This window comes from Nocardia cyriacigeorgica (genome assembly GCF_005863245.1).
GTDB lineage: Bacteria > Actinomycetota > Actinomycetes > Mycobacteriales > Mycobacteriaceae > Nocardia > Nocardia cyriacigeorgica_C.
Window position 1 is genome coordinate 1 of sequence record NZ_VBUT01000012.1, and the last position, 55736, is coordinate 55736.

Below are 55736 nucleotides of genomic sequence, written 5' to 3' on the forward strand. Positions count from 1 at the left end.
TCACGAAAGCCCCCGACCACGGTCGGGGGCTTTCGTCGTTTACGCAGGTTTATCGATAGGGTGGCGGGGCCGGCGAATTCGAGTCGGCTTGGACGCGAGGGGGATTCGTGACGAACCCGTATGACGGCAGTGGGAATGGGAAGCCGATCGGATTGTCGAAGGAGCCGCCTGCGGCGGATTCGCCCGACGCTGGCGCGGTGCATCCGCATCAGGTGGGGAGCGATCCTGGTCCCACGGTTGTCGTGAACCCGGTACCAGGCGCGAGCTATCCTCCAGCCGCACCTGGTTATGGGCACCCGTCGCCGCCGTATGGCGTTCCGCCCGCGGGTCCGGGTGCCGGGTATCCCGGCGCTCCTCCTGCGGCGCCGTATGCGGCTGTGCCCTATGGGTATTCGGCTCCGCCGCCGAGCCACCCGGTGCCGCCTCCTGGCTATGGGATGGCGCCCGGATACGCGCCGAGGTCGGCTCCGAGCCGCACGCCGAAGTGGTTGATCATCTCGGCTATCGGTGTGGTCGTCGTGTTGGGTGGCGCGCTTATCGGGTTGCGTGTGCTCGTATCGGTGAAGAGCAGCGAGAACGATTCCGGACCGCTGGCATACCCGGCCGTCGGCACCTGCATCGACCATCACGGCGGCGATGTCATGCACGAGTCGATTCCTGCGTTGGATTGCGCCAATCCGGCTGCGACGAAGAAGATCGTGGCTTCGGAGATCGTGACCGACACTGACCGAGAGGTCGAGTGCACCGACATCCAGAGCTTGATCATCACGACCGGAACGCATCACGGGGACATCGTCACTGCGCACTCTTGTGCAGCGCCCAATGTGATTGTCGGGCACTGCTACCAGGCTTCGATCCGCGACTACACCTACGATCCCGCGTGCACCGACGGATCCGCCAGGTTCGACCGGGTGGTCCGTGGCGTCCAGGACACCGAGGTATGTGACACGCCGACCGAGGACGTCGGCCGCAAAATGGACATGATCATCCTCGGCAAGTTCCACTTCGTGAACAAGGAAGAGAACGCCACTTACTGTTTCGACCTGCCGAACTGACACCTGCCACCTGAGCCCGTTCGATCGCGACCGGGCCTGCCCCCTACACTCGTCCCGGTGCGCCTCGTGATTGCTCGCTGTCAGGTCGACTACGTCGGTCGGCTCACCGCTCATCTGCCGATGGCCAAGCGGCTGTTGCTGATGAAGGCGGACGGGGCGGTGCTGGTGCATTCCGACGGTGGGTCCTACAAACCGCTGAACTGGATGAGCCCGCCCTGTTGGATGGAGGAGCGCGACGCCGACGGTGCGGGGGCGCTGTGGGTGGTCACCAACAAGGCCGGCGAGGAATTGCGGATCACCATCGAGGAGATCGAGCACGATTCCAAGCATGAGCTCGGGATGGATCCGGGGCTGGTGAAAGACGGTGTGGAGGCCCACCTTCAGGAGCTGCTGGCCGAGCATGTGCAGACCCTCGGTCCCGGGTACACGCTGATCCGGCGCGAGTACATGACGGCGATCGGCCCGGTGGATCTGCTGTGCCGTGACGCCGACGGTGCGACTGTCGCGGTGGAGATCAAGCGGCGCGGTGAGATCGACGGCGTCGAACAGCTCACCCGCTACCTCGAACTGCTCAACCGGGACCCACTGCTGGCGCCGGTGGCCGGAGTGTTCGCGGCCCAGCAGATCAAGCCGCAGGCGCGCACGCTCGCCGAGGACCGTGGAATCCGGTGCCTGACGCTGGATTACGACGCCCTGCGCGGCACGGAGAGCAACGAGTTCCGGCTCTTCTAAGCTTGGAACCATGCCCCGCCGTAAACCGCGCTCAGCGCGCCGGACGGATGCCCCGTCCGGGCGCCCGCTCGGCGATGTGTTCGGGCGGACCGAACCCGGCCCCGGCGACGAGATGTATGTGGTGCGCACGATCCCCGGCACCCGGGCGGTGAAGACCTACCGGTGTCCCGGCTGCGACCACGAGATCATGCCCGGCGTCGCGCATATCGTCGCCTGGCCGGCCTACGGCGGCGAGGACGACCGCAGGCACTGGCATCGCGGCTGCTGGAACGGACGACGCACGCGGAGCATCACGCGACGCTGGTCCTGACACTGTCGAGCCGCTCAGCGGCGGGACGCACGCAAGCGCAGGATGCGCGCGGTCTGCTCGTCGGCGGGTAGGAAGGCCTCGAGATGGAGTTCTGCGATCGTGACGTCGGTGGCGGTGGCGAACGAGGTGAGCGTTGTGATCAGGCGCAGGTCACCGTCGCCGGTGCGCAGGTGCAGGGGGACGGCGAAGCCGAGATGGTCGGGGCCGGGAGCCGCGGCGGGTAGATAGCCCGATAGTTCCGTGATCAGGGCGTCGAGGGCGGGATCGGGGGTGAGGGCTGCGCGGGTGCCCAAGGATTCGACGATATGCCTGCCCCATTCCGGCAGGTTGACCACGCGGGGCGCGACCCCGGCCGGGTGCAGGGCCAGGCGCAGGACGTTGATCGGCGCGTGCAGTAGGTGGTCGGCGACGCCCTCGGTGAACAGGTCGAACGCGGCATTGGCTGTCACCAGTTCGCCGCGTGGGCGCGCGACCAACGCCGGATAGGGCAGATGTCCATCGAGGACCGCAGCGAGCGCCTCGCGGATCGGCGCCAACTCCGGTGCTGCCAGATCGCTTTCCGGGAACACCGGCGCGAAACCGGCGGACAGCAGCAGGTTGTTGCGATCGCGCAGGGTTAGCTCGAGCGATTCGGCCAGGCGGACGACCATGGTGCGGCCCGGCTGGGACCGGCCCTGTTCGAGGAAGCTCACGTAGCGCTGACTCGTCTCGGCGCGAATCGCCAGATCGAGCTGGCTCACCCGGCGCAGCGTGCGCCAATGCCGCAGTTGGGGGCCGAAGGCGGTGGTCTGCGCGGTCGTCATGATGCGAGTCAACCTCGCGCCGGCACCGCGCGCCATTCCCACGAGGGTATGAACCGAGGTGCGTGAATGCGGGTGGCGTCATTCCCTGCGGGGAATCGCGGGTCGTCGTTCGTCTCGGCAGAGTTGCCGCCATGAGCAACAACGACATCGCCACCCGGTATGTGGCCCTCTGGAACGAAGCCGAGCCCGTCGCCCGCCGAGCCCGGATCGAGGAATTGTTCACCGTCGACGGCATGCAGGTGCTGGTCGATCCGCCCGCCGAAGCCCGCAAGGCGGCCGCCGATCTCGCCATTCCGGCACCGCCGCTCGGCGTGCACGGCCACGACGCGCTCGACCGTCGCGTCACCCGGGCCTATGAGATGTTCCTCGCCAGTGGCGAATACGTCTTCGCCGCGGCCGGACCCGCGGTCGAACTGCCCGCGAACACCGTCGGCGTCGCCTGGACGATGAACCGCCGTGACGACGGTACGCCGCAGGGCGGCGGTTTCGACCTGCTCGCCCTCGATGCCGACGGCCGGATCGTGTCCGATCACCAGTTCATCGAGGGGTCACGGTAAGATCTGCGCACACGAGGAAGGCCGCCCCCGTGGGAGCGGCCTTCGGTGCTGATGGTGTTCTGTCGCCGCGCAGGCCCGAAATCAGTTAGTTGCTGATCTCGGCGTTCTCACGCTCTTCGTCGACCACGTCGTCGTCTTCGGGCGTGACCTCGGGGATGGCCTTGGTGCGCGAACCCGTGACGGACTTGGTGTTGTTGCCGGAGATCGACTTGCGCTGCTGGTCGGGCACACCGTCGAGCAGTTCGCTCTCCCGGTTGACCGCGGCCAGCATCGCCGGCACCGAATCCAGCTGGCCGCGGATGCCGAGCAGCTGGGCCAGGACGCGCCCGCGCAGCACGCGCATCTCTTCGGCCAGTTCCTTGGCGTGCGCGATCTTGCGCTCGCTGGTCTGGGTGGCGGAGGTGATGAGGCGGTTGGCCTCGTCGGTGGCGTCCTTGATCCGCTGCGCGGCCTCGGCGCGGCTGGTGGCCTCCAGCTCCTCCATGGCACGAGTGAGCTTGGTGCGACGCTCGGCCATGGTGACCTCGAAGTCCTGCTGGGCGGCCTTGCGCTTGGCTTCGGCCTCCTTGCCGATGCGGTCGGCTTCGGCCTGGGCGGCTTCGATGATCTTGGCTGCTTCGGTGCGCGCGTTCGCCAGTGTCTGCTCGAACTCGATTTCGAGCGCTTCGCGCTTTTCCTTGGTCTCGGCGAGCAGCGACTCGTACTTGCCACGCATCTCGGTGGCCTGCTGCTCGGCGATCGACACCATTTCCGCGGCCTCGGCCTGCGCCAGGGCGCGGACCTCGGACGCCTCGTCGGAGGCCAGTCGCAGCATGCGAGAAATACGGTCGCTCATGCCTTCCGCGGTGGTCGGCGGCACGGACAGCCGGTCGACCTCCTTGCGGAGCTCATCGATCTCGTCGCGCGCGTCCTCGAGCTGGCTCGCAAGGTTACGAGCCTGCGCGGCGGCCGCATCACGATCGGTGGCGGTGACCCTCAGTTCGGCATCGAAGCGGTCGAAATAGTTACGCACCTCGTCTTGCGCATAACCCTTGCGCACAACGGTGAAGGGCAGTGCAACGAAGCGATTGCGATCGGACTCAGGTGACGACATGGCCAACAAACTACAGCCTGATCGGGGTGCATGGTGAGTCGACTGCGAATGTCATCGCAACGAGATCTTCCCGCCCGATCTTGGTACTAGTGCGTAACATTCGGGTTCGGCTCGACCAACTCCACCAGCACACCACCAGCATCCTTCGGATGGATGAAATTGATGCTGGATCCGGCGGTTCCGGCGCGCGGCGCGTCGTAGAGCAAACGCAGGCCGCGGCTGCGCAGATGTGCCGAAACGGCCTCGATGTCGGTGACTCGGTAGGCCAGCTGCTGCAGGCCGGGGCCGCTGCGGTCGATGAACTTGGCGATGGTGGAGGTCTCGTCCAGCGGGGCCAGCAACTGCAAGGCAGTCGCCTCGTCGGCGGCCGCCGGGCACGACAGCATGGCCTCTTGCACGCCCTGCGCCTCGTTGACCTCGCGGTGGGTTTCCACCATGCCGAGATTGGTGGTGTACCAGGCGACGGCGGCGTCGAGGTCGGGCACCGCGATACCGACGTGGTCGACGGCGATCACGTAGTCCGCGGGGATGAATTCGTTCGAGTCGGTTGTAGTGCTCACGCTTCGAACGTAGCGCGTACCTGCGCGGGGCTGGTGCGGCCGGACCCGCTACCGTTGAGTACGAGGCTGTCGTCGCGCCACGGCGCGGGCAGCGCTGATCCACCGATGCTGTGAACTGCAGAAGGCGAGGCTCGTCGTGACCAACTCCGTGATCGTGTCCGGTGCGCGTACCCCGGTCGGCCGCCTGCTGGGCGGGTTGAAGGATTTCAGCGGGTCGGATCTCGGCGGTTTCGCGATCAAGGCGGCGCTGGAGAAGGCCGGTGTGCGCGGCGACCAGGTCGATTACGTGATCATGGGCCAGGTGCTCACCGCGGGCGCGGGCCAGATTCCGGCCCGGCAGGCGGCCGTCGCCGGCGGTATCCCGATGGACGTGCCCGCGCTGACGCTGAACAAGGTGTGCCTGTCCGGCATCAACGCGATCGCGCTGGCCGATCAGCTGATCCGGGCCGGCGAGTACGAGATCGTCGTCGCCGGCGGCCAGGAGTCGATGAGCCAGGCCCCGCATCTGCTGGAGAAGAGCCGCGAGGGCTTCAAGTACGGCGATGTGAACCTGCGCGACCACATGGCCTACGACGGGCTCTACGACATCTTCACCGATCAGGCGATGGGTGCGCTCACCGAGACCCGCAACGACGCCGAGCCGATCAGCCGCGAGGAGCAGGACGCGTTCGCGGCCGCTTCGCATCAGCGTGCGGCGGCGGCGTGGAAGAACGGCGTGTTCGACGACGAGGTCGTCCCGGTGGCGGTGCCGCAGCGCAAGGGTGATCCGATCATGATCACCGAGGACGAGGGCATCCGCGCCGACACCACCGCCGAATCGCTGGCCAAGCTGCGCCCGGCGTTCCGCAAGGACGGCACCATCACCGCCGGTTCGGCCTCGCAGATCTCCGACGGCGCCGCCGCGGTCGTGGTGATGAGCAAGGCCAAGGCCGAGGAGCTGGGGCTGAGCTGGATCGCCGAGATCGGCGCCGCCGGTGTGGTGGCCGGTCCGGATTCGACGTTGCAGGATCAGCCCGCCAACGCCATCGCCAAGGCGTGCGCGAAGGCCGGTATCGAGCCGTCGGAGCTGGACCTGGTGGAGATCAACGAGGCGTTCGCCGCGGTCGGCATCGCGTCGACCCGCAAGCTGGGCATCGATCCGGAGAAGGTGAACGTCAACGGTGGCGCGATCGCCATCGGTCACCCGCTGGGCATGTCCGGTGCGCGCATCGTGCTGCACCTGGCCCTGGAGTTGAAGCGCCGCGGTGGTGGCGTGGGTGCCGCCGCGCTGTGCGGTGGTGGCGGCCAGGGTGATGCGCTGATCATCAAGGTGTAGTCACGCAGGCGCCGGCGTGCCGAGGGGTGCGCCGGCGCCGTTCGTTTCCGCCGGTGCCGAACGCGGATCCGCTGCCGCCATTGCGTCTGTACGCAGTATTCGGGGCCGATGTCCGTTCTGCCCGGTGTGACCGGTTCAACTACGACTCGTCGTAGTGCATGCGGCACAATGGGGGCCATGGGTTCTTACGATCTGCGTACCGTCACGGGCAGGTTCCGGTTCTTCGCCATCCTCGAGGCGGTGTCGTGGGCCGGCCTGCTGATCGGCATGGCGTTCAAGTACATCCCCGATCCGGGCAACGAGATCGGGGTGAAGATCTTCGGCCCCGTCCATGGCGGCATCTTCATCCTGTTCGTGCTGAGCGCCCTGCTGGCCTCGCGTGAGTTGAATTGGAACTGGAAGACCACCGTGCTCGCGCTGGCCTCCAGCATTCCGCCGTTCTGCACGGTGATCTTCGAGATCTGGGCGGTGCGCACCGGCAAGCTGGAGCAGCCGAGCGCCGTGAGCGAAGCCCCGGCCACCGCACGCGTCTCTTCGTGACAAACTGGACGGCGTGACTCGACCATCCGCTCGTCGTCCTTCGCCAGCCGTCGCCGCCGCCATGTCCGGTGCGGTGGATCTGTCCGCCCTGAAGCAGCCGCCCGCGGGTGCGGGCCCCGAAGGCGGATACACGGTGACCGAGGCCGACTTCGAAACCAAGGTGCTTCGGCGTTCGACCCAGGTGCCGGTGGTGGTGGCGCTGTATTCGCAGCGCAGCCCCGGCAGCGTCGAACTGGTGCAGCTGCTGGAGCGGCTGGCCGGTGAAGGCGACGGCAGCTGGGACCTGGCGACCGTCGAGGCCGAAAGCAATATGCGGATCGCGCAGGCGTTCGGGGTGCAGGGCATTCCGACGGTGATCGCGGTCGCCGGCGGTCAGCCGTTGGCCGACTTCCAAGGCGTGCAGCCGGAGCCGCAGGTGCGCCAATGGCTGGCCGCCGTGGTGGACGCGGTCGCGGGCAAGCTGGAAGGCGGCCCGGCCGGGCAGCCCCAGCAGGCCGAGGACCCGCGGTTCGCCACCGCCGAAGCGCTGCTGGAGCAGGGCGATCTGGCCGGTGCGGAATCGGCGTACGAGTCGATTCTGGAAGCCGAGCCGAACAATGCCGAGGCCAAGGCCGCGGTCCGGCAGGTCCGTTTCCTGGCCCGCGCCCAGCAGCTGCCGGATTCGGCGATCGCCACCGCCGACGCCGACCCGGGCAATGTCGACGCCCAGCTCGACGCCGCCGATATCGAACTGTTCCACCAGCGTCCGGAAGCGGCGTTCGATCGGCTGATCGGGGTCGTCAAGCGGACCGCGGGTGATGACCGCACCAAGGTCCGCACCCGGCTGCTGGAGCTGTTCGAGCTGTTCGATCAGGCGGAGCCGTTCGTGGTGGCGGCCAGGCGCAAGCTGGCGGCCGCGCTGTACTGAGCGCGAACGGTTCGCCGACCGCCTCGGCCGATCGTGCATCGGCATCGGATACTCGAACGCCCGCACTCCTGGTGCCCGCACTCCTGGTGAGTGCGGGCGTTAGCTCTTTTTCTGAACCGGAACCGGAGCCGGCGACATGCCGCCGCGAACTCGGCGGCGGGGTGGTTACGAGTCGGCTGCCAGCCACACCGCGCTGGACGGGGCAAGCGCGAGAACGGCGGACGCCGGTCGGCCGTGCCAGGGCTGCTCCTCGGCCACGACCGCGCCGAGATTCCCCATCCCGGACCCGCCGTATTCGACGGCGTCGGTGTTGAGGATCTCGGTCCAGCGTCCCGCGGTGGGCAGGCCGATGCGGTATTTGTCGTAGGCCGAGCCGGAGAAGTTGTAGACACAGGCGATGACGGAGCTGTCGGTGCCGTAGCGCAGGAACGCCAGCACATTGTGTTCGCGGTCGTCGGCCTCGATCCAGGAGTGCCCGCCGGGGGTGGTGTCCTGGGTCCACAGCGCCGGCCGGGCCCGGTAGACGGCGTTGAGGTCGCGGACGACGCGCTGCACGCCCCGGTGCAGCGGATTATCCAGCTCGTGCCAGTCCAGGCCGCGATCGTGCGACCATTCCCGGAACTGGCCGAATTCCTGGCCCATGAACAGCAGTTGTTTGCCGGGGTGGGCCCACATGTAGGCGAGCAGGGCGCGCACACCGCTGGCCTTGGCGTAGTCGTCGCCGGGCATCCGCGTCCACAGAGTGCCCTTGCCGTGCACCACTTCGTCGTGGCTGATGGGCAGCACATAGTTCTCGCTCCAGGCGTACATCAGTGAGAAGGTGATCTCGTTGTGGTGCCAGGACCGGTGGATCGGGTCGCGGCCCAGGTAGCCGAGGGTGTCGTGCATCCAGCCCATGTTCCATTTCATGGAGAATCCGAGCCCGCCGACCTCGGTGGCGCGGGTGACGCCGGGCCAGGTGGTGGATTCTTCGGCGATGGTGAGCACGCCCGGATGGGCACTGTGGATGCGGTCGTTGAGTTCGGTGAGGAAGTCGACGGCGTCGAGGTTTTCCCGGCCGCCGTGCACATTGGGTTCCCATTCGCCGTCGCGGCGGGAGTAGTCGAGGTAGAGCATCGACGCGACGGCGTCGACCCGCAGGCCGTCGATGTGGAATTCCTCGATCCAGTAGCGGGCGTTGGCGATGAGGAAATTGCGGACCTCGTTGCGGCCGAAGTCGAAGACGTAGGTGCCCCAGTCGGGTTGCTCGCCGCGGCGCGGATCGGGGTGCTCGTAGAGCGGGGTGCCGTCGAAGCGGGCCAGCGCCCATTCGTCGCGCGGGAAGTGCGCGGGCACCCAGTCGAGCAGCACGCCGATGCCCTGACCGTGCAGGTGGTCGACGAAGGCGCGGAAGTCGTCGGGGCTGCCGAAGCGGGAGGTCGGCGCGTAGTACGAGGTGACCTGGTAGCCCCAGGAGCCGCCGAACGGATGCTCGGCCACGGGCAGCAGCTCGATGTGGGTGAAGCCGGCCTCGCGCACGTAGTCGGCCAGCTGCACGGCGAGTTCGCGGTAGGTGCGGCCGGGCCGCCAGGACCCGAGATGCACTTCGTAGACGCTCAGCGGTGCGCGGGCCGGTTCGGTGACGGCGCGGGCGGCCAGCCAGGCGTCGTCGGTCCAGACATGCCGCGATTCGGTGATCACCGACGCGGTCGCGGGTGGGACCTCGGTGGCGAAGGCGAACGGGTCGGCATGGTCGACGACGCGTCCGTCCGCGCCGTGCACCCGGTACTTGTAGCGGGTGCCGGGTCCGACGCCGGGCACGAACAGCTCCCAGACCCCTGAGCTGCCAAGCGACCGCATGGGTGTGCCCGCCCCGCTCCAGCCGTCGAAATCGCCCATCACGCTGACGCCGCGCGCATTCGGCGCCCAGACCGCGAACGAAGTGCCGTGGACCTCGCCGTCGAGGGTGGTGTAGCGGCGCGGGTGCGCGCCGAGCACCTCCCACAGCCGCTGATGGTTGCCTTCGCCGATCAGGTGCAGGTCGAGTTCGCCGAGGGTGGGCAGGAACCGGTAGCCGTCGGCCCCGACGACGGTCTGGCCGCCCGGATAGGTGGTGACGATGCGGTAGTCCAGCAGCTCCGGATACGGCAGCACACCGGCGAAGACACCGTGCCCGAGCGAATCGAGCCGGTGCTCCTCGCCGCCGACGCGGGCGCTCACCGTGTCAGCGTGCGGGCGCAGCACCCGGACCACGGTGCCGTCCGGGTGCGGGTGCGCACCGAGGACGGTGTGCGGGTCGGGGTGGGTGCCCGCCGCGAGCAGCATCAGGTCGCGGCGCTTCACCGCCGGGCCCCGCTCATCAGAAGCTCCTACGGAAGGCCAGTTCGGTGCGCTTGGCCTGGGGGATCGGCGGCAGCGCGAGGATGTGCGCGACGGCCTTGGTGGGGTCGAGGCGCACGTAGTTGGTCTGCGCCCAGTGGTATTCCTCGCCGCTGACCTCGTCGTAGACGACCGGATGGTCGTGCCATTCGCGGCCGATGGCGGGCAGGTCGAGCGAGAGCATGCCCTGTTCGGCGGCGTACGGGTTGAGGTTCACCACCACGAGGACGGCGTCGCCGGTGGCCGGATCGAATTTCGAGTAGGCCAGCATGGCGTCGTTGTCGATGTGGTGGAAGTGCAGGCAGCGCAGTTGACGCAGTGCCGGATGGGCGCGTCGGATCTCGTTGAGCCTGGTCAGCCAGGGTTCCAGCGATTCACCGCGGGCCAGCGCCTCGGCGAATGGGCGCGGGCGCAGCTCGTACTTCTCGGAGTCGAGGTATTCCTCGCTGCCTGGGCGCACGGCCTGGTGCTCGAAGAGTTCGAAACCGGAGTACACACCCCAGGTGGGGGCGAGGGTTGCGGCGAGCGCGGCGCGGATGGCGAACATGCCTGGGCCGCCGTGTTGCAGGCTCTCGTGCAGGATGTCGGGGGTGTTGACGAAGAGGTTGGGGCGGGCTTCGTCGGCCTTGGCGGCGAGTTCACGGCCGAATTCGGTGAGCTCCCATTTGTGCACGCGCCAGGTGAAATAGGTGTAGGACTGGCTGAATCCGCGGCGCGCCAGCCCGTACAGCCGCGCCGGACGGGTGAACGCCTCGGACAGGAACACCACGTCGGGATCGGTGCGCCGCACCGTGCTGATCAGCCATTCCCAGAAGTCGGCTGGTTTGGTGTGCGGGTTGTCGACGCGGAAGATCTTGACGCCCAATCTGATCCAATGCCGGACCACGCGCAGCACCTCGGCGTAGAGGCCGTCGGGGTCGTTGTCGAAGTCGACGGGGTAGATGTCCTGGTATTTCTTCGGCGGATTCTCCGCGTAGGCGATGGTGCCGTCGGGCAGGGTGGTGAACCATTCGGGGTGTTCGCGCACCCACGGGTGGTCGGGGGCGCATTGCAGGGCCAGGTCGAGGGCCACTTCGAGGCCGAGCCGTTCGGCGGCGGCGACGAAATCGGCGAAGTCGTCTTCGGTGCCCAGTTCCGGGTGGATGGCGTCGTGGCCGCCCTCGGCCGAGCCGATGGCCCACGGTGAGCCGACGTCGCCGGGTTCGGCGGTGAGCGAATTGTTGCGGCCCTTGCGGTTCACCGTGCCGATGGGGTGGATGGGCGGCAGGTAGACCACATCGAAGCCCATGCCCGCGATGCGCGGCAGGTCTTTCGCGGCGGTGGCGAAGGTGCCGTGGACGGGTTTGCCGTCGGCGTCGCGGCCGCCGGTGGAGCGCGGGAAGAATTCGTACCAGGCGCCGTAGAGCGCGCGCTGTCGCTCGATCAGCACGGTGTGCTGGGGGCCGCGGGTCACCAGGTCCCGCAACGGCGTCACGCGCAGGATCTCGGCGACCTCCTCGGTGAACGCCGGCGCCACCCGGGCCGGTAGCTGCTCATCGCTGCGCAGCGCCGCCGCGACCGCGCGCAATCGCTCGAACTGTTTCTTCGGCACCGCTTGGGCGGCGCGGTCGAACAACCGGGCGCCCAGTTCCAGATCGTTGGCCAGGTCGGCGGCGCTCTGGCCGACGGCCAGTTTCGCCTCCACCGCGGCCCGCCAGGTGGCGATCGGATCGCGCCAGCCCTCGATGCGGAAGGTCCAGGTGCCAGGGGCGTTCGGGGTGAAGGTGGCGTTGAAGACGTCGGGTTCGTAGTCCGGTGTCATCCGGATGCGGGTAGTGCGCGAGGAGCTCGGACCGCGCACCGCGAGGGTGGCGGCGACGGCCGCGTGGCCTTCGCTCCACACCACGGCGCGCACCGGGAACACCTCGCCGACGACGGCCTTGGCGGGCCGGCCTCCGGGGATGAACGGGGCAGTGTCATCGATAGCGATGCGGCCGGTCACGTTCCCAACCGTACCGGGCCTCGCCGCGATCCTTGTGATGAGCGTCCGTGCGGATCGTGCTGGTCTACCCGGGCTGACATTGTTGGGTAGGGTTCGGCTGGTGAAGGCACTGCGTCGGTTCACAGTCCGCGCCCATCTGCCCGAGCGCCTGTCGGCGCTGGGCGAATTGTCGACGAATCTGCGCTGGTCCTGGCATGGCCCGACGCAGGATCTGTTCGCCGAACTCGACCCGGCACTGTGGCTCGAAGTGGGCCATGATCCGGTGCGGATGCTCGGCGAGGTGCCGCCCGAACGGCTCGACGAGCTGGCCGCCGACCCCGGCTACACCGCCCGGGTGGACGCCGCCGCCGCGGATCTGCGCGAGTATCTGGAGACTCCGGGCTGGTTCCAGCGGCGCGGCACCGAGGTGGCCGGGGTGGCCTATTTCTCGATGGAGTTCGGCGTCACCGAGGTGCTGCCGAACTACTCCGGCGGGCTCGGCATCCTGGCGGGCGATCATCTCAAGGCGGCCTCTGATCTGGGACTGCCACTCATCGGCGTCGGTCTGCTGTACCGCTCGGGGTACTTCCGGCAGTCGCTGACCGCCGACGGCTGGCAGGCCGAGCACTATCCGGCGCTGGATCCGCAGGGTTTGCCGCTGCGGCTGCTGACCGCCGACGGCTCGCCGGTGCTGATCCATGTGGGCATGCCCGATCGCCGGGTGCTGCGTGCCAGGGTGTGGATCGCGCAGGTCGGGCGGGTGCCGCTGCTGCTGTTGGATTCCGATATCGCCGATAACGATCCGGAACTGCGCGCCGTCACCGACCGGCTCTACGGCGGCGATCAGGACCACCGGATCAAACAGGAGATCCTGGCCGGTATCGGCGGGGTGCGCGCGGTGCGCGCCTTCACCCACGCCGAGGGGCTGCCGGATCCGGACGTGTTCCATATGAACGAGGGCCACGCCGGTTTCCTCGGACTCGAACGGATCCGCGAATACGTCGCGGCCGGACTCGATTTCGATGCCGCGCTGGCCGCGGTGCGGGCCGGGACCGTGTTCACCACGCATACGCCGGTGCCCGCGGGTATCGACCGGTTTCCGATGCCGATGGTGCGCAGGTATTTCGGCGGCCCGCACGGGGAAGCCGAATCGTCGCTGCTGCCCGGGTTGTCGGTGGATCGCATCGTCGGGTTGGGGCGCGAGTCGGATCCGTCGGTGTTCAACATGGCGCATATGGGGCTGCGGCTGGCGCAGCGCGCGAACGGGGTGTCGAAGCTGCACGGCGAGGTCAGCCGGGAGATGTTCGCCTCGCTGTGGCCCGGATTCGATGCCGCGGAGGTGCCGATCGGCTCGATCACCAACGGCGTGCACGCCCCCACCTGGGCGGCGCGCGAGTGGATCGATAAGGCACGGGAGCGGATCGGCGCCGACCTCGTGGAGGAGGCGCGCGGCTGGGAGAAGCTCCGCGATATCGACGCCGCCGAACTGTGGTCGACGCGTAACACGCTGCGCGCCACCCTGGTCGACGAGGTGCGTCGCAGGCTGCGGGTGTCGTGGTTGCAGCGCGGGGCCGCCGAGGCCGAATTGGGCTGGATCGACGGCGTTTTCGACCCTGAGGTGCTGACGGTCGGCTTCGCCCGCCGGGTACCGACCTACAAACGGCTGACGCTGATGCTCCGCGACCCCGAACGCCTGCGGTCGCTGCTGCTCGACCCCGACCGCCCGGTACAGCTGGTGGTGGCCGGTAAAAGCCATCCCGCCGACGACGGCGGCAAGGCGCTCATCCAGCAGGTGGTGCGTTTCGCCGACGACCCCGAGGTGCGCCACCGCATCGTCTTCCTGCCCGATTACGACATGTCCATGGCCCGCTACCTGTACTGGGGTTGCGATGTGTGGTTGAACAACCCGCTGCGCCCGCTCGAGGCCTGCGGCACCTCCGGCATGAAGTCGGCGCTCAACGGCGGGCTCAACCTGTCCATCCGCGACGGCTGGTGGGACGAGATGTACGACGGCGAGAACGGCTGGGCCATCCCCACCGCCGACGGTATCCGCGACGAACACCGCCGCGACGATCTGGAGGCCGCCGCCCTTTACGAGCTGTTCGAGCGTTCGGTGGCGCCGCGCTTCTACGACCGCGATGCGAACGGGATGCCGGTGCGTTGGGTGGAGATGGTGCGCCACACCCTCCAGACGCTCGGGCCGAAGGTGCTGGCCTCGCGGATGGTGCGCGATTACGCGCTGGACTACTACGTGCCCGCCGCGGCCGCCTGCCGCCGCGCGGTCGCCGATGATTTCGCCGGCGCCCGCGCCGTGGCCGAATACCGGCGCCGGGTGGAGTCGGCGTGGCCGTCGGTGCGGGTGGTGCAGGTCGACAGTGCCGGCCTGCCGGACACGCCGATCATCGGGGCGCCGCTGTCGTTGACCGCGCGGATCGACCTCGGCGGGCTGGCTCCGGAGGACGTCACGGTGCAGGCGGTGCTCGGGCGGGTATCGCCGGCCGACGACCTGTCCGACGTGACGGCCATGCCGATGAAACACACCGGATCCGATTCGGGCCTCGAGCTGTTCGAGATCGAGACGCCGGTGTCGCTGTCGGGCGCGGTGGGGTACACGGTGCGGGTGCTGCCGCACAGCGAACTGCTGGCCTCCGATGCCGAACTCGGGTTGGTCGCCGCGCCCAGTGCGTGACGCGCTCCGGTGGGTGAGTCGGGTTGTCGGCACAGGGGTTTTCGCCGGGATCTCGGGCTCGGCGCCGAGCGGTCGCCGCATCGCTCGGGCAGCGGGTGTCGAGGGGCTCCCTTAACCTGGGCGGGGTAGCTCCGGCCGGTCGGTGCGCCGAGCACAGGGACTCCCGAGCGTCACGCATATCACTCATTCAGGTGGCTGACCAGGCTTGTTGGCGCCGGATCGGATAACGTCTCGAGCACCCCGCTCATTCGTTCCCGACTGGAGTACCCCCATGGCCATCGACGTGCTGACCCGAACCCGGGGTCATATCGATAACTATTTCGGTGTCAGCTCGAACGGCTCGACCGTCAAACGGGAGCTGATGGCGGGCACTGTCACGTTCCTGGCCATGTCGTATGTGCTCGCGGTGAACCCGTCGGTGCTCGGCGACCACGGTGTCCTCGGTGAGCTGGGCATTCCCACCCAGGCGGTCTTCACCGCGACGGCGGTCGCGGCGGTATTCGGCACGCTGGTGATGGGGTTGTGGGCCAAGTATCCGGTCGCGCTGGCGCCGGGGATGGGGCTCAACGCGTTCTTCGCCTATTCGGTGGTGCTCGGGATGGGGATTCCGTGGCAGGTGGCGTTGTCGGGGACGTTCCTGTCGGGTGTCATCTTCTTCATCCTCGCGGTCACCAAGGTGCGTGAACGCATCCTCAACGCCATTCCCATGCAGATGAAGCTCGCGGTCGGGGCGGGCATCGGCATGTTCGTGGCGTTCCTCGGGCTGAAGAACGCCGGCATCGTGGTCGCCAACGAGGCCACCTTCGTCGCGCTCGGAGATTTCACGAAGGGCACCACCCTGCTCGCGCTGTTCGGGCTGGTGGTGACGGTGGTGTTCGTCGTGCTCGGCTGGCACGGCGCCGTGCTCTACGGCATCGTGCTGACCACCATCGTCGGCATGATCAGCGGCCTGGTGGATCTGCCGGACGGCATCGCGGCGCTGCCGCGCGGGCTGGACGAGACCTTCGGACAGGCCATCATCCATCTGCCCGACGCGTTCACCGGACAGATGATCGTCGTGGTGCTGACCATGCTGTTCGTCGATTTCTTCGACGCCTCCGGCACCCTGATCGGCGTCGCGAACCAGGCCGGGCTGCTCGACAAGGACGGCAAGCTGCCGCGCGCGGCCAGTGCGCTGGCCGCCGATTCGGTGGGCACCACCGCGGGCGCGATCATCGGCACCTCCACCACCACGGCCTATGTCGAGTCGACCGCTGGTGTGTCGGCGGGTGGTCGCACGGGGTTGACGGCGGTGGCGACGGCCGGCTGGTTCGCGGTGGCGATGTTCTGCTTCCCGGTGTTCGAGGTGGTCGCGAAGTCCGGGGCGGTGTCGTCGGCAGCGTTGATCGTCGTCGGTGTGCTGATGGCGCGTTCGCTCGGTGAGATCGATTGGCAGCGGCTCGAGTTCGCGGTGCCCGCGTTCATCACCATCATCATGATGCCGCTGACCTATTCGATCGCCAACGGCCTGGCCATGGGCATGCTGTTCTACCCGGTGGTGATGGTCGCGAAGGGCAAGATCAAAGAGGTCCATCCGGCGATGTGGGTGCTGATGGTGATCTTCCTCGGGTATTTCTTCTTCCTCGCGGAATAGGTTCTCCGGTCGCGTGGTTGGTGTCCGACGTGAAACAATCGGACCGCAGTCCGCTTTCTTTGCGAAGCTAACGGGTTCGATCAGACCGCACGATGATGAGGACACCACCTATGACCACCAACTCGACGCTCGAGCGTCTGAACGTCACCACTCGCTACGACAACGTCTCCTCCGACATCGGGCTGCTGGTGCTGCGCGTCGTCTTCGGCGGCCTGCTCGCCGCGCACGGTTCGCAGAAGCTGTTCGGCTGGTTCGACGGGCCCGGGCTCTCGGCCACCAATGCGAGCTTCGAGGCCATGGGCTACAACCCGGGCGATCTGTTCGGCACCCTCGCCGGCCTGAGCGAATTCGCCGGCGGTCTGCTGTTGCTGCTCGGCCTGTTCACCCCGCTGGCCGCGGCGATCGTACTCGGCACGATGATCAACGTCATCCACGTGATGTGGGGCGGCGGGATGCTCGACGCGGCGGCCGGCTACGAGATGGGCCTGCTGTTCGCGACCGTCGCGGTGGCGGTGGCCTTCACCGGACCGGGCCGTTTCTCGCTCGATCACGGGCGGCCGTGGTACCGCGCCGGTTTCGCCTGGGGCGTGGGCGCGGTGGCGCTCGCGGTGGTGACCGGTGTGCTCACTTTGATCCTCAAGGGTCTGCTGTAACCAGCGATTCTCGGTGCGGCGCGGTGATGCGATCACCGCGCCGCATCGGTGTTTTCGGGGAGTGCAAGCCGCACCGGTATTCGGGAGGCGTCACCGCACGGGCGGTCCGCGCTGGTCGGCCTCGGGTCGCGGGCGCGCCCATGGCGCGGTGTCGTCCAGGGGCGATATGTGCATGGACCGGTGCGGCGACGGACGCCCCTGGCAGGCGGGCGGGCCGAGGCGGGCGCTGACCGATAGGATCGGCGTGCTCGACAGATCGGACTAGGAGGGCCGTAGGTGCAACCGGGTTCGGTCTTCGCCGGATATCAGATCGAACGCCGACTCGGCCGCGGCGGGATGGGCTCGGTCTACCTCGCCAAACATCCGCGACTGCCCCGGCGCACCGCGCTCAAACTGCTGAATCCGGACCTGTTCGACGACAAGGAGACCAGAGCGCGGTTCGAACGTGAGGCCGATCTGGCCGCCCAGCTCGACCATCCGAACATCGTCACCGTCTACGACCGCGGCGCCGAGGACGGCCAGCTGTGGATTTCCATGCAGTACATCGACGGTGTCGACGCGGCGTCGCTGGATCCGAACACGCTGCCGGTGCTGCGGGCGGTGCAGATCATCGCCGATACCGCGCAGGCGCTGGATTTCGCGCACAGCATGGGCGTGCTGCACCGCGATGTGAAACCGGCCAATATCCTGCTGTCCAACGCGCACACCGGGCCGGAACGGGTCTACCTCACCGACTTCGGCATCGCCCGACTGCGCGACGACGGCGGCCACCTCACCCAGACCGGTTCCTTCACCGCCACCATCGCCTACGCCTCGCCCGAACAGCTCACCGGGGCGCCGCTGGATCACCGCACCGATCAGTATTCGTTGGCATGCAGCCTGTACTGGATGCTGACGGGCACCGCGCCGTTCTCCTCACCGCATCCGGTGGCCGTCATCCAGGGGCATCTCCAGCATCAGCCGCCGGCCTTGAGTAGCGTCCGGCATGGTCTGCCCGCGGGGCTCGACGCGGTGATGGCGCGGGCATTGGCGAAGCGGCCGGGGGAAAGATTCGGCAGCTGTGCGGAATTCGCGGATGCGGTGCGGGCGGCGTTATCGGGTGGGATGCATCCGTCGTCGCCGCAGCTGCGGACGGGCGGGGCGTATCCGTCGGGGGCGCAGCCGTATCCGTCGGGGGCGCATATGCGTTCGTCGGGACACGATCAGTGGGCGTCTGGGCCGCACGTGCGAGCGGGGGCGATGCAGGCGCCGATGGCGACCGGGCACGGGCAGCCGATCGTGGCACGACCACCTGCGCAATCGCTACCGCATTCACCGGCACAGGTGAGGTCCGCCGGTGCGAGGTCGCGGCCGATGGACGGTCCTGTCGATGCGGCCGGGTCGCGGCCGCTGTCGCAGGGGCCGGCCTCGGCTGCGACGGGTGCGGCGTCGCCGCGACGGCTGGTCGATGCGGGGGCGGTGCGTTCGCGCAAGGGGTGGCTGATCGGGTTGTCGGTGGCGGCGGTCGTCGCTGTCGTCGCCGCGTTGGCGGCCGTGATCGTGTCGAACAATTCCGAAGAAGCAGGGCCCACCGGGATTCAGGCGATCAGCGAAGAATTCCCGGACATGGTGCCGGACAACGATCTCGGCATCGGGTTCAACGGCCACACCTGCATGTCGCACGACCCGGCGCGGGGACGCGAACTGTGGAAGGGGCAGACCGTCGACGGACCCGATTTCGGCGAATGGACCGGCGCCTGGCACTGCTACGACGGGCGCACCGATTACTACCTGATGAAATACGAAGACGGACAAGGCGTTCAGCAGGTACTCGACGCGCTGACACCCATGGACATCACCAGCGACGTCAACGGCTCGGTGATCTTCGAGAACTACCACCTCGCGGGCAAAGACCCCAAGGAACACTCCATGGTGAGCGGCTTCCCGATCGCCGACCGCGCCCAGTATCTGCTGTACACCACCGGGAAATTCAAGACTCCGGAGGAATTCATGGACTGGTGGAAGTCGCTGCCGCTGGGCTGAACCGGCGGATGTCACACTCGCCTGCGCTGCGTCGTCATCTCCACGTCGACCCGACAACGACGAAGGAGACGATGGTGAGCATCGAGATCAGCAACCCCGACGGCCTGCACGACCCGACCGGATTCGGCTACAGCCATGTCGCGCGAGTACGCGGCGAACTGGTGTTCATCGCAGGGCAATACGATTCCGACGCCGACGGCCACACCACCAGCGAGGATTTCGGCGCACAAGTCGACCGTGCGTTCGACAACCTCGGCATCGCGTTGCGCTCGGTGGGCCTGGATTACGCCGACGTCGCCCAACTGCGCACCCACATCGTCGACCACGACCTGGCCAAACTGGCGGTGCTCGGCGAGAAGATCGCCGAGATCTGGGGCAAGCAGCCGCCCACCCAGACGCTGACCGGCGTCGCGGCGCTCGCGCTGCCGGGCATGCTGTTCGAGGTGGACGCGGTAGCGGTGCGGGACTAGTCGCCGAGAGTCACATCAGCGAGGACCCTACTCGGAGGACGCCTCGGTGATGTGACTCTCGACGTCGTCGCGTGCGGCGTTGACCTCACCGGGTGCGGCGGGAACATCGGTTGCGCCCAATCCCGCGAGCAGCCGCAGCCCGTCTTCGGTCGGGCTGTTCGGTTCGGCGGACAGCACCAGCAGTTCCATGCCCGATTCGTCGGGGAGCGCGAAGTTCTCCTGGTGCAGTTCGAGCAGCCCGACCAGCGGGTGGCGGTAGGCCTTGCGGCCGTGGGTGCGGGCGCGCACGTCGGCGCGGGCCCAGAGCTTGCGGAAGCGTTCGCTGCCCATCGCCAGTTCGCCGATGAGTGCGGCCAGGCGCGGGTCGTCGGGGTACTTGCCCGCGGCCAGGCGCAGATGGCCGACGGCGTCGAGGGTGCAGGTCTCCCAGTCGGCGTAGAGGCCGCGCTGATCCTCTTCGAGGAAGATGTGCCGGGCAGTGTTCAGACCGGACAGCGGGCGTCCGTAGAGGAGTTCGGCGAGACGGTTGCCCGCGAGCACGTCCAGGCGGTGATCCATGATCAGCGCGGGCGCGTCGGCGACCAGGTCGAGCACGCGCAACAGCTCCGGTCGCACTCGGGCCGTCGGCACTTTCGCGCGACGGCGGCGTTGGCGGGCGAGGCGGTAGAGGTGTTCGCGTTCGGTGTCGTCCAGGCCGAGGACACGGGCGAGGGCGTCGAGGATCTGCTCGGAGGGCTGGGTGGCGCGGCCCTGCTCGAGGCGGACGTAGTAGTCGACGCTGACTCCGGACAGATGCGCGACCTCTTCGCGGCGCAGCCCTTGGACTCTGCGACGGCGGTCGGCGGGGATGCCGACGTCGGCCGGGTCGACCCGGGAGCGCCGGGTCCGCAGGAAGCCGGCGAGATCATCCATGGCCCCAGTATGGCCGCGGTCGCGTCGGCAAAGGTGGTCCTGCCGATACCAGGAAGTCCCGTCCGGCGGACGCGCCGCCCCTGAATGCGCAGCTCCTGGGTGCTCAGGATCGAACCCATCCGATCCGAAGGAGTTCCCATGAAAACGCTGATCGTCCACGCCCACCCCGAACCGGACTCGCTCAACAGCGCGCTGAAGGACCTCGCGGTCGCGACGCTGGAGTCGGCCGGGCACGAGGTGCGGGTGAGCGACCTGTACGCGATGAACTGGAAGGCCGCGGTGGACGCCGCCGACTACGGTCCCGCCGCGTCATCTCCGCTGCGGGTGGCCGCGGACTCCGGCCGGGCCTTCGAGTCCGGCCTGCTCACCCCCGATGTGCGCGCCGAGCAGGACAAACTGCTGTGGGCCGACACGATCATCTTCCAGTTCCCGCTGTGGTGGTATTCGATGCCCGCGATCCTGAAGGGCTGGGTCGACCGGGTGTTCACCTATCGCTTCGCCTACGGCGTCGGCGAACACAGCGACACCAAATACGGCGAACGCTACGGCGAAGGCACCCTGGCCGGCCGCAGGGCGCTGCTGTCGGTGACCATCGGCGGCCTCGAATCCCATTACGGCCCACGCGGAATCAACGGTCCCATCGACGACCTGCTGTTCCCGATCCACCACGGCATCCTCTTCTACCCGGGCATCGAGCCACTGCCACCGTTCGTGGTGTACGGCGCCGACCGATTGCGCGGCGAGGACTATCCCGATATCGCCAAGGCATGGGAGCAGCGCCTGCTCACCCTGGAATCGACCGAGCCGATCCCCTTCCGTCGCCAGAACTTCGGCGACTACGAACTGCCGTCGCTGCAACTGAAGCCGGGCCTGGAACCGGCGGGCCGCACGGGGTTCGGCCTGCACGTGCGGGCCTGATCCGGTGGGGTGCGCGCCGATCGCGCACATGGGCGGCCGGTTCCGGACGCCGACCCTTCAGACTTTGGTGGCGGCGGTGAGTCGTTGCAGGGCCTTGGTCACGACCTCGGGGTCGCTGGTCTCCCAGTACGGCGGCAGCGATGCTCGCAGGTAGCCGCCGTAGCGGGCGGTGGCCAGGCGGGGGTCGAGAATCGCGACGACGCCGCGGTCGTCGACGCTGCGCAGCAAGCGGCCCGTGCCTTGGGCGAGCAGCAGCGCCGCGTGGCTGGCGGCGACGGACATGAAGCCGTTGCCGCCGCGCGATTCGACCGCCCGCTGCCGCGCGGTGAGCAGCGGATCGTCGGGGCGGGGGAACGGAATCCGGTCCAGGATCACCAGACTCAGCGACGGGCCGGGTACGTCGACGCCCTGCCACAGCGACAGCGTGCCGAACAGGGAGGTCTCCGGGTCGTCGGCGAACTTGCGCACCAGCGCACCGGTGGAATCCTCGCCCTGGCACAGCACGGGGGTATCCAAGCGCCCGCGCAGCGCTTCGGTGGCGGCTTTGGCGGCGCGCATGGAGGAGAACAGTCCGAGCGTGCGTCCGCCGGCGGCGGTGATCAGCCGTTCGATCTCGTCGAGGTAGGCGGGGGACAGGCCGTCGCGGCCGGGCGCGGGCAGATGTTTGGCGACGTAGAGGATCCCGGATTTCGCATGGTCGAACGGGGAACCGACATCGAGGGAGGTCCAGCGCACCGTCTCGCTGTCGGAGGGGGCTTCGGCGCCGTTGGCGGTGGCGGTATCGGTGCGGCCCGAGGACTGGGCGGGCAGGCCCCAGGTGATGGCGAGACCGTCGAACGAACCGCCGATCTGCAACGTCGCCGAGGTCAGCACCACCGTGGACGCGCCGAACAGCCGGCTGCGCAGCAGCCCGCCCACCGACAGCGGCGCCATCCGCAAGGTGCGCCGGGTGACGCCGCGCAGTTCGTCGGCGGCCAGCCACACCACATCGCGGCGGGCCGCCGGATCGGGTTCGTCGAAGGCGGTGAGCGCGCGTACCGCGGCGTCGTGCACCTCTTCGACGGCGGCGACGGCGCGGGTGCGGGCGGCGGCGGTATCGGCATCGCCCTGCGGGGTGCTGCTGCCCTGCGGGGCCAGCGCGGTGTGCGCGTTCCAGGCGGCGTCGCGGACCAGCGCGAGCACCGGGGCGATCCCGTCGGGGATGGCGTCCCAGCGGCTCGCGGGCAGATCGTCGAGGGCGGCGTGCAGTGCTTCGCCCGCCGCCTCGAGCCGGTCCACCTCTTGTTCATCGATGAGTTTGGCGCAGCGACGGGCCGCGGCGGTGATCGCAACTGCCGACAGTTCGGCGGTCGCGACGCCGGTGACGCGGTCGACCAGTTCGTGCGCCTCGTCGACCACCACCACGTCGTGTTCGGGCAGCACCTGGATGCCGCTGATGGCGTCGATGGCCAGCAGGGCGTGGTTGGTGACGACGATGTCGGCCTGCGCGGATTCGGCCCTGGCCCTCTCGGCGAAGCAATCCTGCCCGAACGGGCAGCGCGACTTGCCGAGGCACTCCCGCGAGGACACGCTGACCTGCCGCCACGCCCGATCGGAGACGCCGGGGGCGAGATCGTCGCGGTCGCCGGTCTCGGTATCGGAGGCCCATTCGTTGAGCCGCTGCACCTCACGGCCCAGCCGCGATACCGCGAACGCGTCGAACAGTTCGGCCTCGGCGGGCTCTTCCGGGATCGCGCTGTTGATCTTGTTCAGGCACAGATAGTTGTTGCGGCCCTTGAGGATCGCGAACTGCGGCGTGCGGCCGAGCGGTTTGGCGAGCGCCTCGGAAAGGCGGGGCAGATCGCGATCGACCAGCTGACGTTGCAACGCGATCGTCGCCGTGGACACCACCACTGTGCGCCCGGTGCGCACCGCGTGCCGCAGGCTCGGCACCAGGTAGGCCAGCGATTTCCCGGTACCGGTGCCCGCCTGTACCGCCAGGTGTTCCTTGGTGTCGATGGCGTGATCGACCGCGGCGGCCATCGCCACCTGACCGGGCCGTTCCTTGCCGCCGAGCGCGGAGACGGCAGCGGACAACAGGGCCGGGACGGGCGGAAGTTCGGGCACCCCGGCAGCCTACTGCGCCGCACCGACAAGCCGTGCCCGGTCGGCGCGGGCGGTCATGGGTTGGCGATTACCCGCCGATCGAGCCCTCGAGCTCCACCCCGGCTTCGCGCAGCTGCCCCAGCGCCTTCTCCGTGGTCTCCGGCGCGACCGCGGCGGTGAGCCCGAGCAGCACCCGGGTATCGAAGCCGGCGGCCGCCGCATCGAGCGCGGTGGCGCGGACGCAGTGGTCGGTGGCGATCCCGACGACGTCGACGGCGTCGATATCGCGCGCCTTCAGCCAGTCGGCCAGCGCCGTGCCGTCATCGGCGGCGCCCTCGAACCCGGAGTAGGCGGCGGCATAGGCGCCCTTGGAGAACACCTCCTGCACCGGCGTGGTGTCGAAGTTCGGATGGAAGTCCGCTCCTGGCGTGCCGACCCGGCAGTGCGGCGGCCAGCTGTCCACGAAATCGGGCGTGTCGGAGAAATGCGCGCCGGGATCGATGTGGAAATCGCGGGTCGCCACCACTGCCGCGTACTCGTCGGCGTGCGCCCGCGCGTGCGCGCTGATCCGCTCGGCCACCCGCCCCCCGCCCGCGACGGCCAGCGAACCACCCTCGCAGAAATCCTTCTGCACATCCACGATCACCAAAGCTCGACCCATACCCCAATTCTGCCCCCGCCTACCAACACCCGCACCGGCGTCGAGCGCTACATGGCCGAGGCGTTTCGCGAGAAGGTCCCTCGCTCATGTAGCTCTCGGCAGGGGTGGCTCAGGGGAGGAATGTGGTCGGGATGGCGGGGTCGCCGGCGGAGAGTTTGAGGCCTTCCCACGGCAGTGAGACCAGCCCTCGAGCGACGAAGTCGCGGCTTTCGGCGAGGGACGGCTGGTCGAGCGCTTGGCCTTTGCGGACCAGCGGCACCAGCAGATCGCGCATCTCGAATCCGTTCGCCGAGGGTCGTTCGCCGGCGGCCGGGTAGATGATCTCCTCGACGATGGTTCCGGTGTGCCGGGCCAGCCGGACCGCCCGCTTGGTGCCGCCGCGCGACTCCTTGTGACTGCTGCGTTTGGCCACCGGCACGCCGTCCACCTCGACCAGTTTGTAGACCATCCCGGCCGTCGGTGCGCCGGAACCGGTGACCAGCGAGGTACCGACGCCGTAGACGTCGACCGGCTCGGCGCGTAGCGCGGCGATCGCGTACTCGTCCAAGTCGCCGGAGACGACGATGCGGGTCTTGGTGGCGCCGAGCGCGTCGAGTTGATCGCGCACCTGCCTGGCCAGCACGCCCAGATCACCGGAGTCGATGCGCACACCGCCCAGTTCCGGTCCGGCGATCTCGATGGCGGTGGCCACGCCCTTGGTGATGTCGAAGGTGTCGACCAGCAGCGTGGTGCCGACGCCGAGCGCCTCGATCTGGCTGCGGAAGGCGGCCGCTTCGTGCGCGCCGTCGGCGCCGCTGTGCAGCAGGGTGAACGCATGCGCGCTGGTGCCCGCGCCGGGGACGCCGAAACGGCGCACCGCCTCCAGGTTCGAGGTGGCGTCGAATCCGGCCAGGTAGGCGGCGCGGGCGCTGGCGGGTGCGGCCAATTCGTGGGTGCGCCGCGACCCCATTTCGATCATCCGCCGCTGCGCCGCCGCGCTGACCATGCGCGCGGCCGCCGAGGCGACAGCACTGTCGTGGTTGAGGATCGACAGGGCCAGCGTTTCCAGCAGCACGCATTCGGCGAAGCTGCCGCGCACCGACAGGATGGGTGAGCCGGGGAAATACAGGTCGCCTTCGGCGTAGCCGTCGATATCGCCGGTGAAGCGGAAATCGCGCAACCAGTCGACGGTGTTCTTGTCCAGGAATCGGGAGACGATCTCGAGCTCGTGTTCACCGAAGCGGAACTCGCCGAGTGCCTCGAGCAGCCGTCCGGTACCCGCGACGACGCCGTAGCGACGTCCGTGTGGCAACCGCCGGGCGAACACCTCGAAGGTGCACTGCCGGTGCGCGGAACCATCGGCCAGCGCGGCGGCGAGCATGGTCAGTTCGTACTGATCGGTCAGCAGCGCGGTGCTGGTGACCTCATCGCGGCGATCCACGCTGTCACTGTAATGCGGGGTACAGGATCGCAGCCGGTCGCGACGTCGCGAATACGCCGCCGACCTGGGTGAACCGCGGCCGCATGATAAGGCAGGCACGCCCGATATTACGGCCGAACCGGCGGAATCGATCATGCTCGGGTGTTGTGTATCCGGGTGCTCGTCGTACCCTTGACGGTATGGCCCTGTGCAATACAGCACCCCGCTATCGGACGGACGCGGCCCGTGTCGGCGCCGTCGCGGTCGCCGCGAACGCGACGCTGTCGGCACAGGCGACGCCCGAAGCGGTGGAATACACCGAGATCCTGGAGGCGGAAGATCGGCCGTGGGTCACGGTCGTCTGGGACGACCCGGTCAACCTGATGCACTACGTGACCTACATCTTCCAGAAGCTGTTCGGCTACAGCAAAGCCAAGGCGACCGAGTTGATGCTCAAGGTGCACAACGAGGGCAAGGCGGTCGTATCGTCCGGCTCGCGGGACAAAATGGAACAGGATGTGCGTCGGCTACACGCCGCGGGACTGTGGGCGACCATGCAGCGAGACGACTGACTCGGACGGCTACCGTAGCGACGTGCGTAAGTGGAGCCGGAAGAATTCGCTGAGCGGTCTCAAACTGCGATCCGAAATGGACGCCCGGGAAGCCGGCGTGCTGCGGTCGCTGGTCGGTGCGGTCTCCGGACTGCTCACCGAGCGAGCCTCCTCGGCCCCCGACGACGATCTCGCCGCGCTCACCGGTCTGCGCACCGGTAACGCCACCCCACCCGACGACCCTCGCCTGCTGCGCCTGCTGCCCGATTTCCACCGCAGCGAACCGGGTTCCCCCGACGCTGACCGCGCCGACCTCAACAGCGCCCTGCGCAGCCTGCACGAACCCGAGATCATCGACGCCAAACTGGCCGCGGGAGCCGTCGTCCTCGACACCTGCCCCGACGGCGGCGGCCGCATCATCATCACCCCCGAACAGGCCGACGCCTGGCTCACCGCCCTCACCGACGTCCGCCTCGCCCTCGGCGCCGTCCTCGGCATCGACGCCGACACGCCCGAACAATTCGACCCCGACGATCCCCGCGCCCCGCATCTGGACGTGTACCACTGGTTGACCTGGATGCAGGATTCGCTGCTCCAGGCGCTCGCGCCCTGAGTCAGCTCACATTCGCCCGGTCGGTCTCGAACCCCGAACCCGCTGATCAAGAGTCAGCTGCGGCCGGGAGTCGTAGGCGTGCGTCGAGAAGCCCATTCACGACACTCGCGGGACGGCTGCCTGCACGCAGTAGTGGCCCGGCTGTCGGCGCGCTCTTGCCGCGGCCGACCGCGCACAGCAGGGGGCAAACCTGTCAGCTCGCTGCCCCGGCCACCCGCGCGCAGTACTGGCCAACCTGCCAGCCTGCACTTGCCGCGGCCGCCGCGCACAGCAGGGACCATGTTGCCAGCGCGCGTATGTCACCGCCGCCTGCGCAGCATGGGGACCAGGCCGCCAGCGCTTGTTTGCCGCGGCCGCCTGCGCACAGCAGGACCAGGCTGTCGGCGCGTGTCTGTCGTCGACGGTAGCGTCGGCGCTGAGACCGGCGACAAGGAGTTCTCGTGAATGCGGTGGCGGGCGCGCGTAATTCGTTGACCGACGTGCCGGGTGTGCTGGTGGGCCATCACCACGTACTCGATGACGATGCGACCGTCGGTGCCGGGGCCGCGACCGGGTGCACCGTGGTTCGGGTGCCCGGCGGGGCCGTCGCGGCGGTCGATGTGCGCGGTGGCGGGCCGGGCACCAGGGAGACCGACGTGCTCGATCCGCTGAACACGGTGCGCCGGGCCGATGCGGTGTTGCTGACCGGCGGCAGCGCGTACGGGCTTGCGGCCGCCGACGGGGTGATGCGGTGGCTGGAGGAGAACGGCGCCGGGATTCCGATGGATCCGGCCGATCCGAGCCGGGTGGTGCCGATCGTGCCCGGTGCGGTGATCTTCGATCTTCCGGTGGGGGACTGGAACATTCGGCCCACGGCCGACTTCGGCTACCGGGCCGCGGCGGCGGCCGGCGTCGACTTCGAACGCGGCACCGTCGGTGCCGGGGTCGGGGCGCGGGCGGGCGCGATCAAGGGCGGGATCGGCAGTGCGAGCATCGTGCTCGGTGACGGCCCCGCAGCCGGGATGACGGTCGCCGCCTTGATGGTCGCCAACCCCGTCGGCTCGGTCTTCGATCCGCGCACCGGCCTGCTCTGGGGTGCGGGTACCGACGGCCCGGACCGCTTCGGCCTCACCCCGGCGACCCCGGAACAACTCGCCATCGCCAACGCCCTCCCGGTGAAGGGCACGATCCTCAACACCACCATCGGCGTCGTCGCCACCGACGCACCGCTGGATACCCTCGCCGCCCGCCGCCTCGCCACCACCGCCCACGATGGCCTCGCCCGCGCGATCCGCCCCGCTCATTCCCCGCTCGACGGCGACACCATCTTCGTCCTCGCCACCGGCACCGCCACCGCACCGGATGCCCCGCCGCTGCCGCCGGCGTTCCCCACGGACCTGCTGGTGCTGGACCAGCTGTGCACCGGCGCCGCGGTGTGCGTCGAACGCGCGATCGTCGACGCGATTCTCTCCGCCCGCGCCGTGGCCGGTATCCCGTCGTACCGCGAGTTGTTCCCGGGCTGATCCGGGCGCCGTCGGCTCCCGCGCCGACGCCGGCACGCGCCTGCCGTCACCGATGCCGGCGGCCTCGCGAACCCGCGCGAATCCCCGCTGGTCACCGCCGCGTCAGGAGCCAGATGCGGCCCGCCCGGAATACCCGAATATCCTCACTCGTTGACGGCTGTGTCAGGTCGGTGACGGCTGTGCGGATAGGCGGAAGGGTTCGATTGTGCTCGTGATCAGGGCCGACCTCGTCGACGAGATGGTGGCGCATGCGCGCGCCGACCACCCGGACGAGGCGTGCGGCATCATTGCCGGGCCGGAGGGCTCCGATCGCCCGGAACGTTTCGTGGCCATGATCAACGCCGAGCGTTCGCCCACCTTCTACCGCTTCGATTCCGTCGAGCAGCTGAAGGTGTGGCGCGCCATGGACGACGCCGACGAGGTGCCGGTGGTGATCTATCACTCGCATACCGCCACCGAGGCCTACCCGAGTCGCACCGACATCTCCTACGCCTCCGAACCGGACGCCCACTACGTGCTGATTTCCACTCGCGATCCCGAGCAGCACGAGCTGCGCAGCTACCGGATCGTGGACGGCGAGGTCACCGAGGAGCCGGTGAAGATCGTCGACAGCTACGAAAACAACTGACCGCCAACGATATTCGTTAGTAACCCGAGGAGTTCCCCGATGCCGGTAACCGTGTCCATCCCGACCATCATGCGCCCGTTGACCGGAGGTGAGAAGCGGGTCGAGGCCGAAGGGTCGACGCTGGCGGCGCTGATCGAGAACTTGGACGCCAACTTCTCCGGGCTCAAGGAGCGGCTGCTCAAGGACGGCAAGCTCAACCGGTACGTCAACATCTACGTCGACGACGAGGACGTGCGGTTCGCCGGTGGGCTCGACGCCGAGGTGCCCGAGGGCGCGAGCGTCACCATCCTGCCCGCCGTCGCCGGAGGCTAGTTCCTCGTGGCGCGGTACGAATCGCTGATCGCGACCCTCGGCAACACGCCGCTGGTCGGTTTGCGCAACCTGTCCCCGCAGTGGGAGGGCGAGCATCCGGTGCGGCTGTGGGCCAAGCTCGAGGATCGCAACCCCACCGGGTCGATCAAGGATCGCCCGGCCCTGCGCATGATCGAACAGGCCGAGGCCGACGGCCTGCTGACGCCCGGCTGCACCATCCTGGAGCCGACCAGCGGCAATACCGGGATCTCACTCGCCATGGCGGCCAAGCTCAAGGGCTACCAGCTGGTGTGTGTGATGCCGGAGAACACCTCGGTGGAGCGACGTCAGCTGCTCACCATGTTCGGCGCGCAGATCATCGATTCACCGGCGGCGGGCGGCTCCAACCAGGCCGTCGCCATGGCCAAGCAGATCGCCGCGGACAATCCCGACTGGGTGATGCTCTACCAGTACGGCAACCCGGCCAACGCGCTCGCCCATTACGAGACCACGGGCCCGGAAATCCTGGCCGACCTGCCCGAGATCACCCATTTCGTGGCCGGCCTCGGCACCACCGGCACGCTGATGGGTACCGGCCGTTTCCTGCGGGAGAAGGTGCCGGGCATCGAGATCGTGGCGGCCGAACCGCGCTACGGCGAGCTGGTGTACGGGCTGCGCAATATCGACGAGGGCTTCATCCCGGAGCTCTACGACGAGTCGGTGCTCACCACCCGTTTCTCCGTCGGCCCGTACGACGCGGTGCGCCGCACCAGGGAACTGGTCCTCGAAGAAGGCATTTTCGCCGGGATATCCACGGGCGCGATCCTGCATGCCGCGCTCGGTGTCGCTCGAAAGGCTGTCAAGGCCGGTACCAGGGCCGATATCGCGTTCGTTGTGGCCGATGGTGGCTGGAAGTACCTGTCCACCGGCGCCTACGACGGCACGCTGGAAGAGGCCGAGGAACGTCTCGACGGCCAGCTCTGGGCCTGAGGTCGCCGGTACCCTCGAAGATGCGTTCGGCGGTGTGAGTGCCGCCGGCTATGGCATTGCCGGCGCCAGGTCCTGGATCGGGCGTCGTGCGAGGAGGTGATCGCGGTGACCGGTGGAACCGGAATCGGGGCCTCGTTCGATCCCGAGCGGATCGCGGCGCTGCGTGCTCAGCAGTCACGTCCACCCGTGCCTGGTACCGCACCGCCGCAGCCGCGGACGCCACCGCGTAAGCCGGGCCGGTTCGGGGCGGTGTGGGCGCAGGCCGCCGTGATCGTCCTCGGTTTCACCGCCTCGCTCTACGTGATCGAAGGTTTCGATGCCGTCTCCAGCGTCGATCTGGACCAGGCCGGGATCGAGCCACGTCAGCTCGACGGACTCACCGGAATCCTGTACGCCCCGGTCCTGCACGGCGGCTGGGCGCATCTCATCGGCAACACCCTGCCCGTCCTGGTGCTCGGGTTCCTCGCCCTGGTGTCCGGTATCGGCCGCGGGCTCGCGGCGACGGCGATCATCTGGGTGGTCGCGGGCGTCGGCACCTGGCTCACCGGCGGATCGGGCACGGTGCATCTGGGCGCGTCGGCGCTGGTCTTCGGCTGGCTGACGTTCATCATCCTGCGCGGCTGGTTCGGCAGGCACGTCGGCCAGATCGTCGTCGGATTGGTCGTGCTCGCCGTCTACGGCTCGCTGCTGTGGGGTGTGCTGCCCGGGCAGCCGGGCATCTCCTGGCAGGGACACCTGTTCGGCGCGGTCGGCGGTGTGCTCGCGGCCTGGATGCTGTCGGGCGATGAGCGCAAGCGTCAGCGTGTGGTGCCGCCAGGTGCGGGTGCTTCGTTGGGGTTGCGGTGAGAACGGGAGTCCGCGCGTAGCGCTCGAGGCGGCGGTATCGCGGGGTGCCCGGCCGTCGGCCGACAGCGCTGTTCTGAGCACTCCACGCCCCTGGAACCCCTTGGCGCCCGCACCCTTTCGGCTGGATGGGGTGGACCGTGCGCTCGCTGGGTACTCTCTGGTGATGAACGTCCACACCGTCGTGCGGCGCAGACCGGTTTCTTCGCGAGTTTCCGGTCCCAGCGGTTGCGGCCCGGCTTTTTGGGGGATCGGCTCTTGAGCGAGAATTCGTCGTGGCAGCATGGTGGGATGCGCCTTACCGTCCTCGGGTGCTCGGGCAGTGTGTCCGGCCCGGACTCCCCAGCGTCGGGGTACCTGCTCACCGGCCCGGATATGCAGCCGGTCGTCATCGATTTCGGTCCAGGAGTGCTCGGTGCGTTGCAGCGCTACGCCAACCCGGGCGACGTGTCGGTCTTCCTCACCCACTTGCACGCCGATCACTGCCTCGACCTGCCGGGTCTGCTGGTCTGGCGGCGCTACCACCCGACGCCGCCGGTCGGTAAGGCCATCGTGCGCGGCCCGTCGGACACCTCGCTGCGCATCGGCAACGCCTCGGCCGAGGTCGGCGGCGAATGCGACGACTGGTCCGACGTGATCGATATGCGTCCGTGGAGCGAAGGTGAGGCGGTCGAGTTCGGCCCCGGGCACACCGTCACCGCGCGCCGGATGTTCCACCCGCCGGAGTCCTACGGCCTGCGCATCGTCACCGCCGCCGGGCGCACCTTCGTCTACACCGGCGACACCGCCATGTGCGACCAGGTGCAGGAACTCGCCCAGGGCGCCGACATCCTGATGGCGGAAGCCTCCTGGACCCATGATCCCGCCAATCGCCCTCCGGGCATTCACCTTTCGGGCACCGAGGCGGGCCGGATCGCGGCCGAGGCGGGCGTCAAGGAGCTGCTGCTCACCCACATTCCGCCGTGGACTTCGCGCGAAGACGTGATCGCCGAAGCCAAGGCCGAGTTCACCGGACCCGTGCACGCGGTCGCGCCGGGGGAGACCTTCGACCTCTGAGTTCAGTCCGCGCCCGGCAGCCGGGCAGGGCGATGGGGATCAGCCCTGGTCCGGTATCGCCGACTCCGCCCATCGACTGCCCCGGCCTCGTGATTCGGCGAGGTCGGCGGGCCATCACGGCCTGATGGTGTTCGGCGCGGCCGACGGGGACGTCGGCTTGGATCTGTATGCACGGGTTGTCGTCATCCGGTCATCTGCGGTTCGCAGGCCGTAGCGCTACGGTCTGGTCGACTACCGGACCTCGCCCGGGCCGGCTCTCCGTGACCACTCAGTGAGACGCGCTCACGCCCCCGCCGACTCGGAAGTACCCGACCCCATTACGCTGACCCCGTGTCGAGACGAGCCGATGGCAGGGCGGACGATGAGCTCCGCGAGGTACGGATCACCCGTGGATTCACCACGCATCCAGCCGGTTCGGTGCTGGTGGAGTTCGGTCAGACGCGGGTGATGTGCACCGCGAGCGTCACCGAGGGCGTGCCGGCGTGGCGGCGCGATACCGGACTGGGCTGGCTCACCGCCGAATACGCCATGCTGCCCGCTGCCACCCACACCCGCAGCGGCCGGGAGTCGGTGAAGGGCAAGATCGGCGGCCGCACCCAGGAGATCAGCCGCCTGATCGGGCGTTCGCTGCGCGCCTGCATCGACCTGGCCGCCATCGGCGAGAACACCATCGCCATCGACTGTGATGTGCTGCAAGCCGACGGCGGTACCCGCACCGCCGCGATCACCGGTGCGTATGTCGCGCTCTCCGACGCCGTCACCTATCTGGCGGCCGCGGGCAAGCTGGCCGACCCGCAGCCGATCTCCTGCGCTATCGCCGCGGTGAGCGTCGGCGTGGTCGACGGCCGGGTGCGCTTGGATCTGCCGTATGAGGAGGATTCGCGCGCCGAGGTGGACATGAACGTGGTCGCCACCGACACCGGCACGCTCGTCGAGGTGCAGGGCACCGGTGAGGGCGCCACCTTCCCGCGCTCCACCCTGGACAAGCTGCTCGATTCCGCGCTCGCCGGCTGCGAGCAGCTGTTCGCCATCCAGAAGGAAGCCCTCGCACTGCCGTACCCGGGTGTGCTGCCCGAGCCGGCCGAACCGAAGAAGAAGTGATGGGCCGGGTCCTCGTCGCCAGCCGCAATGCCAAGAAGCTGAACGAGTTGCGCCGCATTCTCGATGAGGCCGGGGTGGCGGGGCTGGAGATCGTCGGCCTCGATGACGTCCCCGCTTACGACGAAGCACCGGAAACCGGCGCGACCTTCGAGGAGAACGCCCTCGCCAAGGCCCGCGACGGCGCCGCTGCCACCGGCCTACCGTGCGTCGCCGACGATTCCGGCCTAGAGGTCGACGCCCTCAACGGCATGCCCGGCGTGCTCTCGGCCCGCTGGTCCGGCCGCCACGGCGACGACGCCGCCAACAACGCGTTGCTGCTCGCTCAGCTCGGCGACGTCCCCGACGAGCGCCGCGGCGCTCGCTTCGTCTCCACCTGCGCGCTCGTGGTCCCCGGCGGCGAGGAGATCGTGGTGCGCGGCGAATGGCCCGGTTCTATCGGCCGCGAGCCGGTCGGCGACGGCGGCTTCGGCTACGACCCGCTGTTCATCCCCGAAGGCGGAGCGACCACCGCCGCCCAGCTGACGCCCGCCGAGAAGGACGCCGTCTCCCACCGCGGCCGCGCATTGAAGCAGCTGCTGCCCGCGCTCACTGCTCTGGCCGGCTGAACGCTCGGGGCCGTGCGTTGACGAGCGTGGTGCCTGCTTCACTGCTTTGGTCGGTTGAACGCTGGGGTGGTGTGTTGACGAGGTTGGTGCCTGCGTTCCACTGCTTTGGTCGGTTGAATGCTCGGGCGGTGCGTTGACCACGCTGCTGCCCGCGCTCAACGCGTTGGTCGGCTGGATGCTCGGGGTGGTGCGTTGCTGCGGCCGCTCCCTGTACTCCCGCCCTCGTTGGCTGAAGGCTCCCGCCCGGGGAGCCGCTGGCGTGTGCGGGTGGTGGATCGGGCGCGTGAGAGCGCCCACCTGCTCCTACGGCCGCTGTAGTAGACGGGTACCGTGGTAGGCGTGTCCGCTCCTTCCGGCCGTTCGGCGCAGCATCGCCCCCGGCATAATCGGCCTGCGCTGATCGCGCTGGTGGTTGTGGCCGCGGTGGCGTGTCTGGCGCTCGGCTGGTGGCAGTGGGAGCGGTTCGAGTCGTCCAGCGGGACCGGCCAGAACCTGGGGTATGCGCTGCAATGGCCGCTGTTCGCGGCGTTCGCGGTGTTCGCGTATTTCCGGTTCGTCCGGTTGGAGAGCGAAGCCGAAGAGGAGCAGGCCGCGCCCGCTGAAGCCGCACCGAAACCGGAGAAGGCGAAAAAGGCCGCGCCGCGGGAGATCCCGGCGGGCATTCTGCCGGAGCGGCCGACGGCCCGGGGCGATCGGCCGAAAGCCGGGCCCGAGCGGGGCAGCGATCCCGCGCTGGCCGAATACAACAAATACCTGGCGCAATTGCACGCCGACGATATCGGTGAACGGGTCCGCGCCGCGGGCCTCGACACCAGCGACACCGAGAGGAGCGCCGGTTGAGCGCCAGCGACAACTCCACCGACACCACGCTGACCGACGGCGCCACCCCCGCCACCCCTGCCAAGGCCCCCGCGAACACCGGCAAGATCAAGAACGCCCTGCTGCGTTACCGCGTGCTGGCCTGGACCACCGGTCTGTGGCTGCTGCTGCTCACCGCCGAGATGATCGCCCAGTACGGCTTCGGCGTCGACACCCCGCGCTGGATCGCCGTCGTGCACGGGTGGGTGTACTTCATCTACCTGATCTTCACCGCCGACCTCGCGGTCAAGGTGCGCTGGCCCGCCGGTCGCACCGTCGGCACCCTGCTCGCCGGCACCATCCCGCTGCTGTCGTTCTTCGTCGAGCACCGCAACGCCCAGCAGGTCAAGCGCGATTTCGGCGTCTGACGCCTTTCTGCAAGATCCATCGCCTCTCGCGGCCTACGGTCGAGGTATCGAGCGAGAGGAGTTGAGCGCGATGACCGGATTCACCGCCACGGTCGAGATCGACATCGATGCCTCGCCGCAGCAGGTGTGGGCGACCCTGACCGACCCGGAACAGATCCGCGATTTCATGTTCGGCGCCGAGGTGCGCACCGACTGGAAGGTGGGCAGCCCCATCGTCTGGCAGGGCGAGTACCAGAACCGCGCCTATACCGACAAGGGCGAGATCCTGGCCGCCGACCCCGGCCGACTGCTGAAACTGACCCACTACAGCCCGCTGTCCGGCCAACCCGACACCCCGGCGAACTACCACACCCTCACCTACGAACTGACCGGCGACAACACCACCCACCTGACCCTCACCCAGGACAACAACGCCGACGAGCAGGAAGCGGCCCACTCGCGCAGCATGTGGGAGACCCACCTACGCGGAATCAAGGCAGCCGCCGAGGCAGCACCGGCCTCCCGATAGCCGGGCGCCGACTGCCGGGCAACGAGCGGCCGAGGGATCAACTGTCCTCGTCTCGGCCCGCAGGCACAGCTCGACCGGAGCTGCGTCGGCGTCCATGGCGTCCTGATGGCGGCATCAGCATTCGGAGCTGTCGAATCCGTTCGGCCCCGATTTCGACTATGCGCGTGAGTTCGTGTCGTACCCGCGATCCAACGTCGGCCGGAGCGCTTGTGGTGTCCTGGTGGTGGCGTGTCGTACCCGCGACCCTGCGTCGGCCGGAGTGGCCATGGTGTCCTGGTGGTGGCGTGTCGTACCCGCGACCCTGCGTCGGCCGGAGTGGCTATGGCGTTCTGGTGGTGGCGTGTCGTACCCGCGACCCTGCGTCGGCCGGAGTGGCCATGGTGTCCTGGTGGTGGCGTGTCGTACCCGCGACCCCACAGATGAACCGCCCGTCGCCGTGCTCGACGAACGCGCCAGGTGTGCCCGGAGCATCTGGTGCCTCTGCGCAGGCGCGGCCCAGGGATACCCGTCAGGTCGATCAGGCAGAGACCCGTTCACGCAACGTGGCCACGCCGGGGCCGGTGAGGTTCGCAGTAGACGGGCCGTCCGGCGATGGCCATGGTGAGCGCGAGTGTTGTGCCGCTGACCACGGGCCCGGTCCCGGCCCTGAACGGCCCATCGGTCGCCTCCAGTCGCAGGCCCTCGAACGCGCTGCGGCTCGGCACCGCGAAGTCGCGGCTGGTGTAGAAGCGAGCGACCTCGCTGACCGCCTCGAGCGACGGGGTCCGGGCCAGGCCGAGCGGACGCCGAATGTCCGGCCCGTGCACGACCACCTCCCCGAGCCAGGCCGCATGATGCCGCGACGGTCCGACGGTGTTCAGGATGACCGCCCGGAACCGCGCCAGCGTCTCCACCGGCGTCCGCCCCCGATGCTCGACCATCCGCCGCTGATTGTGCTTGTCGAAGTCGCCTCGCCGCGCCCCACGAACTCATCGCGCAGCTCCCGCATACTTTGTGGCGTTTTCGACGGCTTGGAGCCTATGCGAGGTCGCTAGAGGTTGTGCGAGGAACTTGTGCACAACCCGGGGTTGTGCACAGGGGTGTTTGTGGGGGGTGGGTGGGGGTTGCGGGTGGGTCACGATTGGGAAATGGATGCGCCTGAGCCGGTTTCTCGTAGGTCCGCGGTGGCGGATGGTTTTGCCGATCATGAGCTGAAAGGGGACGGGTGGGTGCGGGTGTGTCGCGGTCAGTATGTGCGGGCGGCGGATGCTGCGGGGCTGAGTGATGCGCAGCGGCATCTGGTGACGACTCGGGCGGTGGCGGGCGGGCTGTGTGCGGAGGCCGTGGCCAGCCATGTTTCGGCGGCGGTCGTGCACGGTCTGCCGGTCTGGGACGTGCCCATGGACCGGGTGCATGTGACTCGCGATCGGGGCGCGGGAGCGAGGAGTACGAAGCAGCTCACGGTGCACGCGGCTCGGCTCGATCGCGGCGATGTCGTTCGGGCCGGTGGGCTGGCGGTCACCTCGGCCGCGCGCACGGTCGTGGACCTCGCGAGGTCGGTGCCGTTCGCACACGCGGTCGTGATCGGTGACGGTGCGCTGCACGCCGGACTGACCACGCGCCGGGCGCTGGAGGATCAGCTGATGCGAGCGCGTGGACGACCCGGCTGTCCGGCCGCGCGCCGGGCGATCCAGTTCCTGGACAGCCGATCCGAAAGCCCGGGGGAATCGCTGAGCCGCATAGTGATCGACCGTGCAGGGCTGCCGCGGCCGGAACAACAGGCGACGGTCTTGGATGACCGCGGCCGGTTCGTGGCTCGCGTCGACTTCCTGTTCCCCGACCGTGGCGTCATCGGCGAGTTCGACGGCATGGTCAAGTACCGCACCGGCCGCCGCCCCTCCGAAGAGACGGTGATCGCGTAGAAGGTCCGCGAAGACGCCCTCCGCTGCCTCGGCTGGCTGGTAGTCCGCTGGACCTGGTCCGACCTGACCCGCCCCCATCGCTGGCTCGAGGCCCTCCACCACCCCACCCACCTCCCGCCCACAGGCAGGTGGTTGGCCTCGCACAGTTTGTGAAGGCCTCGCATAGGTTGTGCGGGCCTATTTGGGGCAGAACCTATGCGAGGTACGCATCAAAACTTGTAGGTGATGCCGGTGAAGCGTTCGGATTCTTCCCAGAGGCGGCGTTGGAGGTCGCGGTTCTTGGAGAGCTTGGTGGAGGGGGAGGGTTCGACCGGGCCCTGGGACTGGAAGAGGCGGGTGGGGCCCCAGTAGGTGTTGGGGTCGGCGTCGGGGTCGGTGGCGGCGAACAGGGTGGAGTGGGCGGCCTTGGCGGGCGGGTGGCCGATCAGGCGGATGAAGGGTTTGCTGATGCGGTCGAGCGGGGTCTCGGTGCGGGCGAACAGGTCGGTGGCCGACACGCCGGGGTGCACGGCGTAGGACCGCTTGGACGAGCCGGCCTCCTCGAGGCGGTGCTGGAGTTCGCGGGCGAACATGAGGTTGGCCAGCTTGGACTGGGCGTAGGCGAGATTGCGCTGGTAGCGGCGGTTTTCGTAGTTCAGGTCGTCGATCCAGAGCTTCGGGGTCTGCTTGTGCGCGATGCTGGCCAGCGACACCACCCGGTCGCGGATGCGGTCGAGCACCAGGCCGGTGAGGGCGAAGTGGCCCAGGTGGTTGACGCCGAACTGGGTCTCGAAACCGTCCTTGGTGCGCGAGAACGGCACGTTCATCAGGCCGGCATTATTGATGAGGACATCGAATTCGCCGCAGTTGTCGGCGAATTCGCGCACCGAGGACAGGTCGGCCAGATCGAGCGGCGCGACCTTCACATCGCCGTCGATACGGTCGGCGATCTCTTGTGCCTTGGCCGTATTCCGGCAGGCCATGACCACCGTCGCGCCCTTGCTCGCCAGCACCTTCGTGGTTTCGACACCGAGGCCGCCATTGGCTCCGGTGACGACGAAGGTGCGCCCGGTCTGATCGGATATCTGCTCAGGTTTCCACGCCATGCACCGACCTTACTCCTGGGTAAGTTCCCTGTGAAGTGTGTCTCGGACGCTGATCGTTCACAGTGCGCTCCTCGGCCCGGTATGGAGCATCGGAGACCGGGGCGATACGGATCGCCACCCAGCGCGGCCGCCATGGCCGATACCGGATGCGCCGCCACGGCAGGGGCGTGGTGACGGCGGGCCCGGACTCCGATGCCGGAAGCGAGGAAACCAGGCCACAATGGGTGCCGACCTGCGATGATAGGCAGATCGCACCGATGTTCGCGTTTTCCCTGTGCTGCGTCCAAGATTGGGCCACAATGTGTGCTCGGCAGGGGTGCCATTCGCAGGAGGGGATCACTATGCCCACATCGGGCAACACGGTGCCACGACGTCAACTGGGCCGACAGCTGCGTGAGATGCGCCAGGCAGCGGGGTTGAGCATCGCCGAGGCAGCGCGGCAGATCGGCCGCGGTGCCGGGACGGTGCAAAGGTTGGAGACCGCGCATCCCGGGAAGATTCACATTCAGGACATTGTGGGATTGTGCGAGCTGTATGACGAGGTCGAACAGCAGGATGCACTGCTGGGGCTCGCGAAGGAAGCGGACGGGGAGTCGCAGAACGGACGGTGGTGGCATGAGTTCGGGGAGCTGATCCCGGCAAGTTTCGCGCCGTATCTCGGCCTGGAGTCGGTTGCATCGAGCTTGATGGTGTTCCGGCCGGACATGGTTAGCGGCTTGTTTCAAACCGTCGGATATGCACGGGCTTTGGAGTCGATCTACGCGCCGAATGAGACTGCCGAAGAGCTGGAGAGGCTGGTGCGGATACGTGCCGGTCGGCAGAAGATCATTAAGCGCAAGCGGAATCCGGTGTCCGTCACGCTGATCATCGACGAGGCGGTTCTGAACAGGGTTGTCGGTGGTCGCAAGACGATGGCCGCCCAGCTTCGTCACCTCGCCGACATGCCGCCCAATGTGATTGTCCGAGTGCTGCCATTCGCTGTCGGAATCCCAACCGGCATGGCGCCGGGTCCGTTCACGGTGCTCGACTTCCCGCCCGGAACTCCAGAGCCTGCCACGGTGTACGTCGAGTCCTACACGGGCAATCTGTACTACGACCGGCCTAATTCCGTGGAACGCTATCGGGAGGCGTTCAAGGCGATGCAGGCGGTAGCGTTGGATCCGGTTGGCAGCAAGTACCTACTGCGGGCGAAGGCAAAGGAGTACGAGCGTGAACGTTGAACTAAGAGAAGCGGAGTGGTTCAAGTCCACTCGAAGTGTCGGCGGCAACGACTGTGTTGAAGTTGCGCATCTCGGCCGTGGACGGGTCGGCGTCCGGGACTCGAAGAACCCCGCTGGCCCTGCCCTGGTATTCACTCCGTCGGGGTGGGATGCGTTTCTGACTCGTGCCCGTCGCGGAGAGTTCGGTGTCGGATGATGAAGCCTGAGTTCTCATCGACTGACCGCGGCGCGCGTGTAGGTGCAGATCTCAGTCGAGCCAGGTGGTTCAAGTCCCGGCGTAGCGCTGGCGGTAAAGACTGCGTCGAAGTTGCACACTTGGACGAAGGCATGGTCGGCGTCCGTGACTCGAAGAATCTTGCGGTTGCGGCTCTCGTCTTCACTCCCTCCGAGTGGGAATCATTCCTGACCCACACCCGCGCCGGGCATTTCGACCACCACTGATCGACACTGCATCGGCCAGACGACCTGACCCAGTGAGACGGCCCGTGCCTCAGCCTGTTTCGGGCTGACGCACGGGCCGCTCATATTTCCACGCGGTCTGCGCGGACGGTCATCGGCCGGGGTGACCGGCCTGATCAGCGAGCGCTCAGGGGTAGTTCGCGCCCGCCAACCGGACTGTCCGCTTACCCGCAGTGGCTCGGTCCCGGCGAGTTCCAACTGACCGATCTGCCGCTGGTGCTCGTCGCGGCGCCGCCCCAGCCGATGCACTTGCCGGGAGCATCGACCTTCACCGGGCCTGCGTAATGGGTGAACATGCCGGCATCCACCTGCGCGGGGCCGCTCGATCCCCAGATTCCGAGTGAGACTCCCGTACTGGTCCTGGTGCCGACGCCCTGCGTCTTCCAGGTGACCGCGCAGTTCGTCCTGCCGTTGTAGAGCAGGTACATGGTGGCGAGGCCGCCCAGGTCGTGGGTGTCGATGACTCGGTATCCGCTGCCGCAGACCGAGGCCGGGGTCGCCGCGTTCGCTGGCGCGACCATGGCCAGCGATCCGGTAAGGATCGCCGCGACGGCAAGGCCCAGCCTCGCGCCGCTTTTCAGCACTGGCATGTGTTCGTACTTTCTGAGGAGATCGACCGCCGAATACCGGTCGGCGATCGTTGGTCGATGGATTTCCCGGCCGTGCCCTGCGTCCGTCCGCGTTGCCAAGGCTGCGTGTCCGGTGTGATCGAGGGGGCCGGCCGATCGTTGTGCGGGGCTCAGCCGCAGTGGCTCGGACCCGGCGAATCCCAATGGATCCCGCCCCCGTTCACGATGTCGCCGGGCCGGAGTGCGCTACCGCCCCACGCGATGCATTTGCCGGGGGCATCCACCTTCACTGGACCGGCGTAATACGCGTAGTGATCGTAGTCCTGCCTATGGCTGCTGGGCTGGCCCCAGATTGCGACCATAGCCCTCGTGGGTGTCTTCGTGCCGACGTAGGCGTTCTTCCACGTCACGACACAATTGGTGCGGCCGTTGTAGAGCAGGTAGATGGTGGCGAGACTGCCCAGATCGTGGGTGTCGATGACTCGGTAGCTACCGCCGCCACACACGGAGGCCGGCGTTGCGGCGTTCGCGGGGGCGGCCATGGTCAGTGATCCAGCGAGGATTGCCGCGACGGCAAGGCCCAACCTGGCTCCGTGTTCGAACACGCGCATCTTTGTAGTTTTCCTTCCGAGAAACAATCGAGCGATCACGGCACCGGATGGCGGTCGGTGACCGTCTGCCGATACGTGATCCGTCAAGATCCTGCACCGCAGTCCGGCGAGAAGCTTCCCGATGCTGGGAAATTGCTGGTTGCCCAGGGGCGTGGCCGCGGCGATGCGGTCGAACAGTTCCGTCTGCCGTCGTAGCCTGAAACCCTCAGATACTGGACAGGAGGATTGCGCCGTGGCCGAGACGACGTCGACCGAGACGACGGTGTCGCAGGTGCTGGCCGAGCTGGCCGCCCTCGACGACCCGAAGATGCGCGCGGTGAACGAGAAGCACGGCGACGATCACGGCGTGAACCTCACCAAGCTGCGTGCGGTCGCCAAACGGTTGAAGACCCAGCAGGACCTCGCCCGCGATCTCTGGGCCACCGGCGACACCGCCGCCCGCCTGCTGGCCTTGCTGATCTGCCGCCCGAAGGCCTTCGAGCGTGATGAGCTGGACGCCATGATGCGTCAGGCCCGCGCGCCGAAGGTGCAGGACTGGCTGGTGAACTACGTGGTGAAGAAGAACCCGCACGCCGAAGACCTGCGCCGCGCCTGGTTCGCCGACCCGGACCCGCTGGTCGCCGGCGCCGGCTGGGCGCTCACCGCCGAACGCGTGGTGAAGAACCCCGAAGGACTCGACCTCACCGAGCTGCTCGACATCATCGAAGCGCAGATGAAAGACGCCCCCGACCGCCTCCAATGGGCGATGAACACCTGCCTGGCCCAGATCGGCATCGCCCACCCCGACCACCGTGCCCGCGCGCTGGACATCGGCGAACGGCTCGAAGTCCTGAAGGACTACCCGACCTCCCCGGGCTGCACATCCCCTTACGCGCCCATCTGGATCAACGAAATGGTCAGTCGCCAGCAGGCGAAGTAAGGGAGGCCGGCCACGTTCACATCGCCGCCGCGGGGCAACCCCCGGCGGACTCGAAGACGTAGGCCCGCCCCCCATCGGCGGTGTGGCCGCCGGATCAGCGCAAGCGCCATCGATCCCCAGCCGGGCAATCCAAAGCCGCCCGTGGCCGACGACGGCACGGTGACGATCACCGACTACGGCATCTCCCCGACGCCACGAAAGAGCGCGGAGTACCGCGACGAGGGGTACATGAGGCTGTTGATCGCGGCGTGTCGCCGGTCTCATGTAGCCCTCGTCGGCTCACCACGCGGGTGCGGTGGCGCGGCGGGTGGTGTCGATGGTGTGCTGGAGGGCGCGGACGATTTCCTCGGGTGGGGCCGGGGCGAGGGTGAATTCGTCGTGCGGGTGGTGCTGGAGGAGGTAGCGGCCGTCGTTGGGCTGGTAGTCCATCCAGGTGAAACCGCGGACGTCCGGGGTGGGGCGGCCGTCGATCGCGCCGCCGGTGTAGACACCGACCTCGCCGAGGCTCGAGCGTGGGCGGCGCACGATGCGGTTGATCTTCTCGGTGAGCGACAGGCGCGTCGGATGTTTGGCGTACTCCACCCGGCTCACATCGGAGCCACGCGCGCGCAGCCCTTCGTACTTACCACCCGCGCACTTGGGTAGATGTGCCACCACCTGGCCGGCGAGGGCCTGCGCGGGGAGCATCGACAAGACGACATCGCGACCGTAAGCCTGTGTGGGGCCGGGCAATTGGACCGCCAGCGCGGCCGCCTGACCGACGATGCCCGCGTGAATCCGCACGACCTGCCGGAAATCCTGGCCGAAGAAGCCGTGCACCTCCACCCGCACCTCCGGTTCGAGCAGCGTGGAAATCGCCCGGTGCAGACGCTGATCGGCGATGGCGGCGAGTCGCTGCCCGGCCTCCTTACGCATCCGCTGATAGTCGTCGTAGGGGACCGGTTCGTCGGGAACGCGGCGCTCCGGCTCCCATTTGATCGGATACGGCAACCGGTCGCGGCCGAACGCGTTCACCGCCAGGGTGAACATCAAACCATCCATCCGCCAACGTGATTCGCTCATCCGCCGATCACTCCACCCGGTGGCAACGCCGGCGGCTGACTGCCGAGCAGTTCATCGCCGTGGTCGTAGATCAAATAGTCGGGCGTCTTGTGCTCGTCGTCGTCCTCGCCCTTGCCGCCGCCCCGTCCGGCGGGCATGCCCATGCCCGGCATCCCCATCCGGCCATTACGCCCGGAACCCGCGCCCGCGCCCGTCGACGCGGCCGCCCTACCCTGCGTGCCCGCACCGCCACCGGGCAGGCTGCGACCCGCGCCCGGCGTCGACGGCACACCGCTGCCGCCGAGACCGCCACCGGAACCCAGACCGCCGGTGCCCACCCCGCCCGGCAGCCCGGAGGTACCGCGCGGAAGATCCGAGGTCGGGAGCTGGGTGCCCGCTGGCGTGGTCGACGCAGGCGTGGTGGAGGCGGGGGTGGTGGACTGCGGAGTCGTATCGTCCGAGGTGTCGTCGGTGGGGTTCGACTCTTCGCCGTTGCCGGTGTTCTCCTCGCCGCCGCCGTTCTCGCCCCCGCCGCCGCCACCACCGCCGCCACCGCCCGGCGGCCAGACCGAATTGCCGGGAGGATAGACCGGGGGTTTCCAGCCCTCCTCCTTGTCGTCTACCGGATTCTTCGGTTTGGGGAGATTCGGCGTATGGCCGTCGACGTCTTCCGCGCCCGGGCGGTAATACGTGGTCATCACGAACCGGGCGTTTTCCTGCGCCTCGGTGGCCCGGTATTCAGGGCCTTTGATGACGCTCTGGAACGGTAGGGCGTTGATGACTTTGTCGCCGACGGTGGTGTCGTCGGGTTTGCCGACGGAGTTCTTGGCTTGGGCCAAGTGGCCTTCCATGAGGTCTAGGCCGTGGGCAACCATCTGGAAGCACGCAGCAATCGTTGTGAACGAGCTTGCGAACGCGCGGGTGCCTTCGATTGCGGCGGTGCCGGACTGCCCATTCCAGTAGGCGGTAATGTCGTCTTCGACGCCCTTGGAGAAGACGCCAATGGCATCCCGAGCCGCTTTGGTGAGGTTACGCCAACCGTCGGCTTTGGCGTTGATCGCCGTTGGGTCTACGTCCTTTACTGCGTCGTAGATCTCTTGGTGAGACATTGTTTCAAAGGGGTCTTTTACGAGGATGACGCGGCCCGCAAACTGGTCGCTACCGTATTCGCCGAGAAGGCCTGCCCATTCAGTGTTGACGATCGCACGGTCGGCGTCCCACTGGGCCTTCTGATCGTTGATTCGCTGCTGGTCATCACGCTTGTTCTGGTCTGCTTCGCCAAGGCCGAGCGCTTCGCCGATCTCTTGGCCTGCCCTGTTGGCAATATGGCCGACCTGGTCGACCCACTCAGGAAAGTCGAGTCCCATCACTGAGCCCCAGTCTTCCCGAGCGCACCAGCTGTCGACTGGTCTGTTTCCTCGATGCGCCGGATAGCTAATGCGTAAGTTTCGCTCATCAGTGTGACGATTTCGTGGCTCTCCTTGAGCCTGTTGACAGCAGAATCTTGGTCTGTGACAGCCTTCGCCGCGAACTTCTTTTGGAGTTCGACAGCAGAACCCAGAGTGCCGAAGCCCGACACATGCTCGAGTGCGGCGGCATCGTCGAGCATGTCGTCGAGTGCGGTGATCATCGCGTCTGCTCGGGCTTTCAGAGCATTTCCGATGTCCGGGTCCATACGTAACTCGCCGTTCTCGGCTTGGGTCTTGAGTGCCTTCCAATGGCTCACCAACCCGGCCTGCTCCGTGCCGCTGGGTGACTCTGTCACCGTTCCCTCCCGACCTTGTTTCCTGAGCTGTTCAGCATCGGCGCCCGCCCGAATGTTTTTGCGTTCACGGCTATCGGGGTAAGTAAGGCTCGAGCTCAGCGGCGTGCCGGACGGTCAGATCGCATGGCGGTGACTGTGGCATCTCGTCTCGTTTGCTGTAGCGCCAGCCAACGACAACTTCGAGCGACCCGTTTGACCATGGCAGGTTGACGTAGCAACGCAGCTTGTCTTCGTCGGATTTGTCGTAATAGACCAGTCCCGAACGGTCGCCCACCTCGACATCGCGAAAACCCGTGAGGTTGGCGTTGTTGCGGGCGTCGTCCTGGGTGTAGGTCGCGGATGCGACGCTCACGAGATATGGCCCTTCAGTCGAATCCCACCGGCAGATTCGCCAGGCCGTCGCCCCGGTCGGTGCATCCGTAACCGTAGATTTCGAGGCTGGATCAACCTTCGTAGCCCGCAGCGCCTCGTCCGACAGTTCGGTGCAAGGATTCCACTCGACCGTCTTCTCTCCGGTCGACTCCGTCTGCCCCTGTGCCGCCGGCTCCCCATCCACCGACGTCGAACACCCGGCGACAAGCCCGACTGCGGCGATTCCGCCCAGCATCGCGCGGACCGCGACCCCTCTGTGTGCACTACTCGCGGTACGCATACCCCTCCTGCTTTCGGTGCGAAAAGACCGACACTGAATAGGACGCACCTTACCGGCATCCGGTTCCACCCGATCTTTCGTCCAGGACGCGGGCCCCCGGCACCCACGTCGGTCACCCGCATGTGTCCCGGCTCAGCTCCCGATCCCTCGCCGAGAGCTACATGAGCGAGGCATCCGTCGAGAGCGTCCCTCGCTCATGTAGCTCTCGGCGCTTCGAGTTGGTCGGCGAGGCGTTGGGCGGTGAGTTCGGCGTGGGTGATGCGGCGGAGGGCGGCGAGGATGGGTTCGTAGAGGACGGTGCCGAGGACGGCGTATTCGATGGCGGCGGCGGGGGAGTCGAGGGGCATGCGGTCGATTTCGTAGGCGGCGATGGCGGTGATGTGAGGGGCGTAGGCGCGTAGGCGGTCGTCGGTCATGGGCAGGCCTGCGGCTTCGGCGTCGGCGAGGGCTTGTTCGAGTTGGGCGGCGGCGGGGAGGTCGGCGGGGAGCGGGCGGCCGAGGGCGGCGAAAGCGGCTCGGGCGCGCGGCAATTCGGTGTCGGTGCTCGACTCGGGTGACGGCGGGAGTGCGGAGGTGGCGGCGCCTAGGGCGGTGAGCAGGGATTCGTCGGGGGTGTCGATGAGGCCGACGATCGTTTTGATCTTCGCCAGCGATAACCCGTGCCCGGACAGGGCTTTCACCAGGGCGATGCGTTCGACGTGCGGTTCTCCGTATTCGGCGCGGGTGGCGCTGGTGGCGCGGCCGGGCATGAGCACGCCTTCGCGCAGGTAGTACTTGATCGTCGGCACCGGCACTCCGGTGCGGGCCGCCAGCTCCGACATCAGCATCGCGTCTGCTCCTCCTCCGATTGGCCCTTGACATTGGATAGTTTAGCTATCCATTATTGGGTAGTCACACTATCCAATTGAATCGACGCCAGGAAGCAGTCATGGATACCTCGCTGATCTCGCCGTTCATGAGCATCGTGCTCGGGGCGACCATCCTCTCGGTGGTCACCATCGCCTTCGGTGGCACCTTCCTCCTGCGCGTCGTCACCGGCGCCCACCCCACCAATGACCTGCAAAAATCCTTCTTTCGTGCCGGCCACGCGCACGCCGGGGTGCTGGTCATGCTCGGCCTGTTGCTCGCCGTTCTCGGCAACGCGACGGGTGCGAGCACGGGCTGGGCCGACGGCGGCGCGATCGCCGTCCTGGTCGCCGCCATCCTGATGCCGCTCGGCTTCTTCCTCTCGGTGCTCGGCCGCGACCCGCAACGGCCGAACCGGATGATCATCAGCGTCTGGCTGGGTGCGACGCTGCTGGTGGCCGGGCTGCTGGTGTCGGGAATCGCGACGCTCGTCGCCGGAATCGACCGGTTCTGAACGGGGTCGGCGACGATCGTCCGACGCTGACAACCAAACAGGCCGGTCAGTCTTCATACATTGTCAGTCCGTATTTTTCGTTCGCCTCGCGTACTGTCGTCCGGGCCAGTGCATTCGAAGCCGGCCGCTCGTACCAGTTCGTCATGATTCGGAAATCGAGGCAAGCGAATGAACCACAAGCTATGGCTGCTCGGGCGATCGGTCGCGGTGGGCGGACATATCTTGCGGGAGAAGGTCATCCGGCCCAAGGCGCGAACCATCGACGACGTTCCGGTCTCCGGGGAGACGATCACACCGGCCTGGCTCACCGCGGTGCTGTGCCGCGATGTCCCCGGCGCGGAGGTCGTCTCCTGCGCGACGTCCAATGGCAGCAGCGGTACCTCGACCCGAGTCGCGATCGAGGTCGAATACAACGAGGCGGGCCAGCAGGCCGGGCTGCCGACGGCGCTGTTCGCGAAGACCACCACCGCCTTCAGCCAGCGCATACTGCTCGGCGGCGGCAAGATGATCACCGGCGAAACCCGGTTCTTCCGTGACTTCCGGCCCGAGGTCGAGATGGAGGCGCCGGTCGGATACTGGGGCGCCGCCGACGAATCGTCGTGGCGTTCCATCGCGTTGATGGAAGACATCGCCAGCACCCGCGGCGCGGTGTTCGTCGAGCCGACCACCTCGGTGAGCAAGTCGCAGATGGAGGATCTGGTGCGCAACCTCGCGCGCCTGCACGGCACCTTCTGGGAACATCCGTCGATCGCCGTCCTCAACACCCCGAGCTACATGCTCCAGGCCTACCTCGCCGCGATCGATATGAAGAAGCGCTGCGCGATCGGGCTGGAACGGGCCGGGGAGGTGATTCCCGAATCGCTGCGCGGACAGAGCGAACGGCTGTGGGCGGGCGTCGAGCGGGCGATCGAGCTGGCCACCGACGACCTTCCGCCGACGCTGCTGCACGGTGATCCGCATATCGGGCAGACCTACGCCACCGGCGACGGCCGGATGGGGTTCGTCGACTGGCAGGTCGTGATGCGGGGCGGGTGGGCACACGATTTCGCCTACACCGTGAACTCGGGGTGCGAGCCGCAGGACCGGCGGGCATGGGATCGCCACCTGCTCGAGGCCTACCTGGACGAACTCGCCGAGGTCCGCGGATCGGCGCCCTCGTTCGACGAGGCCTGGCTGGCTTATCGGCAACAGTCCATGTTCGCTTACGCGGCATGGGCTTTCACCATCGGCCGCGCTGCCTATCAGCCCAAGATGCAGTCCGTCGAAACATGTTTGACCCTGCTGGAACGCATTACCACCGCATTGGACGATCACGACTCGTTGGATGCCCTCGGCGTCTGACCGACAAATTCGAACAGTCTGGAGTTCCCGCGTGACTACCTCCACCCCTTGGGCGCAGGTCACCTCGTGCCCGGTGGCCCACGGATCGCCCACGCTCACCCTCGGCCCGCGCGTCTCGCTGCATTCGCCCGAATTCGCCGACGATCCGCACCGGCACTACAGCGAAATGCGCAGGCGCTACGGGTCGTTGGCGCCGGTCGAGCTGGCACCCGACGTCCCGGCCACCCTGGTGATCGGCTACAGCACCGCAGTGCGCATCCTCAACGATCCCGAGCATTTTCCCGCCGACCCGCGGGCATGGCAGAAGAACGTCCCGGCCGACTGCCCGATTCTGCCGCTGCTGGAATGGCGGCCGATGGCGAGCCGGAGCTCGGGCGCCGATTTCGTGCGCTACCGCCAGGCCATCACCGCAGGCATCGACAACGTCGATCTGTATGCGCTCAACGGCGTCGTGGAGAACATCGCTGTTCCGCTGATCAACACGTTCTGCGCCGACGGGGAAGCCGATCTGATCCGCCAGTATGTCTTTCCGCTGGTCTTCGAAGTGGTCAACTTCCTGCTCGGCTGCCCCGCCGAGATCGGTCAGCGGGTGGCGGCGGGAACGGCGGCGCTGCTCGAGGGGGTCGACGCGGAGAAGGGCAATCAGCTGCTCGGCGAGGCCCTGATGCAACTGGTGACCTTCAAACGCGGCGAACCCGGCAACGACATCACTTCCGCGCTGCTGCAACACGAATCCGCGCTCGACGATGTGGAGGTGTCGCACCACGTCTCCCAGGTGTACGGCACCGGAATCGAATTCCAGCTCAACCTGATCGCGAACACCCTGCTGCTGGTGCTCAGCGATGAACGCTTCGGCGGCAGCGTGCTCGGCGGGAACCTGTCCTCGCGTGACGCCCTGGACGAAGTGCTGTTCAACGACCCGCCGCTGGCGAATCTGCTGATCACCTATCCGCGTCAGCCGATCCTGATCGACGAGGTGTGGCTGCCCGCGCACCAGCCGGTCGTCATCAGCATGGCCGCCTGCAACAACGACCCCGCCGTGCGCAATGGCGAACTGCTCGGCAACCGCGCCCACCTGGCCTGGGGCGTCGGCCCGCACGCCTGCCCCGCCCAATCCCTGGCCTACCTGATCGCCCAAGACGCCATCGACCAACTCCTCGACGCCCTCCCCGACCTACGCCTCAACCTCCCCGACGGCACCCCCACCTGGCGCCCCGGTCCCTTCCACCGCGCGCTGGCAGAACTCCCGGTCACCTTCCCGCCGGCAGCCCCGCTCACCATCTAGGGGCCGCCCCGGCTATCGCACCGGAGCCAGGTCGACACCGTCCGGCGGGCGGATGCGCCGCAGAGATCCGTCGAAAAGGGTTGCGTAGAGCGCCGATCCGCTTCCATCCGGGACGAAGATCCCAGCCTGCGGGCCGAACTCAGGCCCGGTCCAACCACCCGACACACCGGCCGCGATGACGCAACTAGCGCCGGTTTCGGGGTGCGCGCGATAGATGGAGCCTTCGACGTGCGCGGCCCCGGCCACATCAGTCGGCGCCGAGGAATTCCAGTCTGTTGCCGACGCCGTCGACCGTGTGGAACCTGCGGCGACCTGGGATCTCGGCCGGGTCGGGCCAGGTAACGGGGAAGCCCGCCGCGGTCAATGCGGCTGCGGTGGAATCGATGTCGACGACGAAGGCGGGGTGCGCCTTCGCGGCGGGACGGAAGTCCCGTTCGACGCCGACGTGTAGTTCACCGTCCGGGCCGGTGACGCCTGGTACCCGGAACCAGCATCCGCCCCTGGCTGCCAGCAGCGGGGGCTTGGGCAGTTCGGTCCAGCCGAGCACGCCGGCGTAGAACGCTCGCTGCCGATCCTCGCCGCCGACGGGGCAACTGACTTGAACGTGGTGGATCATGGCGCAAGCGTAGATCGAAGCGGTCCAGCGAACGGAGCTCATGGCGCCCGGTCACCGGATCGCATCGGTGGGAGTCACTCCGGGCGCGGTGAACCCAATGCCCGTGATGTGGCGACGCGCGAGCTGTGGTGGAAACTCGGCCGGGCCTCTCACAAAGCGCGGACCACCAGGGCGGTGCCCATGGTGAGCATGGTGGCGGCTACGAGGGTGTCGAGGAGGCGCCAGGCGGTGGGGCGGGACAGGATGGGGGCGAGGAGGCGGGCGCCGTAGCCGAGGGTGGTGAACCAGGTGAGGCTGGCGAGCATGGCGCCGAGGCCGAAGATCCAGCGCAGCGAACCGCGGTGGGTGGCTACGGTGCCGAGCAGCAGCACGGTGTCGATGTAGGCGTGTGGGTTGAGCCAGGTCATGGCCAGGCAGGTGAGGACGACCTTGCGGAGGGTGCCTGCGGAGCCGGACGCGCTGGTCAGGGCGTGGTCCGCGGGCGGTCGCAGCGCGCGGCGGGCGGCCAGGGCGCCGTAGCAGATCAAGAAGGCCCCGCCCGCCAGCCCCGCGACAGTGAGCGCGGCAGGCCAGGCGGTGATCACCGAACCGAACCCGGCGACACCGAGGGCGATGAGCAGCGCGTCGGAGATCGCGCTGATCGCGACCACCACCGGAACGGCGTGCCCGCGCGCGCCCTGACGCAGGACGAAAGCGTTCTGCGCGCCGATGGCCACGATCAGGGACAGACCCGCACCGAATCCGGCGAGCGCCGCCGGGAAGATTCCGCTGTTCACGTCACCCGACGCTAGGAACCTTGACGGAATCAGTACAGCTAAAGTTTCTTAACTATCATTAGCAATTGTGATGACGGAGCTGCCGTTCGATCAGGTGCGTACGCTGCTCGCGGTCGTCGACGAGGGCACCTTCGATGCCGCGGCGGCCGCCCTGCACGTGACGCCGTCGGCGGTGAGCCAGCGCATCAAGGCGCTCGAGCAACGCACCGGGCGGGTGCTGCTGACCCGCACCAAGCCCGCGCAGCCGACGGAATCCGGGCAGGTGATCGTCAAATTCGCGCGCCAGGTCGTCGCGTTGCAGCGAGATACCCAGCGGGAGTTGGGGATCGGTGACGAATCGGGTCCGGCGCGGCTGTCCATCGCGGTGAACGGCGATTCGCTGGCCACATGGTTTCTGCCCGCCCTGACCCGGGTCCCGCAGGATCCGCCGATCTGCTTCGAACTGCACCGCGAGGACGAATCGCATTCCGCGACTCTCTTGCGAGAGGGGCAGGTGATGGCGGCGGTGACGTCGTCGGCCGAACCGGTGACCGGATGCACCGCACGACTGCTGGGCCTGGCACGGTATCTGCCGGTGGCGAACCCGGACTTCGTCGCCCGGCATTTCGGCTCCGGGACGCTGCGCCGCTACCTGCCCGAGGCGCCCGTCATCGTCTACGACCGGCGCGACGAACTCCAGGACCGCTACGTCCGCACCATCACCGCCGGTGAGGCGGCTGCCAGCGATGTGCGTCACTACATCCCCACCTCGCAAGGGTTCTGTGACGCCGTCGTGGCGGGGCTCGGCTGGGGCCTGATTCCCGAACAGCAAGCCGTGCCGCTGCTGCGATCGGGCGCGCTGGTCGAGCTCGGCCGCCGCAAGTGGGTGGACGTGCCGCTGTACTGGCAGCAGTGGAAACTGGACGTCCCAGCTCTCGCGCTTGTCGCGGAAACCGTTGCGCAGGCGGCCGCGGAGGCGCTGCATCAGCGGCGTTGAGCGTTCGGCGGCAAGCTCCTGACTACGGGAATCGCTTGGCGATAGCCGTGGCGATCGCGTCCGGTTCATGCTCCTGAATGAAATGCCGAGCATCCGGCAGTTCTACGACTTCGAGGTCGGTGAACATGGCACGCAGGCGCGGGAGGCAGGCCTTCGGGCGGAACACCATGTCCTTCATCCCCCACACCAGCAGGGTCGGTGTGCCGCCGAGCGTGGCGGGCACACCGCGTTCGAGGCCGGCCAGCAGCGGGCGGGCCCGGCGGATTTCCTTGGGCGTCTCGGCGAGGGCGCGCCTGGCTTGCGGAGTGGGCTGCACCAGGCGGTAGTGGTCCGCTTCGGCAGCCGTGAGTGTGCTGCCCAGCTCGCCGAGCAGCACCCGCTCGATCAGGAAATTCTGTTCGAGGATCCGCTTCTGCATCGGGCGGCTGCTCATGATCATGCTGAACGCCCGGTTGGGCAGCGCGTCGATCGGCCAGAGCGCCGTGTTGCCCAGCACGATCCCGCGCACCCGGTCCGCGCGCGTGGTGGCCGCGCCGAGCCCGATCGGCCCACCCCAATCCTGGCCCATCACAACGACATCATCGAGCCGCAGGTGGTCGATCAACTCACCGAGGACCGCGGTGTGCTCGGCAATGGTGTAGTCGAAACCCTCAGGGCGCTCGGACAATCCGAAACCCAGATAGTCGACCGCGATACACCGGTACCGATCCCGCAAGGCCTTGACGATATGGCGGTAGAGGAAACTCCAGGCCGGCGCGCCGTGACAGAACAGGATCGTCGGCCCGGACCCCTCGGCGATGTAGTGCACGCGTCCCGCGGACGAGTCGAACCAGTGCGACTCGAAGGGGTACAGATCCTTGTCGGGGACGAAATCGATCATCATGGTGCCCTCCCTCCGGCGTCAGACTACCGTGCGGTAACCGCCTGTGGGGTCGCGCTCGCCGCCCTGGAAGGGCATCGCCGTCACCAGCCGCGCACGGCTGCGGTGCATCGGAGGAACGCCATGCGGGGCCGGGGTCGACCGCTATCCGAGCATCCCCGCCATCACCTTGGCGCGGCCGGGTGTGCGCAGCTTCGACAAACCCTTCGCCTCGATCTGGCGGGCACGCTCGCGTGAAACACCGAGGGCGGCACCGATGTCGGCGAGGGAGCGGGGTTCGGCGTGGTCGAGGCCGTAGCGGAGGGTGAGGACCTCGGCCTCACGGTCGGACAGGGCGCCGAGCATGGCGCGCAGCTGGGTGGCGATGGTGGCGGCGGTGGCGAGTTCGTCGGGGCCGGGGGCGGTGTCGGGGATGAGTGCGCCGTATTCGGTGGCGTCCTCGCCGATGGGGGTGTGCAGGGAGATCGGGTCGCGGGCCTGCTGAAGTAGTTCGGTCACTCGGGATTCGGTCATCTCCAGGTCGGCGGCGATCTCGGCAGCCGTGGCGTCGCGGCCGAGCTGCTGGGACAGGGTGCGCTGGGTGCGGATCACCCGGTTGAGCACGTCCACCACGTGCACCGGGATGCGGATGGTGCGGCCCTGATCGGCCAGGGCGCGGCCGATGGCCTGGCGGATCCACCAGGTGGCGTAGGTGGACAGCTTCAGCCCGCGCCGGTGATCGAACTTCTCGATCGCCCGGATCAGGCCGAAGGTGCCTTCCTGCACCAGATCCAGTAGCGACATGCCGGTGTTGGTCGGATAACGCCTGGCAATGGAGACGACCAGGCGCAGGTTGGCCTGGATCATGTGCTCCTTGGCGCGCGCGCCGTCGGCCACCGTGCGGCGCAGGGTGCGGCGCTCGTCGGTCGGGAGCTCTCCGGCTTCGTCCAGCCGTTGCCGGGCGAGGACACCGGCCTCGATTCGCTCGGCCAGCGCTACTTCCTCTTCCGCACTGAGCAGTGGTGTGCGGCCGATGGCGCGCAGGTAGTCGCGGATCGGGTCGTCGCTGACGGTGCCGAGGGTGGGGGAGGCGGTGCGGCGGGCGGGGAGGCATCGGGTGGTCAAAGGATTCCTCTCGAAAGTCGGGGGTGCGGGCGGCATCGGCGGCTGACCGTGGATCACTTACTGCGCGTGGGGGCTCGCGGTCATGGGTGCGCTCAGCGGAGCTGGTGGCGCGGCGGCTGAGCGGGCGATACCGACCGGTCGTGATGGTGGCGATCGCAGGTCGCGTGACCGGATTCGCGACGGCGGGTGCACAGCGAAGCGGATGGTGTCGTGGCCGCGCGTCGATTCCGGCTCGGCGTGATGGGGGCGACTGCGGAAGACGTCGGTTCGCAGGCGTCACCGCTGCTCTCGACAGCGCGGCGCCAGTGTCGGCTCAGCGACCATTTCCACCTGCGGAGCGAAGTAGGGCTGGTGATGGCGCCTGCAAGACATGAAAGTCCGCAGGCGCCACCGATGTCAGCGCCCCGGAATCCGCAGCGGGCGATGCGGCGCGGCCCGGAACTGCTGGCTGCGGGCGACGCTGCGCTCATCGCGAGCCTTCCAGCGACGTCCGGTGATCGGGAAACCGGTGTCGGTGCGGCGCGTGCGCGGGGTGGCTGCGGGGACGGGTGGCTGGGTGCTCGCGGTGATCATCTGCTCGATCGCGGCATCGAACGCGGACTGCGGGGTGGACTTCTCGGCCAAGGTGACTGCTCCGTTTCGGTGGGTGGTGGCGGGGCGGGCGGTGCTGTCGGGCCGTGAGTCATGCGCGTTCTCCTTCGACTGTCGGCGCCGCCGTGGCGACGCGAGAACAAATTTAGGGCAGACCTAAAAATATGTCAAGCATAAATTTATGACGAGTTCAGGTAGTGTGGTTCGCATGACCGCACAGACCGCCGAACCGCAGGGCCTTCGCGCCAAGAAAAAGCAGCAGACCAGGGAAAACATCTCGCACCAGGCCACCTTGCTGTTCCTCGAACGCGGCTTCGACAAGGTGACGATCGCCGACGTCGCCGCGGCCGCCCAGGTCGCCAAGATGACGGTGACCAACTACTTCCCCCGCAAGGAAGACCTCGCGCTGGACCTGGGGGAGGTGTTCGTCGATCAGCTCGCCCGCACCGTCCGCGAGCGCGAACCGGGCGAATCCGCGCTGGCGGCGTTGCGCCGCGCCTACCTCACCGCCGCCGCCGAACAGGACCCGGTCGTCGGCTTCTCCGGGCCCGCCTTCGCCGAAATGATCACCGGCAGCCCCGCCCTGGTCGCCCGGTTACGCGAATTCCACGACGACCGCGAAGCCGCGCTTGCCCGCATCCTCGCCGAGGAAACCGGCGCCGCCCCCGACGACATCACCCCGCGCGTCGCCGCCGCCCAACTCGGCGGCGTGCACCGAGTGCTGTTCGACGAGACCATGCGCCGCACCCTCGCCGGGGAATCCAACGACGAAATCGCGGCCGCGCTCACGGGTTACATCACGGTCGCCTTCGATGCGCTGGAACCGGGTCTCGGAAACTACGCTGTGCGCTGATGCCGGCGCGATCCGCATCGACCTCCAAGCTCCGCTGATCTTCTGTGCGGCGACCACGTTGATGCTACGGTCCAGTCGGGCAACCGGTCTCGGCTGCCTTTCGGGCCCAGGGGGAGTGTTGATGCGTCGGCTCGCCGTCATCGTTCTGACCGCTGTCGCGGTGCTGTCCGCGAACGTCGCCGCCGC

Annotated in this window: 61 protein-coding genes (1 of these 61 running past the window's edge); 38 read left to right on the forward strand and 23 right to left on the reverse strand. The window is 68.0% G+C overall.

The window, feature by feature from the left end:
- The first annotated feature begins 488 nt into the window (after positions 1-488).
- Genes FEK34_RS25610 through FEK34_RS25620 form a run of 3 tightly spaced genes read left to right on the forward strand, consistent with a single transcriptional unit; the run spans position 489 to position 2097 of the window.
- Positions 489-1055, forward strand: a complete 567-nt coding sequence (locus tag FEK34_RS25610) for a hypothetical protein (protein WP_138451873.1) — start codon at positions 489-491, stop codon at positions 1053-1055.
- A gap of 57 nt (positions 1056-1112) precedes the next feature.
- On the forward strand, positions 1113-1787 hold the full coding sequence (gene nucS, locus FEK34_RS25615) for an endonuclease NucS (RefSeq protein ID WP_138451874.1): 675 nt from the start codon (positions 1113-1115) through the stop codon (positions 1785-1787).
- A 10-nt stretch (positions 1788-1797) separates the two neighbouring features.
- Entirely contained in the window at positions 1798-2097 is a 300-nt protein-coding gene (locus FEK34_RS25620; RefSeq protein ID WP_171048402.1) for an ATP/GTP-binding protein, read from the forward strand.
- A 14-nt stretch (positions 2098-2111) separates the two neighbouring features.
- Here the strand turns inward: FEK34_RS25620 and FEK34_RS25625 are convergent, their stop codons facing one another.
- Complete coding sequence (locus FEK34_RS25625; protein WP_171048403.1) at positions 2112-2900, reverse strand: helix-turn-helix domain-containing protein; 789 nt, start codon at positions 2898-2900, stop codon at positions 2112-2114.
- 131 nt (positions 2901-3031) lie between these two features.
- Between FEK34_RS25625 and FEK34_RS25630 the strand changes: the two genes are divergently transcribed.
- Positions 3032-3457 (forward strand): hypothetical protein, encoded by a 426-nt coding sequence (locus FEK34_RS25630; protein ID WP_138451878.1) that lies wholly within the window; start codon positions 3032-3034, stop codon positions 3455-3457.
- An 85-nt stretch (positions 3458-3542) separates the two neighbouring features.
- On the opposite strand, the gene FEK34_RS25635 is transcribed toward FEK34_RS25630, so the two are convergent.
- On the reverse strand, positions 3543-4550 hold the full coding sequence (locus FEK34_RS25635; protein ID WP_138451880.1) for a hypothetical protein: 1008 nt from the start codon (positions 4548-4550) through the stop codon (positions 3543-3545).
- A gap of 86 nt (positions 4551-4636) precedes the next feature.
- The gene (gene mce, locus FEK34_RS25640; protein WP_138451882.1) at positions 4637-5110 is read right to left on the reverse strand and encodes a methylmalonyl-CoA epimerase; all 474 of its coding nucleotides are present in this window, start codon (positions 5108-5110) and stop codon (positions 4637-4639) included.
- A gap of 136 nt (positions 5111-5246) precedes the next feature.
- On the opposite strand from mce, the gene FEK34_RS25645 reads away from it, so the two are divergent.
- From FEK34_RS25645 to FEK34_RS25655, 3 genes are all read left to right on the forward strand, one after another.
- The gene (locus FEK34_RS25645; RefSeq protein WP_138451884.1) at positions 5247-6425 is read left to right on the forward strand and encodes an acetyl-CoA C-acetyltransferase; all 1179 of its coding nucleotides are present in this window, start codon (positions 5247-5249) and stop codon (positions 6423-6425) included.
- Positions 6426-6593: 168 nt separating this feature from the next.
- Positions 6594-6965 (forward strand): DUF3817 domain-containing protein, encoded by a 372-nt coding sequence (locus tag FEK34_RS25650; protein WP_138451886.1) that lies wholly within the window; start codon positions 6594-6596, stop codon positions 6963-6965.
- 61 nt (positions 6966-7026) lie between these two features.
- Positions 7027-7872 (forward strand): tetratricopeptide repeat protein, encoded by an 846-nt coding sequence (locus tag FEK34_RS25655; RefSeq protein ID WP_138452221.1) that lies wholly within the window; start codon positions 7027-7029, stop codon positions 7870-7872.
- A 165-nt stretch (positions 7873-8037) separates the two neighbouring features.
- Here FEK34_RS25655 and glgB read toward each other — a convergent pair whose 3' ends face one another.
- Together glgB and FEK34_RS25665 are read right to left on the reverse strand one after the other, a co-directional pair.
- A complete protein-coding gene (gene glgB / locus FEK34_RS25660) occupies positions 8038-10176 on the reverse strand; it encodes a 1,4-alpha-glucan branching protein GlgB (protein WP_138452223.1) in 2139 nt (712 codons plus the stop codon).
- 34 nt (positions 10177-10210) lie between these two features.
- Positions 10211-12211: an alpha-1,4-glucan--maltose-1-phosphate maltosyltransferase gene (locus FEK34_RS25665; RefSeq protein WP_138451888.1), complete on the reverse strand. Its 2001-nt coding sequence runs from the start codon at positions 12209-12211 to the stop codon at positions 10211-10213.
- Between the two features lie 100 nt (positions 12212-12311).
- Here FEK34_RS25665 and glgP point away from each other — a divergent pair, with 100 nt between their 5' ends.
- The 5 genes from glgP to FEK34_RS25690 all read left to right on the forward strand — a co-directional run bounded on the left by glgP (position 12312) and on the right by FEK34_RS25690 (position 19657).
- Entirely contained in the window at positions 12312-14879 is a 2568-nt protein-coding gene (gene glgP / locus FEK34_RS25670; protein ID WP_138451890.1) for an alpha-glucan family phosphorylase, read from the forward strand.
- A gap of 271 nt (positions 14880-15150) precedes the next feature.
- Positions 15151-16512 carry an NCS2 family permease gene (locus FEK34_RS25675; protein WP_138451892.1) on the forward strand — a complete coding sequence of 454 codons (1362 nt, stop codon included), beginning with the start codon at positions 15151-15153 and terminating at the stop codon, positions 16510-16512.
- Between the two features lie 110 nt (positions 16513-16622).
- Positions 16623-17165: a DoxX family protein gene (locus FEK34_RS25680; protein WP_138451894.1), complete on the forward strand. Its 543-nt coding sequence runs from the start codon at positions 16623-16625 to the stop codon at positions 17163-17165.
- A 336-nt stretch (positions 17166-17501) separates the two neighbouring features.
- Positions 17502-19187 (forward strand): protein kinase domain-containing protein, encoded by a 1686-nt coding sequence (locus FEK34_RS25685; RefSeq protein ID WP_432760991.1) that lies wholly within the window; start codon positions 17502-17504, stop codon positions 19185-19187.
- Between the two features lie 71 nt (positions 19188-19258).
- Positions 19259-19657: a RidA family protein gene (locus FEK34_RS25690; protein ID WP_249359611.1), complete on the forward strand. Its 399-nt coding sequence runs from the start codon at positions 19259-19261 to the stop codon at positions 19655-19657.
- A 27-nt stretch (positions 19658-19684) separates the two neighbouring features.
- On the opposite strand, the gene FEK34_RS25695 is transcribed toward FEK34_RS25690, so the two are convergent.
- Entirely contained in the window at positions 19685-20569 is an 885-nt protein-coding gene (locus tag FEK34_RS25695) for a helix-turn-helix transcriptional regulator (protein WP_249359613.1), read from the reverse strand.
- 138 nt (positions 20570-20707) lie between these two features.
- On the opposite strand from FEK34_RS25695, the gene FEK34_RS25700 reads away from it, so the two are divergent.
- Positions 20708-21487, forward strand: coding sequence for an NAD(P)H-dependent oxidoreductase (locus tag FEK34_RS25700; protein WP_138451901.1), 780 nt, complete (start codon positions 20708-20710; stop codon positions 21485-21487).
- Positions 21488-21544: 57 nt separating this feature from the next.
- Here FEK34_RS25700 and FEK34_RS25705 read toward each other — a convergent pair whose 3' ends face one another.
- The 3 genes from FEK34_RS25705 to FEK34_RS25715 all read right to left on the reverse strand — a co-directional run bounded on the left by FEK34_RS25705 (position 21545) and on the right by FEK34_RS25715 (position 25653).
- Entirely contained in the window at positions 21545-23593 is a 2049-nt protein-coding gene (locus FEK34_RS25705; protein WP_138451903.1) for an ATP-dependent DNA helicase, read from the reverse strand.
- Between the two features lie 67 nt (positions 23594-23660).
- Positions 23661-24233 (reverse strand): isochorismatase family protein, encoded by a 573-nt coding sequence (locus FEK34_RS25710; RefSeq protein WP_138451904.1) that lies wholly within the window; start codon positions 24231-24233, stop codon positions 23661-23663.
- A 109-nt stretch (positions 24234-24342) separates the two neighbouring features.
- A complete protein-coding gene (locus FEK34_RS25715; RefSeq protein ID WP_138451906.1) occupies positions 24343-25653 on the reverse strand; it encodes a nicotinate phosphoribosyltransferase in 1311 nt (436 codons plus the stop codon).
- A gap of 179 nt (positions 25654-25832) precedes the next feature.
- Between FEK34_RS25715 and clpS the strand changes: the two genes are divergently transcribed.
- The 13 genes from clpS (at position 25833) to FEK34_RS25780 (ending at position 35546) form a co-directional block, all read left to right on the forward strand.
- The gene (gene clpS, locus FEK34_RS25720; RefSeq protein WP_036533908.1) at positions 25833-26204 is read left to right on the forward strand and encodes an ATP-dependent Clp protease adapter ClpS; all 372 of its coding nucleotides are present in this window, start codon (positions 25833-25835) and stop codon (positions 26202-26204) included.
- Positions 26149-26796 (forward strand): DUF2017 domain-containing protein, encoded by a 648-nt coding sequence (locus tag FEK34_RS25725; RefSeq protein ID WP_432760989.1) that lies wholly within the window; start codon positions 26149-26151, stop codon positions 26794-26796. The genes clpS and FEK34_RS25725 overlap by 56 nt, the downstream gene beginning before the upstream one ends.
- Positions 26797-27236: 440 nt before the next feature.
- Complete coding sequence (locus FEK34_RS25730) at positions 27237-28298, forward strand: P1 family peptidase (RefSeq protein WP_138451910.1); 1062 nt, start codon at positions 27237-27239, stop codon at positions 28296-28298.
- 205 nt (positions 28299-28503) lie between these two features.
- The gene (locus FEK34_RS25735; RefSeq protein ID WP_138451912.1) at positions 28504-28926 is read left to right on the forward strand and encodes a Mov34/MPN/PAD-1 family protein; all 423 of its coding nucleotides are present in this window, start codon (positions 28504-28506) and stop codon (positions 28924-28926) included.
- A 39-nt stretch (positions 28927-28965) separates the two neighbouring features.
- Positions 28966-29238, forward strand: a complete 273-nt coding sequence (locus tag FEK34_RS25740) for a MoaD/ThiS family protein (protein ID WP_138451914.1) — start codon at positions 28966-28968, stop codon at positions 29236-29238.
- Positions 29239-29244: 6 nt separating this feature from the next.
- Entirely contained in the window at positions 29245-30207 is a 963-nt protein-coding gene (locus FEK34_RS25745) for a PLP-dependent cysteine synthase family protein (RefSeq protein ID WP_138451916.1), read from the forward strand.
- A 159-nt stretch (positions 30208-30366) separates the two neighbouring features.
- Positions 30367-31053, forward strand: coding sequence for a rhomboid family intramembrane serine protease (locus FEK34_RS25750; protein WP_432760992.1), 687 nt, complete (start codon positions 30367-30369; stop codon positions 31051-31053).
- 288 nt (positions 31054-31341) lie between these two features.
- On the forward strand, positions 31342-32106 hold the full coding sequence (locus FEK34_RS25755; protein ID WP_138451918.1) for a cyclic nucleotide-degrading phosphodiesterase: 765 nt from the start codon (positions 31342-31344) through the stop codon (positions 32104-32106).
- 330 nt (positions 32107-32436) lie between these two features.
- A complete protein-coding gene (gene rph, locus FEK34_RS25760) occupies positions 32437-33207 on the forward strand; it encodes a ribonuclease PH (RefSeq protein WP_048832943.1) in 771 nt (256 codons plus the stop codon).
- The gene (rdgB, locus tag FEK34_RS25765; protein ID WP_171048405.1) at positions 33207-33812 is read left to right on the forward strand and encodes an RdgB/HAM1 family non-canonical purine NTP pyrophosphatase; all 606 of its coding nucleotides are present in this window, start codon (positions 33207-33209) and stop codon (positions 33810-33812) included. The genes rph and rdgB overlap by 1 nt, the downstream gene beginning before the upstream one ends.
- Positions 33813-34151: 339 nt before the next feature.
- Positions 34152-34652 carry a transcriptional regulator gene (locus tag FEK34_RS25770; protein ID WP_212748828.1) on the forward strand — a complete coding sequence of 167 codons (501 nt, stop codon included), beginning with the start codon at positions 34152-34154 and terminating at the stop codon, positions 34650-34652.
- Complete coding sequence (locus FEK34_RS25775; RefSeq protein WP_374760492.1) at positions 34649-35038, forward strand: DUF3817 domain-containing protein; 390 nt, start codon at positions 34649-34651, stop codon at positions 35036-35038. The genes FEK34_RS25770 and FEK34_RS25775 overlap by 4 nt, the downstream gene beginning before the upstream one ends.
- Before the next feature lie 70 nt (positions 35039-35108).
- Positions 35109-35546, forward strand: coding sequence for an SRPBCC domain-containing protein (locus FEK34_RS25780; RefSeq protein WP_138451922.1), 438 nt, complete (start codon positions 35109-35111; stop codon positions 35544-35546).
- A 533-nt stretch (positions 35547-36079) separates the two neighbouring features.
- Here FEK34_RS25780 and FEK34_RS25785 read toward each other — a convergent pair.
- Complete coding sequence (locus FEK34_RS25785; protein WP_138451924.1) at positions 36080-36466, reverse strand: hypothetical protein; 387 nt, start codon at positions 36464-36466, stop codon at positions 36080-36082.
- 360 nt (positions 36467-36826) lie between these two features.
- On the opposite strand from FEK34_RS25785, the gene FEK34_RS25790 reads away from it, so the two are divergent.
- Complete coding sequence (locus FEK34_RS25790) at positions 36827-37447, forward strand: hypothetical protein (protein WP_138451926.1); 621 nt, start codon at positions 36827-36829, stop codon at positions 37445-37447.
- A gap of 209 nt (positions 37448-37656) precedes the next feature.
- Here the strand turns inward: FEK34_RS25790 and FEK34_RS25795 are convergent, their stop codons facing one another.
- On the reverse strand, positions 37657-38532 hold the full coding sequence (locus FEK34_RS25795) for an oxidoreductase (protein WP_138451928.1): 876 nt from the start codon (positions 38530-38532) through the stop codon (positions 37657-37659).
- 341 nt (positions 38533-38873) lie between these two features.
- On the opposite strand from FEK34_RS25795, the gene FEK34_RS25800 reads away from it, so the two are divergent.
- From FEK34_RS25800 to FEK34_RS25810, 3 genes are read left to right on the forward strand one after another with little or no spacing between them, the layout of a single operon-like run.
- Entirely contained in the window at positions 38874-39752 is an 879-nt protein-coding gene (locus tag FEK34_RS25800; RefSeq protein ID WP_138451930.1) for a helix-turn-helix domain-containing protein, read from the forward strand.
- Positions 39742-39948 carry a DUF397 domain-containing protein gene (locus tag FEK34_RS25805; RefSeq protein ID WP_138451932.1) on the forward strand — a complete coding sequence of 69 codons (207 nt, stop codon included), beginning with the start codon at positions 39742-39744 and terminating at the stop codon, positions 39946-39948. Before FEK34_RS25800 ends, FEK34_RS25805 begins: the two co-directional genes overlap by 11 nt.
- Positions 39948-40193: a DUF397 domain-containing protein gene (locus FEK34_RS25810; protein WP_138452230.1), complete on the forward strand. Its 246-nt coding sequence runs from the start codon at positions 39948-39950 to the stop codon at positions 40191-40193. Before FEK34_RS25805 ends, FEK34_RS25810 begins: the two co-directional genes overlap by 1 nt.
- Before the next feature lie 182 nt (positions 40194-40375).
- On the opposite strand, the gene FEK34_RS25815 is transcribed toward FEK34_RS25810, so the two are convergent.
- Both FEK34_RS25815 and FEK34_RS25820 read right to left on the reverse strand, forming a co-directional pair.
- Positions 40376-40801 (reverse strand): hypothetical protein, encoded by a 426-nt coding sequence (locus FEK34_RS25815; protein WP_138451934.1) that lies wholly within the window; start codon positions 40799-40801, stop codon positions 40376-40378.
- Between the two features lie 149 nt (positions 40802-40950).
- Positions 40951-41391, reverse strand: coding sequence for a hypothetical protein (locus tag FEK34_RS25820; protein ID WP_086008219.1), 441 nt, complete (start codon positions 41389-41391; stop codon positions 40951-40953).
- On the opposite strand from FEK34_RS25820, the gene FEK34_RS25825 reads away from it, so the two are divergent.
- The gene (locus FEK34_RS25825; protein WP_138451936.1) at positions 41374-41586 is read left to right on the forward strand and encodes a hypothetical protein; all 213 of its coding nucleotides are present in this window, start codon (positions 41374-41376) and stop codon (positions 41584-41586) included. The genes FEK34_RS25820 and FEK34_RS25825 overlap by 18 nt on opposite strands.
- 37 nt (positions 41587-41623) lie before the next feature.
- Complete coding sequence (locus tag FEK34_RS25830; RefSeq protein WP_138451938.1) at positions 41624-42310, forward strand: DNA alkylation repair protein; 687 nt, start codon at positions 41624-41626, stop codon at positions 42308-42310.
- 279 nt (positions 42311-42589) lie between these two features.
- Here FEK34_RS25830 and FEK34_RS25835 read toward each other — a convergent pair whose 3' ends face one another.
- The 5 genes from FEK34_RS25835 to FEK34_RS25855 all read right to left on the reverse strand — a co-directional run bounded on the left by FEK34_RS25835 (position 42590) and on the right by FEK34_RS25855 (position 46595).
- A complete protein-coding gene (locus FEK34_RS25835; protein WP_138451940.1) occupies positions 42590-43372 on the reverse strand; it encodes an ESX secretion-associated protein EspG in 783 nt (260 codons plus the stop codon).
- Positions 43369-44718, reverse strand: a complete 1350-nt coding sequence (locus FEK34_RS25840; protein ID WP_138452232.1) for a hypothetical protein — start codon at positions 44716-44718, stop codon at positions 43369-43371. Before FEK34_RS25840 ends, FEK34_RS25835 begins: the two co-directional genes overlap by 4 nt.
- Positions 44718-45116 (reverse strand): hypothetical protein, encoded by a 399-nt coding sequence (locus FEK34_RS25845; RefSeq protein WP_138451942.1) that lies wholly within the window; start codon positions 45114-45116, stop codon positions 44718-44720. The genes FEK34_RS25840 and FEK34_RS25845 overlap by 1 nt, the downstream gene beginning before the upstream one ends.
- Positions 45117-45186: 70 nt before the next feature.
- Positions 45187-45723: a DUF3558 domain-containing protein gene (locus FEK34_RS25850; protein WP_249359615.1), complete on the reverse strand. Its 537-nt coding sequence runs from the start codon at positions 45721-45723 to the stop codon at positions 45187-45189.
- Positions 45724-45962: 239 nt separating this feature from the next.
- Positions 45963-46595: a MerR family transcriptional regulator gene (locus FEK34_RS25855; protein ID WP_138451946.1), complete on the reverse strand. Its 633-nt coding sequence runs from the start codon at positions 46593-46595 to the stop codon at positions 45963-45965.
- 101 nt (positions 46596-46696) lie between these two features.
- Here FEK34_RS25855 and FEK34_RS25860 point away from each other — a divergent pair, with 101 nt between their 5' ends.
- The 3 genes from FEK34_RS25860 to FEK34_RS25870 all read left to right on the forward strand — a co-directional run bounded on the left by FEK34_RS25860 (position 46697) and on the right by FEK34_RS25870 (position 49754).
- Positions 46697-47128, forward strand: coding sequence for a hypothetical protein (locus tag FEK34_RS25860; protein WP_249358220.1), 432 nt, complete (start codon positions 46697-46699; stop codon positions 47126-47128).
- Between the two features lie 168 nt (positions 47129-47296).
- Complete coding sequence (locus tag FEK34_RS25865) at positions 47297-48469, forward strand: phosphotransferase (RefSeq protein WP_138451948.1); 1173 nt, start codon at positions 47297-47299, stop codon at positions 48467-48469.
- A gap of 31 nt (positions 48470-48500) precedes the next feature.
- Positions 48501-49754 carry a cytochrome P450 gene (locus FEK34_RS25870; protein WP_138451950.1) on the forward strand — a complete coding sequence of 418 codons (1254 nt, stop codon included), beginning with the start codon at positions 48501-48503 and terminating at the stop codon, positions 49752-49754.
- A 247-nt stretch (positions 49755-50001) separates the two neighbouring features.
- On the opposite strand, the gene FEK34_RS25880 is transcribed toward FEK34_RS25870, so the two are convergent.
- Together FEK34_RS25880 and FEK34_RS25885 are read right to left on the reverse strand one after the other, a co-directional pair.
- A complete protein-coding gene (locus tag FEK34_RS25880) occupies positions 50002-50370 on the reverse strand; it encodes a glyoxalase (RefSeq protein ID WP_138451952.1) in 369 nt (122 codons plus the stop codon).
- A 149-nt stretch (positions 50371-50519) separates the two neighbouring features.
- Positions 50520-51146 (reverse strand): LysE/ArgO family amino acid transporter, encoded by a 627-nt coding sequence (locus FEK34_RS25885; RefSeq protein ID WP_138451954.1) that lies wholly within the window; start codon positions 51144-51146, stop codon positions 50520-50522.
- A 70-nt stretch (positions 51147-51216) separates the two neighbouring features.
- On the opposite strand from FEK34_RS25885, the gene FEK34_RS25890 reads away from it, so the two are divergent.
- Positions 51217-52122 carry a LysR family transcriptional regulator ArgP gene (locus tag FEK34_RS25890; protein WP_138451956.1) on the forward strand — a complete coding sequence of 302 codons (906 nt, stop codon included), beginning with the start codon at positions 51217-51219 and terminating at the stop codon, positions 52120-52122.
- Between the two features lie 22 nt (positions 52123-52144).
- On the opposite strand, the gene FEK34_RS25895 is transcribed toward FEK34_RS25890, so the two are convergent.
- The 3 genes from FEK34_RS25895 to FEK34_RS25905 form a co-directional block, all read right to left on the reverse strand.
- On the reverse strand, positions 52145-53005 hold the full coding sequence (locus FEK34_RS25895) for a haloalkane dehalogenase (protein ID WP_138451958.1): 861 nt from the start codon (positions 53003-53005) through the stop codon (positions 52145-52147).
- A 141-nt stretch (positions 53006-53146) separates the two neighbouring features.
- Positions 53147-54106 carry a sigma-70 family RNA polymerase sigma factor gene (locus FEK34_RS25900; RefSeq protein ID WP_138451959.1) on the reverse strand — a complete coding sequence of 320 codons (960 nt, stop codon included), beginning with the start codon at positions 54104-54106 and terminating at the stop codon, positions 53147-53149.
- A 396-nt stretch (positions 54107-54502) separates the two neighbouring features.
- A complete protein-coding gene (locus FEK34_RS25905) occupies positions 54503-54730 on the reverse strand; it encodes a hypothetical protein (protein WP_138451961.1) in 228 nt (75 codons plus the stop codon).
- Positions 54731-54905: 175 nt separating this feature from the next.
- On the opposite strand from FEK34_RS25905, the gene FEK34_RS25910 reads away from it, so the two are divergent.
- Both FEK34_RS25910 and FEK34_RS25915 read left to right on the forward strand, forming a co-directional pair.
- Positions 54906-55550, forward strand: a complete 645-nt coding sequence (locus FEK34_RS25910) for a TetR family transcriptional regulator (protein ID WP_138451963.1) — start codon at positions 54906-54908, stop codon at positions 55548-55550.
- A 121-nt stretch (positions 55551-55671) separates the two neighbouring features.
- Positions 55672-55736 carry the 5' portion of an alpha/beta hydrolase family protein gene (locus tag FEK34_RS25915; protein WP_171048406.1) on the forward strand. It continues 1087 nt past the right edge of the window, so the window shows 65 of its 1152 coding nt (coding positions 1-65); the start codon lies at positions 55672-55674; its stop codon lies beyond the right edge, outside the window.

Excerpts from the sequence above, each read along its gene's own strand:
- FEK34_RS25620 (WP_171048402.1), top strand. The coding sequence starts at position 1,798 with ATGCCCCGCCGTAAACCGCGCTCAGCGCGCCGGACGGATGCCCCGTCC.
- FEK34_RS25625 (WP_171048403.1), bottom strand. The coding sequence starts at position 2,900 with ATGACGACCGCGCAGACCACCGCCTTCGGCCCCCAACTGCGGCATTGG.
- FEK34_RS25630 (WP_138451878.1), top strand. The coding sequence starts at position 3,032 with ATGAGCAACAACGACATCGCCACCCGGTATGTGGCCCTCTGGAACGAA.
- FEK34_RS25635 (WP_138451880.1), bottom strand. The coding sequence starts at position 4,550 with ATGTCGTCACCTGAGTCCGATCGCAATCGCTTCGTTGCACTGCCCTTC.
- FEK34_RS25650 (WP_138451886.1), top strand. The coding sequence starts at position 6,594 with ATGGGGGCCATGGGTTCTTACGATCTGCGTACCGTCACGGGCAGGTTC.
- FEK34_RS25655 (WP_138452221.1), top strand. The coding sequence starts at position 7,027 with ATGTCCGGTGCGGTGGATCTGTCCGCCCTGAAGCAGCCGCCCGCGGGT.
- glgB (WP_138452223.1), bottom strand. The coding sequence starts at position 10,176 with ATGCTGCTCGCGGCGGGCACCCACCCCGACCCGCACACCGTCCTCGGT.
- FEK34_RS25675 (WP_138451892.1), top strand. The coding sequence starts at position 15,151 with ATGGCCATCGACGTGCTGACCCGAACCCGGGGTCATATCGATAACTAT.
- FEK34_RS25680 (WP_138451894.1), top strand. The coding sequence starts at position 16,623 with ATGACCACCAACTCGACGCTCGAGCGTCTGAACGTCACCACTCGCTAC.
- FEK34_RS25685 (WP_432760991.1), top strand. The coding sequence starts at position 17,502 with ATGGGCTCGGTCTACCTCGCCAAACATCCGCGACTGCCCCGGCGCACC.
- FEK34_RS25690 (WP_249359611.1), top strand. The coding sequence starts at position 19,259 with ATGGTGAGCATCGAGATCAGCAACCCCGACGGCCTGCACGACCCGACC.
- FEK34_RS25695 (WP_249359613.1), bottom strand. The coding sequence starts at position 20,569 with ATGGATGATCTCGCCGGCTTCCTGCGGACCCGGCGCTCCCGGGTCGAC.
- FEK34_RS25700 (WP_138451901.1), top strand. The coding sequence starts at position 20,708 with ATGAAAACGCTGATCGTCCACGCCCACCCCGAACCGGACTCGCTCAAC.
- FEK34_RS25710 (WP_138451904.1), bottom strand. The coding sequence starts at position 24,233 with ATGGGTCGAGCTTTGGTGATCGTGGATGTGCAGAAGGATTTCTGCGAG.
- clpS (WP_036533908.1), top strand. The coding sequence starts at position 25,833 with ATGGCCCTGTGCAATACAGCACCCCGCTATCGGACGGACGCGGCCCGT.
- FEK34_RS25725 (WP_432760989.1), top strand. The coding sequence starts at position 26,149 with ATGTGCGTCGGCTACACGCCGCGGGACTGTGGGCGACCATGCAGCGAG.
- FEK34_RS25740 (WP_138451914.1), top strand. The coding sequence starts at position 28,966 with ATGCCGGTAACCGTGTCCATCCCGACCATCATGCGCCCGTTGACCGGA.
- FEK34_RS25755 (WP_138451918.1), top strand. The coding sequence starts at position 31,342 with ATGCGCCTTACCGTCCTCGGGTGCTCGGGCAGTGTGTCCGGCCCGGAC.
- rdgB (WP_171048405.1), top strand. The coding sequence starts at position 33,207 with ATGGGCCGGGTCCTCGTCGCCAGCCGCAATGCCAAGAAGCTGAACGAG.
- FEK34_RS25780 (WP_138451922.1), top strand. The coding sequence starts at position 35,109 with ATGACCGGATTCACCGCCACGGTCGAGATCGACATCGATGCCTCGCCG.
- FEK34_RS25785 (WP_138451924.1), bottom strand. The coding sequence starts at position 36,466 with ATGGTCGAGCATCGGGGGCGGACGCCGGTGGAGACGCTGGCGCGGTTC.
- FEK34_RS25795 (WP_138451928.1), bottom strand. The coding sequence starts at position 38,532 with ATGGCGTGGAAACCTGAGCAGATATCCGATCAGACCGGGCGCACCTTC.
- FEK34_RS25800 (WP_138451930.1), top strand. The coding sequence starts at position 38,874 with ATGCCCACATCGGGCAACACGGTGCCACGACGTCAACTGGGCCGACAG.
- FEK34_RS25810 (WP_138452230.1), top strand. The coding sequence starts at position 39,948 with ATGAAGCCTGAGTTCTCATCGACTGACCGCGGCGCGCGTGTAGGTGCA.
- FEK34_RS25815 (WP_138451934.1), bottom strand. The coding sequence starts at position 40,801 with ATGCCAGTGCTGAAAAGCGGCGCGAGGCTGGGCCTTGCCGTCGCGGCG.
- FEK34_RS25820 (WP_086008219.1), bottom strand. The coding sequence starts at position 41,391 with ATGCGCGTGTTCGAACACGGAGCCAGGTTGGGCCTTGCCGTCGCGGCA.
- FEK34_RS25835 (WP_138451940.1), bottom strand. The coding sequence starts at position 43,372 with ATGAGCGAATCACGTTGGCGGATGGATGGTTTGATGTTCACCCTGGCG.
- FEK34_RS25840 (WP_138452232.1), bottom strand. The coding sequence starts at position 44,718 with ATGGGACTCGACTTTCCTGAGTGGGTCGACCAGGTCGGCCATATTGCC.
- FEK34_RS25850 (WP_249359615.1), bottom strand. The coding sequence starts at position 45,723 with ATGCTGGGCGGAATCGCCGCAGTCGGGCTTGTCGCCGGGTGTTCGACG.
- FEK34_RS25855 (WP_138451946.1), bottom strand. The coding sequence starts at position 46,595 with ATGCTGATGTCGGAGCTGGCGGCCCGCACCGGAGTGCCGGTGCCGACG.
- FEK34_RS25860 (WP_249358220.1), top strand. The coding sequence starts at position 46,697 with ATGGATACCTCGCTGATCTCGCCGTTCATGAGCATCGTGCTCGGGGCG.
- FEK34_RS25865 (WP_138451948.1), top strand. The coding sequence starts at position 47,297 with ATGAACCACAAGCTATGGCTGCTCGGGCGATCGGTCGCGGTGGGCGGA.
- FEK34_RS25880 (WP_138451952.1), bottom strand. The coding sequence starts at position 50,370 with ATGATCCACCACGTTCAAGTCAGTTGCCCCGTCGGCGGCGAGGATCGG.
- FEK34_RS25890 (WP_138451956.1), top strand. The coding sequence starts at position 51,217 with ATGACGGAGCTGCCGTTCGATCAGGTGCGTACGCTGCTCGCGGTCGTC.
- FEK34_RS25895 (WP_138451958.1), bottom strand. The coding sequence starts at position 53,005 with ATGATGATCGATTTCGTCCCCGACAAGGATCTGTACCCCTTCGAGTCG.
- FEK34_RS25910 (WP_138451963.1), top strand. The coding sequence starts at position 54,906 with ATGACCGCACAGACCGCCGAACCGCAGGGCCTTCGCGCCAAGAAAAAG.